The 57,671-nt window shown below is 69.9% G+C and carries 48 protein-coding genes and 1 riboswitch; of the genes, 25 read left to right on the top strand and 23 right to left on the bottom strand.

The window, feature by feature from the left end:
* Nucleotides 1-337 precede the first annotated feature (337 nt).
* Nucleotides 338-1,126: a PhzF family phenazine biosynthesis protein gene (locus ABT061_RS12085; protein ID WP_350915569.1), complete on the bottom strand. Its 789-nt coding sequence runs from the start codon at nt 1,124-1,126 to the stop codon at nt 338-340.
* Nucleotides 1,127-1,332: 206 nt separating this feature from the next.
* On the opposite strand from ABT061_RS12085, the gene ABT061_RS12090 reads away from it, so the two are divergent.
* Nucleotides 1,333-1,719 carry a cell division protein SepF gene (locus tag ABT061_RS12090; RefSeq protein ID WP_030925173.1) on the top strand — a complete coding sequence of 129 codons (387 nt, stop codon included), beginning with the start codon at nt 1,333-1,335 and terminating at the stop codon, nt 1,717-1,719.
* Nucleotides 1,720-1,864: 145 nt separating this feature from the next.
* Here ABT061_RS12090 and ABT061_RS12095 read toward each other — a convergent pair whose 3' ends face one another.
* The 9 genes from ABT061_RS12095 to ABT061_RS12135 form a co-directional block, all read right to left on the bottom strand.
* Complete coding sequence (locus tag ABT061_RS12095; RefSeq protein ID WP_350915571.1) at nt 1,865-3,241, bottom strand: hypothetical protein; 1,377 nt, start codon at nt 3,239-3,241, stop codon at nt 1,865-1,867.
* Nucleotides 3,242-3,384: 143 nt separating this feature from the next.
* Nucleotides 3,385-5,127: an arginine--tRNA ligase gene (argS, locus tag ABT061_RS12100; RefSeq protein ID WP_350915573.1), complete on the bottom strand. Its 1,743-nt coding sequence runs from the start codon at nt 5,125-5,127 to the stop codon at nt 3,385-3,387.
* The gene (locus ABT061_RS12105) at nt 5,124-7,502 is read right to left on the bottom strand and encodes an HAD-IC family P-type ATPase (RefSeq protein WP_350915575.1); all 2,379 of its coding nucleotides are present in this window, start codon (nt 7,500-7,502) and stop codon (nt 5,124-5,126) included. The genes argS and ABT061_RS12105 overlap by 4 nt, the downstream gene beginning before the upstream one ends.
* Nucleotides 7,503-7,662: 160 nt before the next feature.
* Nucleotides 7,663-8,670, bottom strand: a complete 1,008-nt coding sequence (plsX, locus tag ABT061_RS12110; RefSeq protein ID WP_350916147.1) for a phosphate acyltransferase PlsX — start codon at nt 8,668-8,670, stop codon at nt 7,663-7,665.
* A 99-nt stretch (nt 8,671-8,769) separates the two neighbouring features.
* Nucleotides 8,770-9,342: a DUF1707 SHOCT-like domain-containing protein gene (locus tag ABT061_RS12115; protein ID WP_350915577.1), complete on the bottom strand. Its 573-nt coding sequence runs from the start codon at nt 9,340-9,342 to the stop codon at nt 8,770-8,772.
* Nucleotides 9,343-9,429: 87 nt separating this feature from the next.
* A complete protein-coding gene (locus ABT061_RS12120; protein WP_030925184.1) occupies nt 9,430-9,609 on the bottom strand; it encodes a hypothetical protein in 180 nt (59 codons plus the stop codon).
* A 91-nt stretch (nt 9,610-9,700) separates the two neighbouring features.
* A complete protein-coding gene (locus ABT061_RS12125; protein WP_350915579.1) occupies nt 9,701-10,222 on the bottom strand; it encodes a YbhB/YbcL family Raf kinase inhibitor-like protein in 522 nt (173 codons plus the stop codon).
* A gap of 53 nt (nt 10,223-10,275) precedes the next feature.
* Nucleotides 10,276-11,130: an ABC transporter ATP-binding protein gene (locus ABT061_RS12130; RefSeq protein ID WP_350915581.1), complete on the bottom strand. Its 855-nt coding sequence runs from the start codon at nt 11,128-11,130 to the stop codon at nt 10,276-10,278.
* A complete protein-coding gene (locus ABT061_RS12135) occupies nt 11,123-12,052 on the bottom strand; it encodes an ABC transporter permease (RefSeq protein WP_350915583.1) in 930 nt (309 codons plus the stop codon). The genes ABT061_RS12130 and ABT061_RS12135 overlap by 8 nt, the downstream gene beginning before the upstream one ends.
* A 503-nt stretch (nt 12,053-12,555) precedes the next feature.
* Here ABT061_RS12135 and ABT061_RS12140 point away from each other — a divergent pair.
* The 5 genes from ABT061_RS12140 to ABT061_RS12160 all read left to right on the top strand — a co-directional run bounded on the left by ABT061_RS12140 (nt 12,556) and on the right by ABT061_RS12160 (nt 18,218).
* A complete protein-coding gene (locus tag ABT061_RS12140; RefSeq protein WP_350915585.1) occupies nt 12,556-14,187 on the top strand; it encodes a peptide ABC transporter substrate-binding protein in 1,632 nt (543 codons plus the stop codon).
* Nucleotides 14,188-14,302: 115 nt separating this feature from the next.
* Complete coding sequence (locus ABT061_RS12145) at nt 14,303-15,241, top strand: ABC transporter permease (RefSeq protein WP_350915587.1); 939 nt, start codon at nt 14,303-14,305, stop codon at nt 15,239-15,241.
* Nucleotides 15,234-16,175 carry an ABC transporter permease gene (locus tag ABT061_RS12150; RefSeq protein ID WP_350915589.1) on the top strand — a complete coding sequence of 314 codons (942 nt, stop codon included), beginning with the start codon at nt 15,234-15,236 and terminating at the stop codon, nt 16,173-16,175. The genes ABT061_RS12145 and ABT061_RS12150 overlap by 8 nt, the downstream gene beginning before the upstream one ends.
* A gap of 8 nt (nt 16,176-16,183) precedes the next feature.
* Nucleotides 16,184-17,221, top strand: a complete 1,038-nt coding sequence (locus tag ABT061_RS12155; protein ID WP_350915591.1) for an ABC transporter ATP-binding protein — start codon at nt 16,184-16,186, stop codon at nt 17,219-17,221.
* Nucleotides 17,205-18,218, top strand: a complete 1,014-nt coding sequence (locus ABT061_RS12160) for an ABC transporter ATP-binding protein (RefSeq protein WP_350915593.1) — start codon at nt 17,205-17,207, stop codon at nt 18,216-18,218. The genes ABT061_RS12155 and ABT061_RS12160 overlap by 17 nt, the downstream gene beginning before the upstream one ends.
* A gap of 85 nt (nt 18,219-18,303) precedes the next feature.
* Here ABT061_RS12160 and ABT061_RS12165 read toward each other — a convergent pair whose 3' ends face one another.
* The 4 genes from ABT061_RS12165 to ABT061_RS12180 all read right to left on the bottom strand — a co-directional run bounded on the left by ABT061_RS12165 (nt 18,304) and on the right by ABT061_RS12180 (nt 21,491).
* Nucleotides 18,304-18,834 (bottom strand): hypothetical protein, encoded by a 531-nt coding sequence (locus ABT061_RS12165; protein WP_350915595.1) that lies wholly within the window; start codon nt 18,832-18,834, stop codon nt 18,304-18,306.
* Between the two features lie 129 nt (nt 18,835-18,963).
* Nucleotides 18,964-20,151, bottom strand: coding sequence for a lipid-transfer protein (locus ABT061_RS12170; RefSeq protein WP_350915597.1), 1,188 nt, complete (start codon nt 20,149-20,151; stop codon nt 18,964-18,966).
* A complete protein-coding gene (locus tag ABT061_RS12175) occupies nt 20,148-20,597 on the bottom strand; it encodes a Zn-ribbon domain-containing OB-fold protein (RefSeq protein WP_350915599.1) in 450 nt (149 codons plus the stop codon). Before ABT061_RS12175 ends, ABT061_RS12170 begins: the two co-directional genes overlap by 4 nt.
* Before the next feature lie 93 nt (nt 20,598-20,690).
* Nucleotides 20,691-21,491, bottom strand: a complete 801-nt coding sequence (locus ABT061_RS12180; RefSeq protein WP_350915601.1) for an SAM hydrolase/SAM-dependent halogenase family protein — start codon at nt 21,489-21,491, stop codon at nt 20,691-20,693.
* Nucleotides 21,492-21,608: 117 nt separating this feature from the next.
* Between ABT061_RS12180 and ABT061_RS12185 the strand changes: the two genes are divergently transcribed.
* Both ABT061_RS12185 and otsB read left to right on the top strand, forming a co-directional pair.
* On the top strand, nt 21,609-21,923 hold the full coding sequence (locus tag ABT061_RS12185; RefSeq protein ID WP_350915603.1) for a DUF3263 domain-containing protein: 315 nt from the start codon (nt 21,609-21,611) through the stop codon (nt 21,921-21,923).
* 179 nt (nt 21,924-22,102) lie between these two features.
* The gene (gene otsB, locus ABT061_RS12190) at nt 22,103-22,888 is read left to right on the top strand and encodes a trehalose-phosphatase (protein WP_350915605.1); all 786 of its coding nucleotides are present in this window, start codon (nt 22,103-22,105) and stop codon (nt 22,886-22,888) included.
* 47 nt (nt 22,889-22,935) lie between these two features.
* On the opposite strand, the gene ABT061_RS12195 is transcribed toward otsB, so the two are convergent.
* Nucleotides 22,936-24,105 (bottom strand): MFS transporter, encoded by a 1,170-nt coding sequence (locus ABT061_RS12195; protein ID WP_350915607.1) that lies wholly within the window; start codon nt 24,103-24,105, stop codon nt 22,936-22,938.
* 72 nt (nt 24,106-24,177) lie between these two features.
* Nucleotides 24,178-25,602 (bottom strand): alpha,alpha-trehalose-phosphate synthase (UDP-forming), encoded by a 1,425-nt coding sequence (locus ABT061_RS12200; protein ID WP_350915609.1) that lies wholly within the window; start codon nt 25,600-25,602, stop codon nt 24,178-24,180.
* A 352-nt stretch (nt 25,603-25,954) separates the two neighbouring features.
* Here ABT061_RS12200 and ABT061_RS12205 point away from each other — a divergent pair, with 352 nt between their 5' ends.
* From ABT061_RS12205 to ABT061_RS12245, 9 genes are all read left to right on the top strand, one after another.
* A complete protein-coding gene (locus tag ABT061_RS12205) occupies nt 25,955-27,448 on the top strand; it encodes a S1 family peptidase (RefSeq protein ID WP_350915611.1) in 1,494 nt (497 codons plus the stop codon).
* A 161-nt stretch (nt 27,449-27,609) separates the two neighbouring features.
* A complete protein-coding gene (locus ABT061_RS12210; RefSeq protein WP_350915613.1) occupies nt 27,610-28,167 on the top strand; it encodes an RNA polymerase sigma factor in 558 nt (185 codons plus the stop codon).
* Nucleotides 28,168-28,366: 199 nt separating this feature from the next.
* Entirely contained in the window at nt 28,367-29,896 is a 1,530-nt protein-coding gene (locus tag ABT061_RS12215) for a S1 family peptidase (RefSeq protein ID WP_350915615.1), read from the top strand.
* Between the two features lie 167 nt (nt 29,897-30,063).
* Nucleotides 30,064-31,578, top strand: a complete 1,515-nt coding sequence (locus ABT061_RS12220; RefSeq protein ID WP_350915617.1) for a S1 family peptidase — start codon at nt 30,064-30,066, stop codon at nt 31,576-31,578.
* A gap of 198 nt (nt 31,579-31,776) precedes the next feature.
* A riboswitch (SAM riboswitch) is annotated at nt 31,777-31,919 on the top strand.
* A gap of 14 nt (nt 31,920-31,933) precedes the next feature.
* Nucleotides 31,934-33,226, top strand: a complete 1,293-nt coding sequence (gene thrC, locus ABT061_RS12225; RefSeq protein WP_350915619.1) for a threonine synthase — start codon at nt 31,934-31,936, stop codon at nt 33,224-33,226.
* Nucleotides 33,227-33,248: 22 nt separating this feature from the next.
* Nucleotides 33,249-33,524 (top strand): MoaD/ThiS family protein, encoded by a 276-nt coding sequence (locus ABT061_RS12230; protein WP_350915621.1) that lies wholly within the window; start codon nt 33,249-33,251, stop codon nt 33,522-33,524.
* Between the two features lie 357 nt (nt 33,525-33,881).
* Complete coding sequence (locus ABT061_RS12235; protein ID WP_012895270.1) at nt 33,882-34,082, top strand: cold-shock protein; 201 nt, start codon at nt 33,882-33,884, stop codon at nt 34,080-34,082.
* Nucleotides 34,083-34,468: 386 nt separating this feature from the next.
* A complete protein-coding gene (groL, locus tag ABT061_RS12240) occupies nt 34,469-36,094 on the top strand; it encodes a chaperonin GroEL (RefSeq protein ID WP_350915622.1) in 1,626 nt (541 codons plus the stop codon).
* 469 nt (nt 36,095-36,563) lie between these two features.
* The gene (locus tag ABT061_RS12245; protein WP_350915623.1) at nt 36,564-37,565 is read left to right on the top strand and encodes a YVTN family beta-propeller repeat protein; all 1,002 of its coding nucleotides are present in this window, start codon (nt 36,564-36,566) and stop codon (nt 37,563-37,565) included.
* A 13-nt stretch (nt 37,566-37,578) separates the two neighbouring features.
* Here ABT061_RS12245 and ABT061_RS12250 read toward each other — a convergent pair whose 3' ends face one another.
* On the bottom strand, nt 37,579-39,603 hold the full coding sequence (locus tag ABT061_RS12250) for a HelD family protein (RefSeq protein WP_350915625.1): 2,025 nt from the start codon (nt 39,601-39,603) through the stop codon (nt 37,579-37,581).
* A gap of 131 nt (nt 39,604-39,734) precedes the next feature.
* Here ABT061_RS12250 and ABT061_RS12255 point away from each other — a divergent pair, with 131 nt between their 5' ends.
* Entirely contained in the window at nt 39,735-40,049 is a 315-nt protein-coding gene (locus ABT061_RS12255; RefSeq protein ID WP_350915627.1) for a hypothetical protein, read from the top strand.
* A 188-nt stretch (nt 40,050-40,237) separates the two neighbouring features.
* On the opposite strand, the gene ABT061_RS12260 is transcribed toward ABT061_RS12255, so the two are convergent.
* From ABT061_RS12260 to ABT061_RS12270, 3 genes are all read right to left on the bottom strand, one after another.
* Nucleotides 40,238-41,884, bottom strand: a complete 1,647-nt coding sequence (locus tag ABT061_RS12260; protein ID WP_350915629.1) for a DNA repair helicase XPB — start codon at nt 41,882-41,884, stop codon at nt 40,238-40,240.
* A gap of 222 nt (nt 41,885-42,106) precedes the next feature.
* Complete coding sequence (locus tag ABT061_RS12265) at nt 42,107-42,667, bottom strand: DUF4190 domain-containing protein (RefSeq protein ID WP_350915631.1); 561 nt, start codon at nt 42,665-42,667, stop codon at nt 42,107-42,109.
* Nucleotides 42,668-43,089: 422 nt separating this feature from the next.
* Entirely contained in the window at nt 43,090-45,492 is a 2,403-nt protein-coding gene (locus ABT061_RS12270) for a helicase-associated domain-containing protein (RefSeq protein ID WP_350915633.1), read from the bottom strand.
* A gap of 145 nt (nt 45,493-45,637) precedes the next feature.
* Between ABT061_RS12270 and ABT061_RS12275 the strand changes: the two genes are divergently transcribed.
* Nucleotides 45,638-46,963 carry a hypothetical protein gene (locus ABT061_RS12275; protein ID WP_350915635.1) on the top strand — a complete coding sequence of 442 codons (1,326 nt, stop codon included), beginning with the start codon at nt 45,638-45,640 and terminating at the stop codon, nt 46,961-46,963.
* A gap of 26 nt (nt 46,964-46,989) precedes the next feature.
* Here ABT061_RS12275 and ABT061_RS12280 read toward each other — a convergent pair whose 3' ends face one another.
* Nucleotides 46,990-47,613 (bottom strand): TetR/AcrR family transcriptional regulator, encoded by a 624-nt coding sequence (locus tag ABT061_RS12280; protein ID WP_350915637.1) that lies wholly within the window; start codon nt 47,611-47,613, stop codon nt 46,990-46,992.
* 304 nt (nt 47,614-47,917) lie between these two features.
* Between ABT061_RS12280 and ABT061_RS12285 the strand changes: the two genes are divergently transcribed.
* Nucleotides 47,918-48,547, top strand: a complete 630-nt coding sequence (locus ABT061_RS12285; RefSeq protein ID WP_350915639.1) for an HAD family hydrolase — start codon at nt 47,918-47,920, stop codon at nt 48,545-48,547.
* A gap of 90 nt (nt 48,548-48,637) precedes the next feature.
* Nucleotides 48,638-49,036 (top strand): cold-shock protein, encoded by a 399-nt coding sequence (locus tag ABT061_RS12290; protein WP_343982973.1) that lies wholly within the window; start codon nt 48,638-48,640, stop codon nt 49,034-49,036.
* A 36-nt stretch (nt 49,037-49,072) separates the two neighbouring features.
* Here ABT061_RS12290 and ABT061_RS12295 read toward each other — a convergent pair whose 3' ends face one another.
* The gene (locus ABT061_RS12295) at nt 49,073-50,683 is read right to left on the bottom strand and encodes an MFS transporter (protein WP_350915641.1); all 1,611 of its coding nucleotides are present in this window, start codon (nt 50,681-50,683) and stop codon (nt 49,073-49,075) included.
* A 169-nt stretch (nt 50,684-50,852) separates the two neighbouring features.
* On the opposite strand from ABT061_RS12295, the gene ABT061_RS12300 reads away from it, so the two are divergent.
* Nucleotides 50,853-51,674 (top strand): DUF3027 domain-containing protein, encoded by an 822-nt coding sequence (locus tag ABT061_RS12300; protein WP_343980863.1) that lies wholly within the window; start codon nt 50,853-50,855, stop codon nt 51,672-51,674.
* A 147-nt stretch (nt 51,675-51,821) separates the two neighbouring features.
* Nucleotides 51,822-54,938: a sacsin N-terminal ATP-binding-like domain-containing protein gene (locus ABT061_RS12305; RefSeq protein ID WP_350915643.1), complete on the top strand. Its 3,117-nt coding sequence runs from the start codon at nt 51,822-51,824 to the stop codon at nt 54,936-54,938.
* A 151-nt stretch (nt 54,939-55,089) separates the two neighbouring features.
* On the opposite strand, the gene ABT061_RS12310 is transcribed toward ABT061_RS12305, so the two are convergent.
* A complete protein-coding gene (locus ABT061_RS12310) occupies nt 55,090-55,350 on the bottom strand; it encodes a DUF2530 domain-containing protein (RefSeq protein ID WP_350915645.1) in 261 nt (86 codons plus the stop codon).
* Nucleotides 55,351-55,481: 131 nt separating this feature from the next.
* Between ABT061_RS12310 and ABT061_RS12315 the strand changes: the two genes are divergently transcribed.
* Entirely contained in the window at nt 55,482-56,951 is a 1,470-nt protein-coding gene (locus ABT061_RS12315) for an NCS2 family permease (RefSeq protein WP_350915646.1), read from the top strand.
* A gap of 193 nt (nt 56,952-57,144) precedes the next feature.
* On the top strand, nt 57,145-57,606 hold the full coding sequence (locus tag ABT061_RS12320) for a MarR family winged helix-turn-helix transcriptional regulator (RefSeq protein ID WP_350915648.1): 462 nt from the start codon (nt 57,145-57,147) through the stop codon (nt 57,604-57,606).
* Nucleotides 57,607-57,671: the final 65 nt, after the last annotated feature.

Consider the following 57,671-nt stretch of genomic DNA (forward strand, 5'->3'; position numbering starts at 1 on the left):
ATGGTACTGCACCGGGGACGGTGTGGGAGAGTAGGTCGCCGCCGGACAATCTTTCATGAGGGCCCTCACCTTTGGTGGGGGCCTTCGTGCTTTCCGGGAAGGGTTCCGAAAGGCCGGGGCTCCCGCCGGCCGGTGGGAGTTCTTGCTCTGGAATCCGGGCCGTCGGCCGGTGATCCTCGGGCTTTCCAGGAGAGTCCTGGCCGGCCGGTGGGAGCCTTTCTGTTTTGACGACTTCACGGACCGGGAACGGACCGGGAGAGGCCACGGACCCCTGGTCCCTCTCCCCCGGATCTTGCCGTGGCGAGGAGCGGCAGGCGAAGGATCCAGGGGACAGGATCTAGGCGTGGAGCTCGCCGGAGAGCACGGTCACCGCGCGCCCCGCCAGCTCTACCCGGTCGCCCCGTACGGTCGTGCGGACCACGCCTCCGCGCTGCGACAACTGGGCGCCCACCAGGCTGTCGGAACCGAGCCTGGCCGACCAGTAAGGAGCGAGCGCGCAGTGGGCGGAGCCCGTCACCGGGTCCTCGGGAACTCCGACGCGGGGGGCGAAGAATCGGGAGACGTAGTCGGCGCCCTGTCTGGATGCCCGAGCCGTCACGATGACTCCCCGCGCGTCGACGGCCTCCAGGGCGCGAAAGTCAGGGGCCGTGTCGAGCACGGCGTCCTCGGACTCGACCTCCACGAGATAATCCCAAACATTTTTTCCTCCCCAAACAGGTTTAACTCCGAGCGCATCGATCAGTCCCACGGGAAGAGACGTCTCTTGGAGTACTTTTGCCGGGAAATCCATGCTGATTAAACCTGATTTATCCCTGGTCGCGGACAGGATTCCGCTCTTCGTTGAGAATTCGAGGGTTTCTGGGATCGTTCCCGTGGAATACAGCACATGCGCCGTGGCCAGGGTCGCATGCCCGCAGAGGGCCACCTCGGTCACCGGCGTGAACCAACGGAGCGAGTACGGCCCGCCGTCCTCCGCTTCGAGCAGGAAGGCTGTCTCGGAGTGCCGCATCTCCGCCGCCACGGACTGCATCCAGGTGTCAGGGACTGGATTGCCGAGTACGCAGACCCCGGCAGGGTTACCCTTGAAAAATTCGTCGGTAAACGAATCGACCGTGTAGACGAGCATGACGCGATGCTAGCGGCGCCGGAGATATCAGTTGAAGTCAAGTCAGGGGATCGGGCAAAGTCAGGGATCGGGCAGACCAGTGCGGTAGCCGTACAAAGTGGAAATAAGCGCTGGGCGTGTCGCATGGCGAACTTCGAGTCGTCGGTTACCGTCCAAGATGTAGGGACAGGCCGGGTACGGCGTGGTCCTGGCGAAAGGACGAGCCGATGGGGGCAGTGCGCAAGGTGGCAAGCTACCTTGGTCTGGGCGGGGCCGAGCAGTATGACGAGTCCTACGACTACGAGGATGAGGTCGAGGGCGAGGACTGGCAGTCTGCTTCGGAGCGCGCGGCCAAGCGCTGGCACGCGATGAACGAGCCCTCACGAATCGTGATGCTCACGCCGATGAAGTACAACGACGCACCGGTCATCGGACAACACTTCCGCGAGGGTCAGACGGTCATCATGGACGTCAGCGGGATGAGCACCGCCGAGGCCACGAGGATGGTCGACTTCGTCGCCGGGCTGGCGTACGGCTGTGAAGGGCGTATCGAGCGGATCGCGGAGAAGGTCTTCCTGCTGGCCCCTGCCGAGGTGGAGATCACCAACGGGTGATTCAGCGGCGGCCTGGACGTGCGGGGTCCGAGGGATCGGTCCCCGCCGCAGTCGTGCGGCCGAGCCGGGCAGCGCATTGGCGGTGCCCCGGTCAGGAGCTCAGCCGACCCCGGGGCCGGCGAGAACGCCCGGTGAACGGAGCCGGTCAGCCCGCCCGGGGACCCCGGCGGAGCAGCCGGGTGAGTTCGGCCAGATCGGAGGCCGCTGTCTTGACCCGGCTCTCCGACTCGCGAGCGTAGTCATGCAGGGCCCATACCGCGCCCTGGGCAAGCTCCCTGAGCTCGGAGAGCTGCGTGACGACGTATTCGGCGTCCGCCCGCTCCCGCCTGCGCCTGCGCCACAGCAGGTAGCCACCCTCCGCGGCCGGTAGCGGCGCGAGCAGCGCGAGCGGGAGGACGGGAAGGACCAGCCCGACCACCAGGATCACCGGGGCGAGGGCGAGCAGCACGTAGGCCGCCCAGGGCCGGCCGCGGACCGGCGTGCCCTCGGTGACGATGCGCTCCTCGGCGGCGCCCAGCGAATCGGGGTCCGGTCCCTCGGGACGGAGCGTCACGCGGTGGCCGAGGATCGGTATGGTGACCGACTCGGGGGCCTCGGCCCGGGTGGCCTCGGCGAGCTTCTCCGCCGCGGACCGCACGATGGGCGCGGCCACATGCAGTGCGATCGCGGCCAGGTAAGGATGGGAGCCCGGGTGCAGATCGCTGAGCAGGTGGCTGGTGAGCGGTCTCACCGGCCGTTCGGGGGTGCCGGAACCCATCAGCTGGCGGAGCACGGTCAGCGGCTCGTCCTCGCTCCACACGACCGTGGACTCGCCGGAGCGGTCCGTCTGCGCGGCCTCAAGGAGCGTGAGGTCCCCCAGGCCGGTCCCGGTCTCCTCGCCCGCTCCGGGTGCGCTCTCCCGGGCCGAGGTGATCTCGGCGCAGCGGTCGCGCAGGTGGGTCAGCCTGGCGGCGGCCTGTACGGGAACGGCGAGCTCGGGGAGCTCGGCGAGCTCCGCGAAACCGGCCAGAGCCGGTGACACGACGGTCGAGGGCTCGTCGGGGATCAGAGCGCGCAACCACAGGTCGGGCTCGGATGCCGGGGATGCGGCCACCGCGTCGAGCCTGCGGAGAACGAAGATCTTTCCCGCCGGGCCGTACGCCCCGCGGGCTGCGGCGAGCCAGAGAGCCCGCTGGCCGTGGGTCACCGGGCGGTCCAGGGACAGGTCCCCGAAGGCGCTGCCGAGCCAGGAGGCGTGGATACGGTCGCCCTGGCCGGCGACGGCGAGCGCGAGGCAGAGGAAGAGCGCGGTCCGTCGCTCGTCGCGCTGGGCGGCGCGGGCCAGAGGTTCAAGTGCCTCCTCGCCGCGCGTGAGCAGCACGAGGGCCTCGATGGCCGGAGCCAGCCAGTGGCCGGACATGTCCGCGAAACCGGTCGGCAACTCGGTGGGGACGGTGCCGGTGGCCAGGTCGGTGAGGAGCGCATCGGCACAGCGGTGCAGCTCTGTCCCGGCCTGCGGATTCGCGGTCAGGTCCGTGCTCAAGGCAGAGAACTCCCCGAAGTTGTGACCGATGACCGCGCCAGCGTATTGCGCTTCGGACATCCCCGCGGGGAGGCGCGCCGAACATGACTTTGCCAGATGATCGCCTTGATTTTCCCAATAAAGACGATCATCTGGTGGACAGGTTACATCCGCTCGGGCACGGGGACGCCGAGAAGGCCCAGGCCGGTCTCCATGACCTTCAGGGTGAGCGCGCACAGGGCGAGCCGCGAGGCACGGGTGGCGGCCTCGACGTCGTCCTTCAGCACCGGGCAGTTCTCGAAGAACGTGGTGAAGGCGCTCGCCGTGTCGAAGAGGTAGGAGGCCAGCTTGTGCGGTGCCGAGTTCTCCGCCATCTCCTCGACCACCGAGCCGAAGCGGAGAAGCTGAAGTGCCAGTGCGCGCTCGGCCGGGTGACCCAGCACGATGGCTCCGGTCGTCTCGGCCGGGGTCACCCCGCCCCTGCGGAAGATGGAGCGGATGCGGGCCTGGGCGTACTGCAGGTAAGGGCCGGTGTTGCCGGTCAGGGCGAGCATGCGGTCGAAGTCGAAGACGTACTCGCTGTCGTGGCTGACCGACAGGTCGGCGTACTTGACCGCGCCCATACCGACGGCGTGCGCGATCTTCTCGCGCTCCGTGTCGTCGTACTCGCGATCCTGGATCACTCCGGCGGCCCTGGTCTCGGCCTCGTCGAGCAACTCCAGAAGCTTGACCGACTTCCCGCTCCTGGTCTTGAACATCTTGCCGTCGGAGCCCAGCACACTGCCGATCTGGATGTGCTCCGCCCTGACGTGGTCGGGCAGCCAGCCCGCCAACCTGGCCGAGTCGAACACCATCGACATGTGCAGCGACTGGGTCACGCCGATCACGTAGAGGATGCGGTCGGCCTTGAGGTCCTGGACCCGGTAGCGGATCGTGGCCATGTCGGTGGTGCCGTAGCCGTACCCGCCGTCGCTCTTGCGGATCATCAGGGGGAGCGGCTGGCCCTCGCGGCCGGTGTAGCCGGGCGGGAAGACGCAGAGCGCGCCGTCGCTGAGCACGGCGATGCCGCGCTCCTGCAGCTCGTCGCAGACCTGGGCGAGCACGTGGTTGTACATGCTCTCGCCGGCGATGTCCTCGTTGGTCAGCGTCACGCCGAGCTGGACGTAGACCTTGTTGAAGTAGCGGACCGTGGCGTCCATGAAGATGTGCCACAGGCGCATCGTCTCGGGCTCTTCGGCCTGTAGGGTGACGACCCGGGTGCGGGCCCGCCTGTTGAACTCGGGGTCGGTGTCGAACTTGACCCGGGCCGCCTGGTAGTAGGCGTTGCCCTCGCCGGCCTCCAGCTGGGCGACGGCGGCCTCCTCGCCGATGTCCAGCAGGTGCTCGATGAGCATGCCGAACGGCGTGCCCCAGTCGCCGAGGTGGTTCTGCCGGATGACCCTGTTGCCCAGGTGCTCGTGGACCCGGGCGAGCGCGTCGCCCACGATCGTGGTGCGCAGGTGGCCGACGTGCATCTCCTTGGCCGCGTTGGGCGCGGAGTAGTCGATCACGACGGTCTGCGGCGAGGCGGACACGCCCACGCCGGCGCGCGGGTCGGTGTGGATCTCCGAGACCTGTGCCGTGATCCAGTCGTCGGAGAGGGTCAGGTTGAGGAAACCGGGGCCGCTGACCTCGACGGTGCCGGGGAACGGGTCGTCGGCCCGCCCGGTGAGGTGCTCGGCGATCTCCTGGGCGACCTCCCGCGGGGCCCGTCGCAGGCGCTTGCTCAGACTCATCGCCACGTTCGCCTGGTAGTCGGCGAACTGCGAGGGACGGATCAGCGGGTCTGCGTCGGAGTATTCGGCACCAAAGGCCGCGGCCAGCGCCTGCTGGACGCGCTCGATGAGGGCGAATTGCGGGTCGGTCATGTTCCAAGGGTAGCGGTTGACCGATCCTGAACCGATTGGATATCACCCTGGCCGGGCCCGGTACGGCGGGATCGCATGACCGCGAAGACGCCGGTCAGCACGGCTCCCGCGGCGATGCCGAGCCCGGCCGCGACGCCACCTGCGGCGGGGTCGCGGAGGGTGAGCGCGAAGAACTCGCGGGTGAACGGGATGGCGAGGGTGAGGGCGAACAAGCCGGCCATGGAGGCCACGAGCGTGACCCGCCACCAGACGTACGGGCGGGCGACGAGGGCCAGCACCCACCAGGCGGCGACGAACAGCGTGATCACCGCCGAGGTGCGGCTCTCCGCCAGGGTGGCGGCCCCGCTCTGGGCGATCCAGTACGACAGGTAGACGGCGGCGGCGCAGATGATCCCGGCGGGGACCGCCAGCCGGAGCACGCGTGGCACGAAGCCGCTCCTGGCGCGCTCGTTGCTCGGCGCGAGCGCGAGGAAGAACGCGGGGATGCCGATCGTCAGCGCGTTGATCAGCGTGGAGTGCCGGGGGGCGAACGGGAAGGCGAGCCCGATGACCCCGGTGAGCAGGGAGAGCACGATCGCGTAGAAGGTCTTGGTGAGGAAGAGGCCGGCGACCCGTTCGATGTTGGCCAGCACCCGCCGGCCCTCGCCCACCACGGAGGGCAGACCGGCGAAGCTGTCGTTCATCAGCACGATCTGGGCGACCGCCCGGGTGGCGCCGCTGCCGGAGCCCATCGCCACGCCGAGGTCGGCGTCCTTGAGCGCGAGCACGTCGTTGACGCCGTCGCCGGTCATCGCGACCGTGTGCCCGCGCGACTGGAGCGCGCCGACGAACAGCCGCTTCTGGTGCGGGCTGACCCGGCCGAAGACGGTGTTGGCCTCCATGATCTCGGCGAGCTTCTCGGGGTTGTCATCCGGCAGGGTACGGGCGTCCACCGCGCGCTCCCCGCCGGGGATGCCGAGAGAGGTGGCGATGGCCGACACCGACTCGGGGTTGTCGCCGGAGATGACCTTGACGGTGACGCCCTGTTCGGCGAAGTAGGCGAGGGTCTCGGCCGCCTCGGGACGGACCCGCTGCCTGAGCACGACGATGGCCGCGGCCTCGATGGCGCCGAGGTCGTCGGGGTCGTGCAGCGAGGCGACCTTCCCCAGGGCGAGCACCCGCAGACCGGTGGCGGCGAGGGCCCCTGCCTCGGTGTATGCCGGGGTGCCGGGCGGCAGGAGGACGTCGGGGGCGCCCAGGACCCAGCAGCCGTGCCCGTCGAACGCGGCGCCGCTCCACTTGCGGGCCGAGGAGAAGGGGACCTTGGCGGTGACGGTCCAGCCGGGGGAGTCGGGGTGGCGGGTCTGGATGGCCCGGGCCGTGGGGTTGGGGTCGGGGTCGAGATTGGCCAGCGCGCCCAGCGCCTCGGGCACGGGCAGGTCGTCGCGGAGCCTGCGGACCTCACCGAGCTCCATGCCGCCCGAGGTGAGCGTGCCGGTCTTGTCAAGGCAGAGCGTGTCGACCCGGGCCAGGATCTCGATCGCGGGGAGCTCCTGGACCAGGCAGCGGCGCCTGCCCAGCCGGATCACGCCGACGGCGAAGGCGATGCTGGTCATCAGGACCAGGCCCTCGGGGATCATGGTGACGATGCCCGCGACCGTGCTGGTGACCGCCTCGCCGATGCCGGTCCGCCTGCTGACCTGGCTCCAGGTGAGCAGGGCACCGATCGGGATGACCAGCCAGGTCACGTACTTGATGAACCGAGTGATGCCGTCGCGCAGCTCCGAGTGGGACAGGCTGAACGCGCTGGCCTCCTCGGCGAGCCTGGCCGCGTAGGCGTCGCCGCCCACCCTGGTCGCGACGTAGGAGCCCCGGCCGGCGACCACGAAGCTGCCGGACAGGACCTCGTCGCCCGGTAGCTTGTGCACCGGGTCGGCCTCGCCGGTGAGCAGGGACTCGTCCGCCTCCAGCCCGTCGGAGTCAACGGTCTCGCCGTCGACCAGCAGCTGGTCGCCGGGCGCGAGCAGGATGAGGTCGCCGAGCACCACCTGCCGGGGCGGGATCTCGGTCTCCGAGCCGTCCCTGCGGACCTTGACCGGAGCCTCGTTGACGATGGCGAGCCGGTCGAGGGTGCGCTTGGCGCGGAGCTCCTGGATGATGCCGATGCCCGCGTTGGCCACGATCACCAGGCCGAAGAGGCCGTCCTGCCACTCCCCGAAGATCATGATCAGCACCCAGAGCACGCCGATCACCCCGTTGAAGAGGGTGAGGATGTTGGCCCTGAAGATCGCCGAGACCGATCTGCTCGATCGGCGCCTGACGTCGTTGACCTGCCCGAGGGCCACGCGCTCGGCGACCTCCGCCGAGGTCAGCCCACGCTGTGTCACCTGCTCCACACGGCCCCCTGTCGATCGACTGGGACTCAAGGGTACGCGGGGTCGGAGAATTCGGTGGAATACGTCCCTTGCTGCGCCGCAAATATCACCGCAGGTTGGCGGCATGTTCGCGCAGCGTCACCGGAGGCGGCGCGGGTGGCGGCCAGGGGTTCGTGACGTGTCACCAGAGGCGGTGCGGGCGGGGGACGGCGGCGAGGCGCTCGCCGATGCGGTTCACCACGCCCTCGTGGGCCAGCTTGGCCGCGAGCACGCAGGCGGCGCTCACCCCCCTGGCGTGTGAGGCGCCGTGCGCGATGACCACGGTGCCGTTCAGGCCGAGCAACACGGCCCCGCCGTGGACCTCGGGGTCGAGCCGCCGGTAGAGCTCCCTGATGCGTCTCTTCTGCAGCAGGCCGCCCACCCTGGCGGTCCGGCTCTCCCTGACCGTCTCGCGGAGCTCGGCGAAGGCGTAGCGGACGCTGCCCTCCATGGTCTTGAGCGCCACGTTGCCGGTGAATCCGTCGGCGACGATGACGTCCACGGTACGGGTGAGCAGGTCATGGCCCTCGACGTTGCCCGAGAAGTCGAGGCCGGGGGCGGCCGACAGCAGTTCGTGGGCACGCTTGACGAGCTTGTTGCCCTTCTCCGGCTCGCTGCCGATGGTCAGCAGGCCGATCCTGGGGTTCTCGATGCCCAGGGCCGTCTCGGCGTAGGCGGCGCCGAGGTGCGCGAACTGCACCAGCATCTCGGGTTTGACCTCGGAGTTCGCCCCGGCGTCCAGCAGGACGGTCGGGGTGGGCCTGGTCGGCAGGGCGACGGCGATGGCGGGCCTGAGCACGCCGGGCTGGCCGCGGAGCCGGAGCTTTCCGGTGGCCACGATCCCGGCGGTGGACCCGGCGGAGACCACGGCGCAGGCGTCCCCCCGCCGGACGAGGTGGCAGGCGACGGCGATGCTGGAGCGCGGGCGGCGCAGGCTGGCGAGGGCACCCTCGTCCATGGCCAGCGCCTCCTCGGCCCGGACAATCGGGATCTCGGCGGTCGCGTCGTGGTCGGAGAGCGCCTCGGACAGCGGGCGGGGAGCGCCGACGAGCACGACGGAGATCCCGTGCTCTCGCACCGCCCGCACGGCTCCCGCCACGATCTCGTCGGGGGCGTGGTCACCGCCCATCGCGTCAAGGGCGATCGGCATGGTGCCGGGAGCATTGGTCTCAGGCAAGCGGTCACCTCGTGCGGGATGGTTTGTCCGCATCGTAGGCGGCCCCGGGAGCGGAATGTTCCGCCGGGGTGATCAGGGAGTGCCGGGGAGATTCCAGTCGGTTCTCTCCCGGGAGACGATGATCTTCCCGAAGGTGGCCCGGCCGACGACCCGGATGACGGGGGAGCCCTCGCCGCCCCGGCCGCCCGAGATGTGTCTCTTGGCGAACATGCCGCTGACCTCGTCGATGACGTGGGCGTTCTCCGGAACCCTGACGATCAGCTTGCCGCAGAGGGAGTTGACCTCCAGGGTGATCTCCCTGCCGGGGAGCACGGCCTCGGACAGGTCGACGATCAACGCGCCGAAGGTGGCGCTCAGTGTGGTGTGCCGCCCGGCGAGCCAGCGCCCGCCACGTACGACCTTGCTGAAGACGGCTCCGACCTGCTGCCGCTCGGTGGCGGATTCGCGGCCGGGGGCCACGACGTCGGGCAGGTCGCCGGTGAGGGGGGCGAGGTCGTCCGTGGTGACGGCACGGTAGGCGATGTCCAGGCGGTCGGCGTGCTCGACGCTGGTCAGGCGGCCGGTGGCGAGCGCCTCGCCCAGCACCGCGGCCACGCGGTCGCGATCGGCGTCGGAGGCGCGCAGAACGGGGTCATGAGACGTCATGACGCGAGTGTACGACTACTTAAGATATATCGCGAGACCTGTTCGTCGTCTGTGGCGGCGGGGAAACCGGTCGGCCTCCCCGCCGTCTCAGCGACCCGGGCGTCGCACGGAGGTGCGGCGGGCGATCTCAGCTTGGAGCCTGGCCATCTGCCAGTGCAGCTCGATGAGCTGCTCGGTGAGCTGGAGACGTGGAATCTCTGATGGGTCCTCGACGGACAGGTGGTCGATCGCGGTGGACAGCTCTCGCATCGCGCGCCCCCACTCCATGACGGCTTCCTTGGATCGAAACAACGTTCGAATCATACCGGAACACCGAACACGCTGTCAGTCCATTGCCTCCTGTGTCACGCCCGGTCGGCTAGCTCTCGTACTCGGGGACGACGTATCCGCGGGCCAGAGTGTGGGCGGTGATGTTGAAACCCAGCACGGCGGCCGAGGCGTCGGCGCCGAGGCCGAGCTTCTCCACGTCGAGGGCGTGCACCGCGAAGATGTAGCGGTGCGGATATCCGGGGGGCGGCGCGGCGCCGCCGTAGGCGGTGACGCCGTAGTCGTTGCGGCCGTGCACCCCCACACCGCCGTCACCGGCCCCCGCGCCGGCGGCGAGCTCGGTCACGTCCGCCGGGATGTCGAACAGCAGCCAGTGCCAGAACCCGCTGCCGGTGGGAGCGTCGGGGTCGAAGCACGTCACGGCGTAGCCGAGGGTGCCCTCGGGCGCGCCGGACCAGCGCAGATGGGGCGAGACGTTCTGGCCGTTGAATCCCCAGTCGTTGAACACCTGGGCCGGGGCCAGGCGCCCTCCGTCGCGGATGTCGTCGCTTTCGACGGTCAGCGCGGGAACCTGGGGCAGGAAGTCGTACGGAATCGGTGGCCGGGTGGACACGATTCACCTCCGATGGGAGCGTCTTTTCGGTCGCTCCTCATCTTGCCCGGCGATCAGACCTTGTTGTAGGCAGCGAGGACCGTCTGCGGGTCGCCGTCCATCTTGATTTTGCCCTTGTGCAACCAGATGACCCGGTTGCAGGTCTCCTCGATCACGTCGAGGTTGTGGGCGACCAGGAAGACGGTGCCGGCCTCGTCGCGCATCTTCTTGATCCGGTCCTGGCTCTTGCGCCGGAACTCGCGGTCGCCGGTGGCCAGCGCCTCGTCGATGAGCAGCACGTCGTGGGACCTGGCCGAGGCGATGGCGAAGCGGAGCCTGGCGCCCATGCCCGAGGAGTAGGTGGACATGGGGAACTGCACGAACTCCCCGATGCCGGAGAAGTCGACGATGTCGTCGTACTTCTCCTTGACCTGTGCGGGGTTCATGCCCATCGCGTAGCAGCCGAGCACGATGTTGCGCTCGCCGGTGAGCTCGCGCATCAGCGCGGCGTTGACGCCGAGCAGGGAGGGCTGGCCGTTGGTGTAGACGGCGCCGGAGTGCGGGGGCAGCAGCCCGGCGATGGCGCGCAGCATGGTGGACTTGCCGGAGCCGTTGCGGCCGATGATGCCGATGGCGTCGCCGTGACGGGCCACGAAGGAGACGCCGCGCACGGCGTGCACCTCCTTCATCTGCGGCCGTCCCTGGCGCTTGACGAGGCGCATCAGGGCGTTGACGGCGTTGCCCTTCTCCACGTCGCTGGCCGCGCCGTAGACCCGGTAGATGATGTGCAGGTCGTCCACGATGACCGTGGGGGTGCCCTCCTGGGCGTCCTTGGCGGGTTCGGGGTTGGGATGCACCCTGACGTCCGTGCTGGGCACGGCGGGCTCCTCGGCCTTCACTCGGGACAGCTCCTCGGTCAACTCAGCCACGGCCGTACTTCTCCTCGGCTCGCCAGAAGTACCAGAAGCCGCCGAGCAGAGCGAACACTGCCCAGAATACGCAGACCGCCCAGATGTAGGGCCGGGGCGGGTGGGTCTGCATGAGCAGGTCCCGCATGAGCTCGATGTAGGCGGCGGCGGGGTTGAAGTACATGATGTCGGCGACCAGTTGGGGGAGGCCGGCACCGTTGGGCCCCACCACCTTGTCCTCGATGGAGAAGAAGACGCCGGAGGCGTAGAGCCAGGTGCGCATGATGAAGGGCAGCAGCTGGTTCAGGTCGCGGGCGGTGGAGCCGACCCTGGCGAGCACCAGGCTGGCGCCGACGTTGAACATCGTCTGCAGTGCCAGGGCGACCGGGATCAGCAGCCACAGCAGGGTGAACGGCTCGCCGGTGACCAGCACCAGGGCGAACAGCACGCCCATCGAGATCAGGAGCTGCTGGAACTCCTGGATCGTGTAGGCCAGCGGGAGCGCGGCGCGCGGGAAGTGCAGGGCCCGGATCAGCGACAGGTTGCCGGAGATCGCCTTGGCGCCGCCGCTCACCGAGCGCTGCGTGTAGGTGAAGACGAACATCCCGGTGATGAGGAAGGCCGGGTAGTTGGTGATGCCCTTGCTCGCGCCCAGGATCAGGCCGAACATCAGGAAGTAGATCGCGGCGTTCAGCAGCGGGGTGAGGACCTGCCAGAGCTGGCCCAGGGCTGAGTTGCTGTACTTCGAGACGTTGCGCGAGGTCGCGTACGTCATGACGAAATGCCGTCGTTCCCACAGCTGGCGTAGGTAGACGAGCAGACTCGGGCGTGCGATGGCACGCCGAAGTCCGTAACGCGCGGCGAGCTTGGCCAGCGGCTCTGGGGTGCCGTTACTCGGGCCGCCCGCCTGGGCGTCCGCGATCGCGGATTCCGGCTGGCTCATGGCAAGGACTCTATTGGATGTGGGTGGATGAAGCGCCTGCGGCGGCGTCCTGCCGCACACATTGGACGGGATCTCCGGGAAAGAGGTTCCAGGGTAATTGTGCGCTCCGCCTGCGAGCGACCGGCTCTTTCGCGCCCCGGCCAGAGTGGGCCCAGCTCGGGGGCAGGGAAAGGCAATGGATGCGAGCACTGTCGGCATGAGGGTAGTTTGGCCTGACCGTTATTGATATATGTATCCCTGCATGTCCTCTTTAGGGGCGTCTGGGATCTTGGCTTCGTCGAGTTGGCGGACATACAACGCCGAACCGGCTCATGCGTGACCGAACTGCAACATCACAGATGCGAATCGGTGTGGAGCGGTGCGGAACAGCCGCGACCGGCCGGTGTGACGTCAGTGCCCGGACCGGGGTGGCGGGGAGGCAGGGACCAGAAGATCCTCCTTCGTGCTGCTCGGGCTGCGGATCTCCGTGTCGACGCGAGCCTGAAAAAGGAGGATCTACCGCAATGCGCGTTACCAAGGGTGCGCGGCTCACCGCCGGCGCCGCGCTACTCGCCCTCGCGCTGGCCGCGTGCGGCAACTCGGCGTCCTCGGGCGGCGGTACGGCCTCGGGCGACCTGCCGGTTCGGATGGAGCTCGGCGAGCCGCAGAAGCTCTTCTACCCCGGTGACACCACCGAGTCCGAGGGGGCGGAGGTCCTGGCCGCCGTCTTCGCGCCGCTGGTCAGCTACGACGAGAACAGGCAGGTCGTGGACGAGGTCGCCAAGTCGATCGAGTCGAAGGACAACAGGGTGTGGACGGTCAGCCTCAAGCCCGGCTACACCTGGCACGACGGCGAGAAGCTGACCGCGCAGAACTACGTCGACGCGTGGAACTACGCGGCCAACCAGGACAACGCGCAGAGCGCCAACGGCTTCTTCAGCCGGATCGACGGCTGGGCCGACCTGAACCCGGGTGAGGGCAGGACCGTCTCCACCAAGAAGATGAAGGGCCTGAAGGTCGTCGACGAGAGCACCTTCAGGGTCACTCTCAGCAAGCCGTTCTCCCAGTTCAAGACCATGCTGGGCTACACGGCGTTCTACCCGCTGCCCAAGGCGGCCTTCGGCGCCGACGGCAGGATCACCGAGGAGTACGCCAAGAAGCCGATCGGCCAGGGCTACTTCCGGTTCGACAAGCCGTTCAACAAGGGCACCGACCAGTCGATCGACCTCACCCGGTACGACAAGTTCCCCGGGACGAAGCCGAAGTTCACCAAGCTCCAGTTCAAGCTCTACACGAGCTCGGAGACCGCGTTCAACGACCTGGCCGCGGGCAACCTCGACATCCACGACTCGCTGCCCCCGTCCGCGATCGCCAGGGCCAAGTCGGAGTTCGGCGAGCGCTACCTGGACCAGGCGGACGCCGGCATCGCCTACATCGGCTTCCCCATGCAGTACAACAAGACGTACGCGAACGTGAAGGTCCGCGAGGCCATCTCCATGGCCATCGACCGCGAGACCATCGCCGACAAGGTCTTCTCCGGCACGCGGGCCCCGGCGGACGACTTCATCAACCCGCTGCTCGACGGGTACCGTGCCGCCGCCTGCGCGGCCTGCGTCTACGACCCGGCCAAGGCCAACGAGCAGTACACCGCCAACAACGGCCCCAAGACCCTGGAACTGGGTTACAACTCCGACGGCCCGCACAAGGAGTGGATCGAGGCCGTCGCCAACAGCCTCCGCGCCAACCTGGGGGTCGAGGTGAAGGTCAAGCCGTTCGAGAAGTTCGCCGGGATCCTCGACGAGCTCGGCGAGAAGACCTACGGCGGCATGTTCCGCATGGGCTGGGCGATCGACTACCCCTCGGCGGAGAACTACCTGACCCCGATCTTCTCCACCATCGCGATCAAGACCGGTGCCAACTACGCCGGCTGGTCGAACCGGGAGTTCGACGCGCTCCTCGCCAAGGGCGACTCCGCCCGGACGCAGGAGGAGGGCCTGAAGTTCTACCAGCAGGCCGACGACATCCTGATCAGGGAGATGCCCTACATCCCGGTGTACTTCTACCGGACCAACGGCGCGTTCTCCCAGAACGTCAAGGGCGTGAAGATCGATCTGCTCAACCAGATCAAGTGGACCGAGGTCGAGAAGACCGGCTGACGACCGGCTGAGGGCCGGGCGGGAGCCCGGCCCCACCGGCAGCCCGGGGGTGATCTCACCGCACCGCGCGAACCGCCGGTCCGCGAATCACCCCGGGCACGTACGGGAGGCTTGAATGGGCCGTTACGTTCTCCGGCGCCTGATCCAGGCGATACCAGTCCTGCTGGGCGCCACCCTGCTCATCTACGCCATCGTCTTCGCGCTGCCCGGTGACCCCATCGCGGCGCTGGCGGGCGAGAAGCGCATGGACCCCAACATCGTCGGCATCCTGCGCGAGCAGTACCACCTGAACGATCCGTTCCTGGTGCAGTACTGGCACTACATCGTCGGCCTGCTGGGCGGCGACTTCGGCACCACCTTCGCCGGCGTCGGGGTCGGCGACATCATGGCGGGCAAGTTCCAGGTGACCATCAACCTGGCGGTGACCGCCCTGGTGATGGAGGCGGTCATCGGCGTGGGCCTCGGCCTGTACGCCGCGCTGCGCCACGGCAGGGCAGGTGACTCGCTGATCCTCGCCGCCACGCTGGTGCTGATCTCGGTGCCCGTCCTGGTCACCGGCTTCGTGCTCCAGTTGCTGCTGGGCGTGCGGCTCAAGCAGGCCGGGATCGACCTCTTCCCCGTCGCGGGCGTGTCGGAGGGCTGGCGCAGCTACCTGCTGCCCGGCTTCGTGCTCGCCGGGACGTCGATCGCCTACCTCACCCGGCTCACCAGGAACAGCCTGGTGGAGATCATGCGTGCCGACTACATCCGCACCGCGGTGGCCAAGGGCCTGCCCAGGAGCCGGGTCGTCGGCAGGCACGCGCTGCGCAACGCGCTGATCCCGCTGATCACCTACCTCGGTGCCGATCTCGGCGCGTTGATGGGCGGTGCGGTGATCACCGAAACGATCTTCAACCTGCCGGGCATCGGCCAGCAGCTGTTCACCTCCGTCTACCTGCGCGAGCAGCCGGTGGTCGTCGGCATCGTGACGGTGCTGGTGCTGATCTACATCCTGGCCAACCTGGTCGTCGACCTGCTCTACGCCGTGCTCGACCCGAGGATCCGCTATGAGTGACGCCCTTGCCCCGGTCAAGAAGCGCCGGAACGGTGGACCGGGAAGGCATGTGAGAACGTCCAGGCCGGCCAAACCGCCCAGGGCCGCGAGCCTGTGGACCGACGCCTGGTACGACCTGCGCCGCCGGCCGCTCTTCGTCGGCTCGGCGGTCCTCATCGGTGTCCTGGTGGCCATGGCGGCGTTCCCCTCGCTGTTCACCTCGGTGAACCCGTTCGACGCCGCGACCTGCGATCTGGCCCAGGCCAGGCAGGGCATGAGCGCCGTGCACTGGTTCGGCACCGACAACCTCGGCTGCGACGTCTACTCCCGCGTCGTCCACGGCGCCCGTAACTCGATGGTCGTCGGCCTGAGCACCACGGTCGTCACCGCGCTGGTGGGCGGTCTGCTCGGCCTCCTCGCCGGGTTCAGGGGCGGTGCGCTGGACACGTTGCTCTCCCGGATCACGGAGATCTTCTTCGCGATCCCGTCGATCCTCGGCGCCCTGCTCATCCTGGCGATCTTCCGTACGGGCAACGTGTGGACGGTCATGCTCGCGCTGGCGGTGCTGGCCTGGCCGATGACGTACCGGATCATGCGGGCGGCGGTGATCACCGCCAAGGGCCAGGACTACGTGCTCGCGGCGCGGGCGCTCGGCGCCTCCGCGCCGAGGATCATGTTCCGGCACATCCTGCCGAACGCGGCCGCCTCGGTGATCGTGGTCGCCACGATCAACCTGGGCACCTTCATCGCCGCCGAGGCCGGCCTGTCGTTCCTCGGGGTGGGCCTGCGCTCGCCCGACATCTCGTGGGGGCTCATGATCTCCGACGCCAGGGAGCGTTTCCTGGAGGCTCCGTGGCCGCTGCTGTTCCCGGCACTGTTCCTGAGCCTGACGGTGCTGGCCTTCATCATGCTGGGCGACGCCGTCCGCGACGCCCTCGACCCGAAGCTGCGGTAGGGGGACCCGTGAAGAAGACCTCGACACCGGTGGTGCCGGCCGGCCAGGCTCCCGACGGCGAGCCGCTGCTCGCCGTCGACGACCTGCACGTGGAGTTCACGACCAGGCGGGGCGTGGTCAGGGCGGTCAACGGGGTCAGCTACTCGCTGAACCCCGGGGAGACGCTCGCCGTGCTCGGCGAGTCGGGCTCGGGCAAGTCGGTGACCGCACAGGCCATCATGGGCATCCTCGACACGCCGCCGGCCCGCGTCTCCCGAGGGGAGATCCGCTTCCGGGGCACGGACCTGCTCGGGCTGCCCGAGCAGGAACGCTCCCAGATCCGCGGCCGGCGGATCGCGATGATCTTCCAGGACGCGCTCTCCGCGCTGAACCCGGTGTTCACCGTCGGGTTCCAGATCGGCGAGATGTTCCGGGTGCACCGGGGTGCCTCCAGGCGTGACGCGGAGCGGAAGGCGATCGAGCTGATGGACCGGGTCCGCATCCCCGGTGCCAGGCAGCGGGTGCACGACTACCCGCACCAGTTCTCCGGGGGGATGCGCCAGCGCATCATGATCGCGATGGCGATCGCGCTCGACCCGGAGGTGCTGATCGCCGACGAGCCGACCACGGCCCTCGACGTGACGGTGCAGGCCCAGATCATGGAGCTACTGGCCGAACTGCGGCGTGAGAGCGACATGGGCCTGATCCTGATCACTCACGACCTCGGTGTGGTGGCGGACGTCGCCGACAGGATCGCGGTCATGTACGGCGGGCGGATCGTGGAGAAGGCCCCCGTGCACGACATCTACCGGGAGCCCGCCCACCCGTACGCCAAGGGCCTGCTCGACTCGGTTCCCAGGGGCGATCGGAAGGGGCGGCAGCTTTTCGCCATCAAGGGCATGCCGCCGAACCTGCTCGACATGCCCTCGGGCTGTTCCTTCCACCCCCGGTGTCCCTACCGCCAGAACGACTGCGTCACCGACGCGCCCCCGCTGTACGAGATCGGCCCCACGCGCGCCAGCGCGTGCCACTACTGGAGGGAGGTCCTCGATGGCAGCCACGAGTGAGCCGATCCTTGAGGTTCGTGACCTGGTCAAGCACTTCCCGCTGACCCAGGGCGTCGTGGTGCGCAAGCAGATCGGCGCGATCAGGGCGGTCGACGGGGTCTCCTTCGACCTGCGCCGGGGCGAGACGCTCGGCATCGTGGGGGAGTCGGGCTGCGGCAAGTCCACGCTGGCCAAGCTCCTGATGGCGCTGGAGCGGCCCACCTCGGGATCGGTGAGGATCAACGGCAGGGAGGTCGCCCAGGCCAGGGGCGGCGAGCTCAAGCGGGTCCGCCGCAACATCCAGATGGTCATGCAGGACCCCTACACCTCGCTGAACCCCCGGATGACCGTGGGCGACATCGTCGGCGAGCCGTTCGAGATCCACCGGGACGTGGCCCCCAAGGGCGACCGGCGCCGCAGGGTGCAGGAACTCCTGGAGGTCGTGGGGCTGGACCCCGACCACGTCAACCGCTACCCGCACCAGTTCTCCGGTGGCCAGCGCCAGCGCATCGGCATCGCCCGAGGGCTCGCGCTCCAGCCCGAGATCATCGTGTGCGACGAGCCGGTCTCCGCGCTGGACGTGTCGATCCAGGCGCAGGTCGTCAACCTGCTGGAACGGCTGCAGGACGAGTTCGGCCTCGCCTACGTCTTCATCGCCCACGACCTGTCGGTGGTCCGGCACATCTCCGACCGGGTCGGAGTGATGTACCTGGGGAAGATGGTCGAACTCGGCCAGGAGACCGAGATCTACGACCGGCCCGCCCATCCCTACACCCAGGCGCTGCTGTCGGCCGCGCCGGTGCCCAACCCGGAGGGGCGGGAGCGGCGCGAACGGATCATCCTCCAAGGCGACCCGCCGTCCCCGGCCAACCCGCCGTCGGGCTGCCGATTCCGTACGCGGTGCTGGAAGGCGGCGGAGATCTGCGCCGTCGAGGAGCCGCCGCTGCGGATCCGGCCGGGCAGCGCGCACGCGAGTGCCTGCCACTTCGCCGAGACCCACGACGTGACACACGCGTAGCAGGGTCAGGAGAAGCGGAAGGCGCGGCCCCCACAACGAGATGTGGGGGCCGCGCCCTGCTGTGCTACGGCAGGATGCCGTCCTACTAGAGGATGTCGACGCCGACGCCGCCGATGCCGACGAGGCCGCCGATGCCGACGCCGTGGCCGACGCCGCTACCGCTGCTGATCACGTTGCCACCGCCGACGATGTTGTTGCCCCGGCCGATGCCGCCGCCGAGGATGCCGCCGCCGATGCCGCCCCCGTAGACGCCGCCGCCGTAGACGCCGCCGCCGTAGATCCCGCCGCCGTAGACGCCGCCGCCGTAGATCCCGCCGCCGTAGACGCCGCCGCAGCCGGCCCCGTAGACGCCGCCGCCGTAGATGCCGCCCCCGTACACGGGAGCCGCGACCACGGTGGGAGCCGCGACCACGGCGGTCGGGCAGGCGACGGCGAGCGGCGCGCTGACGACGCCGACGCCGCAGCAGTCGGCCTTGGCGGCCTTGGCCTTGGCCACGGACTTGGTCGCGGCCTTGGTGGTGGAGGTGGTGGAGGACGTGGACGCGGAAGCGGCCACGGCCGGTGCGAGGACGGCGATGCCGACGCACGCGGAAGTGATGAGAAGACGACGAATCATGTGTGGTTCCCCCTGGAAGGAAATCGCGGCAGTGTCTGGGGCCTCTGGAACGGACCGTCTGCGCGCGGCTACTCAAAGTAACGGGAGTGAGACTATCCAGCGACATGCTTTGGGGAGGGTCAAGAATGGTCAGCTTGTGGCAATGATCGAAGAGCCGTGGCCGAACAGACCCTGGTTGATCGCCAGCCCGATCCGGGCGCCTTCCACCTGCCGGGCTCCCGCCACGCCCCTCAACTGCCAGGTCAGCTCGCATACCTGGGCGATGGCCTGGGCGGGGACCGCCTCGCCGAAGGAGGCCAGCCCGCCGGAGGGATTCACCGGGATCCGGCCGCCGAGCGCGGTGTCTCCGGCGCGCAGCAGCTTCGCGGCCTCGCCCCGCGCGCAGAGGCCGAGGTCCTCGACCCAGTCGAGCTCCAGCGCGGTGGACAGGTCGTACACCTCGGCGAACGACAGGTCGTCGGGGCCCAAGGCCGCCTCCTCGTAGGCGGCGTGGGCGATGGCGGCGCGGAACGGGCGCTCGGGGGGCGGCACCGCCGCGGTGGAGTCGGTGGCGAAGTCCGGCAGTTCGAGCACGGTGCTGGGGAAGGACGGTGTCACCGTGGAGACGGCCGCGAGCCGTACCGGGCGGCTCACGCCGTGGCGGCGGGCGAACTCCGCGGAGGCCAGGACCAGCGCGGCGCCGCCGTCGGAGGTGGCGCAGATGTCCATCAACCGCAGCGGGTCGGCCACCAGGGGGGAGGCGAGCACCTGCGCGGCGGTGACGGTCCTGCGGTAACGGGCGTTCTCGTTCGTCGAGCCGGCGAGGGCGTTCTTCACCTTGACGGCGGCGAAGTCCTCGGCGGTGTCGCCGTACAGGGCCATCCGCCTGCGCGCGTAGAGCGCGAAGTACGCCGGGTTGGTGGCGCCGAGCAGCCGGAACCTGAGCCAGTCGGGGTCGTCGGGGCGGTCGCCGCCCACCGGCGCGAAGAACCCCTTCGGCGTGGAGTCGGCACCGACGACCAGCGCCACGTCGCAGAGGCCGGCCAGGATGCGGGTCCTGGCGATGTCCAGCGCCTGCGCGCCCGAGGCGCACGCCGCGTAGCACGAGGCGATGCGCGCCCCGTTCCAGCCCATGGCCTGGGCGAAGGTGGCGCCAGCGACGAAGCCCGGGTAGCCGTTCCTGATGGTGTCGGCACCCACCACGAACCGCACGTCCGTCCACTCCAGACCCGCGTCGCGCAGCGCGGCCCTGGCCGCCGCCACCCCGTACTCGACGAAGGGCCGCCCCCACTTGCCCCAGGGGTGCATTCCCGCGCCGAGGATGACGACGTCGCTCATGGACTCTCCCCGTTCTGCCGCTCCGCTGCGGTGCCGGGGGCGCCGGGGGCGCCCCACATCCAGACCAGTGGGCCGTCGGCGAGCGGGCCCGTGGTCAGTTCGAGCTCCATGCCCACCCGCAGGTCGTCCACCGTGAGGTCCTTGACCTGGCCGAGCACGACGATCCCCGTCCCCGCCAGCTCCACCGCCGCGAGGGTGACGGGAACGTAGGGGTCGGCGGTCACGAACGGGGCGGGCGGTGGGTAGCAGGAGTTGGTGTAGGACCACACGGTGCCCCGGCGCGGCATGCGCGTCTCCGCCAGGTCCTCGCCGTCGCAGTACGGGTTGCGGCAGAAGCCCGTCCGGGGCGGGAAGTAGACGGTCCGGCAGTCCGCGCAGCGGGTGCCGAGCAGGTGCGCGGTGCCGCCGTCCACGGTGAACCAGCCGTTGATCACGGATGCGGTCATAGGGCCAATATGACACAAGCGCTTGCTAGGTAACATCCCCCCTTCGGGGAGCGGGCCCGGCGGAAATCCGTGGGCCGGCCGCTGACCCGCATGTCATGGCGCGGGTGAGAGACGCACGCGGGCTCCCGGCGGCAGGCCCAGTCGTTGGGAGGCGTCGCCGGAGTTGATCGCCAGCGCGACCAGTCCGACCGAGTCGATGAAGGCCACGGTCTCTCCGGGAGGGACCGCGGTGAAGGACTCCCTGAACGGCACCGCGAGCCGCCATCCGCCCATCCAGACCACCAGGGTGTCTCCCGGTGAGACGCCCAGCGTCATCAGGTCGGCGGCGCCGATCGACAGCTGGACGTTGCCGTGCCGGTTGACCGACAGCACCTCCCCCTCGGCGTGGTCGTCCTGGACCGTCGAGGTGGGCGCGGGCAGCGAGATCAATCGGTTTATCGGGATCTCCGGCCCCAGTTCGGCCGGATGCCGCCCGATCGCCAGATACGCCGCGACGGGCGCGAAGAGGTCGCGCCCGTGGAAGGTCGGCGAGAGAGGAGGCAGGAAGAACTCCTCGTTGGACAGCTCGTAGGCGGCCCGCGCGCCTCCGCTGGCGTGGATCGCCCACGACAGCAGCCCGTTGTCCGGGCCCAGGAACACGTGGTCGCCGGCCTCGACCGCCACGGCCCTGCGCGAGCCGCTGGGATCCACCGCGGCGACGTGCACGCCGGGAGGCAGGTAGGTGATCGTCTGGGCCAGGATCGCCGCACCGCGCCGTACGTCTCCCAGAGGCACCAGATGGCACACGTCAATGATTCGCGACTCCGGAGAGATTCCGACGATCACGCCGTGACAGGCGGCGACGTAGCCGTCTTCCAGTCCGTAGTCGGTGAGAAGGCTGATGACAGAGGTCACACTTGGTGACTGTACGGCTCCGCATCCGTCATGAACAGCGCGAAATTCCGGACTATTCTGACTTCGGGCCGCGTGTGCGCGGTGTCATCGCCATGTGCCCCGACCGAGGAGGAAGCCATGGACACCGAGCCGACCCCCGGTGACAGTGCCGACGGCGGGGCTGCCCGAGAGCCCGCGTCGCGTGCTCTCACCGACAGGGAGCGGGAGTTGCTCGCCTTCGAGCGCCGGTGGTGGCGCCACGCGGGCGCCAAGGAACAGGCAGTCCGCGAGGCCTTCGACATCTCCGCGACGCGCTACTACCAACTGCTCAGTGAGCTCATCGAGCTACCCGCGGCACTTGCCCACGACCCGATGCTGGTCAAGCGCCTGCGCCGGCTCCGTGAGACGCGCCGGAGCGACCGGGCCGCCCGGAAGACGGGCTTTCGCCCCTGACGCCGGGTCCGACCGGTCGGGCAGCCGACCGCGGAGGGTGGGACTGATGAGGCGCGCCCGGATTGGCCGAGAAGCCGGAAAAGATAGCTTGCGTGGCTGATCTCCGGGTACGACCGGTCAGGCGGGCGATCGCCGGAGGGCGGGGCCGATGAGACGGTGGAGACGGAGAGGAGCCGGACATGACGGCGAACCCGCCCGACGGGCTGAAGGCGATCGTGGCCGACCCCGGGGGAGCGGTGATCGGGCTCGACTTCGACGGCACGCTGTCCCCGATCGTCTCCGACCCCGCGGAGGCCAGAATCCACCCTGGTGGGCCCGAGGTGCTGGCCAGGCTCGGCGGCCTGGTCGGCGCCTTGGTGGTCGTGACCGGCCGCCCGGCCGCCACGGCCGTCGAGTACGGCTCCCTGGCCGGCGTGCCCGGCCTGGTGGTGCTCGGACACTACGGCCTCGAACGCTGGGAGGCGGGTGCGCTGGCCGCGCCGCCCGTCCACCCGGGCCTCGACCTGGTCAGGGCGGGGCTCCCCGCACTGGTCGAGGGGTGGGACGGGGTCAGGGTCGAGGACAAGGAGCGGGCGATGGCCGTGCACACCCGGCAGGCCGCCGACCCGTGGGCGACGCTTGAGGCGCTGCGCGAGCCGGTCGCCGCGCTGGCCGCCAAGGCCGGGCTGGTGGTGGAGCCGGGCAAGTTCGTGCTGGAGCTGCGCCCGCCGGGGATGGACAAGGGGGTGGCGCTGAGCGCCTTCCTGCGCGAGCGGGCCGCCAGGTCCGTGCTGTTCGCCGGGGACGATCTGGGAGATCTCGCGGCGTTCGCGGCGGTACGAGCCTCCGGGCTGCCGGGGGTGACGGTGTTCAGCGGGTCGCCCGAGATCGAGGTGGAGGCCGACATCGTGGTGGACGGGCCCCCGGGGGTCCTGGAGCTTCTCGGCTCGATCGCCGACGCCATCGAGGGAGAGGCGCCCCGCTGAGCGGGTGGGGCCGCAGCCGGATGGGCGTTACCCGCCGCCCCGCCCGCTCAGGCGCGCCTGCCGGAGCCGATCAGTAGCCCTCCGACGGCCAGTCCGATCAGGACCGGGACCATGAGGAACGCCTGCTGGGTGCCGAACCCGTCGGCCAGCGCGCCGAGCAGGAACGGCCCGCTTCCCACCGCCAGGCCGGCGAAGATCGAGGCCAGGGCCGACGCCTGGTCCCGCCGCCCGCCGGAGGCGGCCAGCACCCGCGACAGCGCCATCGGGAAGTGCAGCGCGACCCCAAGCCCGGATACGGCCAGGCCCACGTAGGAGAACACCGGGTCCCCGCTCAGCCAGAAGATCGCCCATCCGGTGGCGGTGACCAGGAGCGCCCCGATGAACAGCACGGTCGGCGGCACCCGCAGGGCCAACCGCCCCCCGGCCAGCCGCCCCACCGCCAACCCGGCGGTGAACGCCGCGACCGCGGTCGCCGCCACCGCCGCGGGCAGTCCGGTCTGGTCGGAGAACAGCTTGGCCGCCCACAGGTTGAAGCAGAACTCCATCGCGACGCAGCAGAACAGCACGGCCCCGGCCAGGTAGAAGCGCCAGCCGAAGCGGGACCCGGCCTCCGGGGCGGTTCCGGCCGCCGCATCCTCCCGCTCCGGAATCCAGACGCGCCCCATGAGCAGCGCGAGCAGCACGGTCAGCACGGCGGGCACCAGTAGCGCCGCCCGCCAGCCGAAGACGCTCTGCGCGGCGGCGCTGACCACGAAGGGGACCCCGATGCCGACGATCACGCAGACCGCGTTGGCCTCGCTGATCGCCGCCGGGCCCGCGGGACCGTGGTGGTCGTCGAGCGCGGCCATGCCCGAGTACAGGGTGATGGAGGCCATCCCGCTGGCGACGCCGTAGCCGAGGAGGGTGATCGGCAGCGCGGTGGGGCCCGCCGCGACCAGGAGCGTGCCGACGCTCATCCCGGCCAGCCCGGTCCAGGTGACGGCCCGGCGGCCGATTCTCCCCGTCAACCAGGGGAGGGCGAGGCCGGTGATGATGCCGCCCAGGGCCATCGAGGTCCCGTGCAGCCCGGCGACCGCCTGGGAGATGCCCTGGTCGATGCGGAGCAGCGGGAGCGCGGCGCTGAGGCCGTACAGATAGGTGGCGAAGACACCGAGCTGCAGGTAGATCAGCCAGGTCGCGCGGTCGCGGATCAGCCTGACGGGAGCGATCGCGGTCAATTCAGGCTCCCCGTAGGTAAAAAATTAGATAGCCGCGAAAACTATCTCATGAGGGCCTGAAACTTCCCGTCCTTATCCGAGAGCGTCGAGTTGCTCGGCGAACCACCGGTGCGGCGGAAGCGCGGTCGCCGCCGTGGCCAGCAGGGCGCCCCTCCTGGCACGCTCGGCCTCGGGCATCGTCAGCCCCTCGTGTAGCGCGGCGGCCGTGGCCGAGACGTCGTAGGGATTGACGGTCACCGCGTGCTCGCCCAGCTCGGCGGCGGCGCCCGCCTCTCGCGACAGCACCAGCGCGCTGCCCGGCGACAGGATCGGCCCCTCCTTGGCCACCAGGTTCATGCCGTCGCGGATCGGGTTGACCAGCAGCACGTCGGCCAGCCGGTAGGCGGCCAGCGAGCGCGGGTAGTCGTCGTCGACGTTGAGGATCAGCGGGTCCCAGTCCTCGGTGGCGTACTCGTCCTCGATCTCCTTGGCACAGCGCTGCACCGCCGCGGTGTACTCGCGGTATTCGGGCAGGTCGTGCCGGGACGGGTAGGCGAAGGCGAGGTGGGTGACCCGGCCGTGCCACTCCGGGTGGGCCGAGAGGAACTCCCGGTAGGCGACCAGACCCCTGACGATGTTCTTCGACAGCTCTGTCCTGTCGATCCGCACGATCAGCCTGCGGTCGCCCACCTGGGTGCGGAGCGCGGCCATGTGCGACTCCACATCCGGCTCGGAGGCCCGTGCCCAGAGTGCCTTACCGTCCACGCCCAGGCTGTGCGTGCCGACCCGGGTGGTCCTGCCCCCGTACGTGACCGTACGGCTCGCGCGCTCGACCCGGGCGCCGAGCACGGTCTCGCAGCAGTCCATGAACGCCCCGCCCCAGCGGGCGGTCAGGAAACCCGCGTGGTCGGCGCCCAGGATGCCCTCCAGGACCTCGGCCGCGACGTCGTCGGGGAGCAGGCTGAAGTATTCGGGCGGGGCCCACGGGGTGTGCGAGAAGTGGGCCACCCGCAGGTCGGGCCGCTCCCCCCTGAGCATGGCCGGAACCAGGCTCAGGTGGTAGTCCTGCACCATCACCCGCGCCCCGTGCGGGGCATCCTCGGCCAGCGCCACCGCGAACGCCTCGTTGTACGCCTGGTACGACTCCCACTCCCTGCGGAACCTGGCGTCGAAATGCGGTCTGTTGGGGGTGTCGTACAGCAGATGGTGGACGAACCAGAGCGTGGAGTTGGCGACCGCGTTGTACGCGCGGTGGAAGGTCGCCGGGGGGATGTCGAGCATGCGCAGCGCCCCGGTCTCATAGCCCGCCTGATCGAGACGGCCGCCGGGCGCCAGCCGCACCGCTCCGCGGTCGCCGTCGGACAGCGCCGCGCAGACCCAGAGGACGTCGAGGTCCTTCGCGACCTCCGACAGGCCCGACACCAGGCCGCCCCCTCCCCTGCGCATGGACAGGGAGCCGTCCTCGGAGAGGGTGAAGGAGACGGGACCGCGGTTGGAGGCCACCAGGATCGCGTTCATCAGATCCCTTCGCTGGCTAGGGACACGCTTGTCCAGAAGATTAACCGGCGCCCGGCCGGGACGCCCTGCTCTTCGGGCCAAGGAAGAATGGCGTTTATTTAAGTGTGTCAGCTCTTGTCGGTAGCTCAGTTAGTGCGTCCCGGTTTCATGACTTTCCGGGGACGGATCGGAAGCTCGGCGCCCCTGCCGGCACAGGTCGGTAGGACCGGAATCCGGCCCGGGGCGTTCCGGGGGGGCGTCCGCGTGGCGTGTGGCTTTTGGGGGTCTTGGAGGCAACGGCTGGATTAGGGTGGCGTTGCCCGTGGGGCGCTCTCCCCCTCTTGCTGTGGAAGCCGAGGTCGAGGAGGGATTCATGTCCCGCAGACATGTCGTCGCCACGGGCTGCGTGCTGGCGGTCACCGCGCTCACCCTGACGGGCGTGCCGGCCGACGCCAGGCCCCGGGCAAGGAGTGTGGTCACCGCGTCCGTGCGGAAACCGCCGTCGGGCATGCTGGAGGCGCTCCAACGCGACCTGGGCCTGACCAGGCGGCAGGCCCAGGCACGCCTGCTCAACGAGGCCCGCATGATTCCGATCGCGGCGCAGCTCCGCAGGAGGCTCGCCGACCGTTTCGGCGGCTCATGGCTGATGGGAGCCGTTTCGCAGACCCTTGTGGTGGCCACCACCGACGAGGCCGACATCCCCCACATCATCGCGGCGGGTGCCCGGGCCGAGATCGTCCCCCGGTCGATGGCGGAACTCCTCCTGGTCAGGGAGAAGGTCGACGACGTGCTGCCCGCCAAGCCGCGCGTGGCGGGCGTGCGCTACGTCGACGCGAAGAGGAACAGGGTGGTCGTTCTGTCCGCGCAGCCCACGGTGGCCGAGGACCTCATCAAGGGTGCGAATGTGGACACGGACGCGGTGAGCGTGGTGTTGTCCACCGAGCAGCCCCAGCCCCTCCACGATGTGCAGGGCGGCGACGCCTACTACATCGGTGTCGCGAGCCGCTGCTCGATCGGTTTCTCGGTGACCCGCGAAGCCCAGGCGGGTTTCGTCAGTGCCGGCCACTGCGGTAAGACGGGCGATGCCACCACCGGCTTCAACCGGGTGCCCCAGGGGACCTTCCAGGCGTCGGTCTTCCCGGGCAGGGACTACGCCTGGGTCGCGGTGAACCACAACTGGATGCCCAAGCCGGCGGTCAGCAACGGCATCGGCGGCACCGTGTCCGTCGTCGGCTCCAAGGTGGCCATCGAGGGTTCCTCGGTCTGCCGATCCGGCTCCACCACCGACTGGCACTGCGGAGTCATCCTGCAGCTCAGTGCCAGCGTCACCTACCCCCAGGGTGCGGTCTCCGGGCTGACCCGCACGAACGTCTGCGCCGAGCCGGGTGACTCGGGTGGTTCGTTCATCTCGGTGGACCAGGCCCAGGGGGTCGCCTCCGGCGGCTCCGGGGACTGCACCTCGGGTGGCGTCACCTATTTCCAGCCGGTCAACGAGATCCTCAACGCCTACGGCCTGACCCTGGTGACCGACACGATCACCTCGCCGAGCACGGGCACCTGCACCGGCTACCCGAAGATCTACGTCGGTAATCTGGAGAGCGGTCAGGTCGTCTACCGGCCGGGTACCAGCTACTACCGGGCGACCGTCGCAGGTCAGCACCATGGCTGCCTGGACGGGGACGACGGCGTCGACCTCGACCTCTACCTCGAGAAGTGGAAGGGGACCGGTTGGGGCACCGTCGCCGTCTCGGACAGTTCGGGTCCCGACGAGCAGATCAGCTACACCGGCACGGCCGGTGCCTACCGCTACCGGGTGGCCTCCGTGAGCGGCTCCAGCCCCTACATCCTGGGGTTCACGACACCGTGACAACCGGTCCTGTGCCCTCAGCGGACCCGCTGGGGGCACAGCTAGAAGTGAAAATCACCATATTTCGGGTTCGTGTGCTTTTGTAACGAAGCCGAAGGTCGGCAACGGGGATCTCCGACCGTAGGATGTCCAGCGACCGTGACCGCTGATGGGGGCTCGTGATGGCGCTGGACGAGACGACCGAGGAGCTGGCCCGGGCGGCCGCCCAAGGTGACCACCGCGCGCTCGGCGAGCTGCTGAAGCGTATCGAGCCCGCGGTGCTCCGGCACTGCGGGCGCATCCTTCCCTTCCGGCAGGACGCGGAGGAGGCCTGCCAGGACACCCTGCTGGCGGTGGCACGCAACATCGGCCGCTTCGAGGGGCGCGCCAAGTTCAGCACCTGGCTGCACATCGTGACCGCCAACTGCGCCAGGACCACCTACCGTTCGCTGAAGCGTCGCGCCGCGGAGCAGAGCTCGGACGAGTTGCCGCTGCAGAAGCCGGACGTCGCCAGGGTGAGCGTGATCGCCGGGTCCAGGCTGGACCTGCTCGACGTGATGGAGGCCCTGGAGGCGGAGAAGCCCGACCTCGCCCAGGCACTGGTGCTGCGCGACATCTGCCAGCTCGACTACAACGAGGTGGCCGAGCAACTCGGCATCCCGCTGGGCACCGCCAAGTCCCGCATTCACCAGGCGCGCAAGTACGTCCAGGGCGCTCTGGGCGACGCCTACGGCTTCTGATCTCGACGGGGCCGGGGGCCCTGGGGGTCGCCCCTCGCGAGAACGAGGGCGCGCCGGCGAGGCGAGATCTCGATCGAAATCGTCTGCCGCGTGGCGTGTGGCTTTTGGGGGTCTTGGAGGCAACGGCTGGATTAGGGTGGCGTTGCCCGTGGGGCGCTCTCCCCCTCTTGCTGTGGAAGCCGAGGTCGAGGAGGGATTCATGTCCCGCAGACATGTCGTCGCCACGGGCTGCGTGCTGGCGGTCACCGCGCTCACCCTGACGGGCGTGCCGGCCGTCGCCGCCGGACCGAAGGTGACGGGTGTTCCGGTCACCGCGCCCGTCTGGAAACCGCCGTCGGGCATGCTGGAGGCGCTCCAACGCGACCTGGAACTGACCAGGGAACAGGCCCAGGCACGCCTGCTCAACGAGGCTCGCCTGACGGGAGTGGCGGCGGAGCTCCGTGCGAGACTCGGTGACCGTTTCGGCGGCTCGTGGCTGATGGGAACCATCGCGCAGACCCTTGTGGTGGCCACCACCAACGAGGCCGACATCCCCCACATCATCGCGGCGGGTGCCCGGGCCGAGGTCGTCAAGCGGTCGCTGGCGGAGCTCGACAGGCACATAGACGGCCTCGACCAGTCGGTACCCGGCGCCAAGAACGAGGGAAGCGTCCGCTATGTCGATGCCAGGAACAACAGGGTCGTCGTCCTGTCGTCGGAGCCGTTGGTCGCGGAGGACCTCATCGAGGCCGCCGGCCTCGACACGGAGGCGGTGAAGGTGGTGCCGTCCACCGAGCGGCCCCGGCTCCTCAGTGACGTGCAGGGTGGTGACGCCTACTACGTCGGTGTCGCGAGTCGTTGCTCCGTCGGTTTCTCGGTGATGCGCGGGACCCAGGCGGGTTTCGTCAGTGCCGGTCACTGCGGTAAGACGGGCGATGCCACCACCGGTTTCAACCGGGTGCCCCAGGGGGTCTTCCGGGCGTCCTCCTTTCCCGAGAACGACTATGCCTGGGTCGCGGTGAACGCCGGCTGGAGCCCCAAGCCGGTGGTGAGCAACGGCGTCGGCGGTACCGTGCCCGTCGCGGGCTCCAGGCCAGCCCTGGAGGGTGCCTCGATCTGCCGGTCCGGCTCCACCACCGACTGGCACTGCGGTCTCATCCGGCAGCTCAGTGCCAGCGTCACCTACCCCCAGGGCACCATCCACGGTCTGGGCCGTACCAGTGTCTGCGCCGAGCCGGGTGACTCGGGTGGTTCGTTCATCTCGGTGGACCAGGCCCAGGGGGTCACCTCCGGCGGCTCCGGGGACTGCACCTCGGGTGGCGTCACCTACTTCCAGCCGCTCAACGAGATCCTCACCGCCTACGACCTGACCCTGCTGACCGACAGCACCGCCAGCTCGTCGGGTGACATCTCCCCGGGCACCGCTCCATCGGGCAAGCAGGACTGCAGCGGCTACCCGAAGACCTACACCGGCACGCTGAACAACGGTCAGTCCGTCTCCCAGCCGAGCCGGTACTACCGGGCCGCCGTCGCCGGTACGCACTCCGCCTGCCTGGACGGCGGTGACGGCGTCGACTTCGACCTCTACCTCCAAAGGTGGCAACGGTCGAGCTGGACCACCGTCGCCAGCTCCGAGGGCGCGGGCCCCGACGAGCAGATCAGCTACACCGGCCCGCCCGGCTTCTACCGCTACCAGGTGGTCTCCGTGAGCGGCTCCAGCCCCTACACACTGAAAGCCAAGGCACCCTGACCCGCCTTCCGCGGTCTCGCCCAGGCCGCGGCCCGGATGGCCGTAAATCGTCTGCCGCGTGGCGTGTGGCTTTTGGGGGCCTTGGAGGCAACGGCTGGATTAGGGTGGCGTTGCCCGTGGGGCGCTCTCCCCCTCTTGCTGTGAAAGCCGAGGTCGAGGAGGGATTCATGTCCCGCAGACATGTCGTCGCCACGGGCTGCGTGCTGGCGGTCACCGCGCTCACCCTGGCGGGCGTGCCGGCCGTCGCCGCCGGACCCCGGGCGCAGGACGTTCCGGTCACCGCGCCCGCCTGGAAACCGCCGTCGGGCATGCTGGAGGCGCTCCAACGCGACCTGGGCCTGACCAAGGAACAGGTGCGGGCACGTCTGGCCAACGAGATCCGTATGTCGGGGATCGAGGCAGACCTCCGCGAGGCGCTCGGCGAGCGTTTCGGCGGCTCGTGGCTGATGGGAACCATCTCGCAGACTCTCGTGGTGGCCACCACCAAGCCCGCCGACCTCCCCACCATCGTCGCGGCGGGCGCCAGAGCCGAACTCGTCAAACGGTCGCTGACCGAACTCGCCGGGCTCATCAGTGACCTTAACGTGGACCTGCCGGGACGTGGCGGAGGGGGCGATGTGCGCTTCGTCGACGCCAGGAACAACAGGATCGTCATCCTGTCGAAGAGCCCCCTGGCAACCGAGGATCTCGTGGAGGCAGTGGGGGCCGACTCGAGCGTGGTGAAGGTGGTGCCGTCCACCGAGCGGCCCCGGCTCCTCACTGACGTGCAGGGTGGTGACGCCTACTACATCGGCAGTTCGAATCGTTGCTCCGTCGGTTTCTCGGTGATGCGCGGGACCCAGGCGGGTTTCGTCAGTGCCGGTCACTGCGGTAAGACGGGCGATGCCACCACCGGTTTCAACCGGGTGCCCCAGGGGGTCTTCCGGGCGTCGTCCTTTCCCGAGAACGACTATGCCTGGGTCGCGGTGAACGCCGGCTGGACGCCCAGGCCGGTGGTGAGCAACGGCAGTGGCGGCATCGTGCCCGTCGCCGGTTCCAGGCCGGCCCTGGAGGGTGCCTCGGTCTGCCGGTCCGGCTCCACCACCGACTGGCACTGCGGTCTCATCCGGCAGCTCAGTGCCAGCGTCACCTACCCCCAGGGCACCATCCACGGGCTGACCCGTACCAGTGTCTGCGCCGAGCCGGGTGACTCGGGTGGTTCGTTCATCTCGGTGGACCAGGCCCAGGGAGTCACCTCCGGCGGCTCCGGCAACTGCACCTCGGGTGGCGTCACCTACTTCCAGCCGCTCAACGAGATCCTCACCGCCTACGACCTGACCCTGCTGACCGGCAGCGCAGCCACCCCGCCGGGCGCCGCCTCGCCCGCTCCGGCGGTCTGCACCGGCTACCCGAAGACCTACACCGGCACGCTGAACAACGGTCAGTCCGTCTCCCAGCCGAGCCGGTACTACCGGGCCGCCGTCGCCGGTACGCACTCCGCCTGCCTGGACGGCGGTGACGGCGTCGACTTCGACCTCTACCTCCAAAGGTGGCAACGGTCGAGCTGGACCACCGTCGCCGGCTCCGAGGGCGCGGGCCCCGACGAGCAGATCAGCTACACCGGCCCGCCCGGCTTCTACCGCTACCAGGTGGTCTCCGTGAGCGGCTCCAGCCCCTACACACTGAAGACCAAAGCCCCCTGACCCGCCTTCCGCGGGAGGTTCCACGGGACGTCCACCGTGGTGCGGTTCCTGCGGGCAGTGGCGGAGCGCCCCTGGGGCTGGGGAGCTCTGTCCGGCAGGTAACACGTCATGTCTCGTAGAGTGAGACAGGTGGCCGGGGCGGCGGTACGGCGATGTAGAGTGCTTAGGACCTGCGTGTCAGGTTTCCAACTGAATATTTGCTCATCCAGAGGGGTGGAGGGATCGGCCCTGCGAAGCCCCGGCAACCATCCCGGTTCAAGACTCGTGATCGACACGAGGTCGGCCGGGACAGGTGCCAATTCCGGTCTGTGACCAGGGTGGTCCGCAGACGAAGATGAGGGAAAGGCCTCGCTTCATGGCGCTCGCAACCACTGAGAACACCACCACCTCGCTTGGTCGTGTCGAAGACACGCAAAACCAGCAGTTCGGCCCCGCTGTGGCCCTGTCCTGTCGCGAGTGCGGTGCCCGCTACGACCTCGGCCCGAGCTTCGCCTGTGCCGAGTGTTTCGGGCCCCTTGAGATCGCCTACGACTTCGGGCGGGTGACCCGGGAGCAGATCGCCGAGGGGCCGGCCAACATCTGGCGTTACCGCTCGCTGCTGCCCGTCCCCGCCGACGTGGCCACCAAGCCCAACATGGAGCCCGGCTGGACCAGGCTCGTCAACGCCGGCAACCTCGCCCGTGAACTGGGCATGCGCTCGCTGCACGTGAAGGACGACTCCGGCAACCCCACGCACTCCTTCAAGGACCGCGTGGTGGCCATCGCCGTCGAGGCGGCCCGTAACTTCGGCTTCCACACCCTCTCCTGCTCCTCCACCGGCAACCTGGCCGGTGCCGCTGCCGCCGCCGCCGCGCGGGCCGGGCTGGACGCCTGCGTGTTCATCCCCGCCGACCTGGAGCAGGCCAAGGTCGTCATGGCCTCCGTGTACGGGGGCAGGCTCATCGGCATCGAGGGCACCTACGACGATGTGAACCGTTTCTGCTCGGAGCTCATCGGCGACGAGCTGGGCGAGAAGTGGGGCTTCGTCAACGTCAACCTGCGGCCGTACTACGCCGAGGGCTCCAAGACGCTGGCGTACGAGATCGCCGAGCAGCTCGGCTGGCGCGTTCCCGACCAGATCGTCGTGCCGGTCGCGTCGGGCTCCCAGCTCACGAAGATCGACAAGGGTTTCAAGGAACTGATCGAGCTCGGTCTCGTCGAGGACAGGCCGTACAAGATCTTTGCGGCCCAGGCCGAGGGGTGCTCCCCGGTCTCCGCCGCCTACAAGGCGGGCCACGACGTGATCCGCCCGGTGAAGCCGGACACGATCGCCAAGTCGCTGGCGATCGGCAACCCCGCCGACGGCCCGTACGTGCTGGACATCGCCCGCCGTACCGGCGGCGCGGTCGAGGACGTCACCGACCCCGAGATCGTCGACGCGATCCGGTTGCTGGCCAGGACCGAGGGCATCTTCGCCGAGACCGCCGGAGGTGTCACCGTCGGCGTGCTTCGCAAGCTGGTCGCGACAGGGAGGCTCGACCCGGAGGCGGAGACCGTGGTCCTCAACACCGGCGACGGTCTCAAGACCCTCGACGCGGTGGCCGCCGAGGCGCGCCCCACCGCCGTGATCCGCCCCTCTCTTGACGCATTCCGTGCGGCAATCGCCTAGAAATCGTGAAAGGTACTGAATTATGAGCGTTTCTGTGCGGATTCCGACGATTCTCCGGACTTACACCGATGGTGCTGCCGAGGTGACCGGAGAGGGTGAGACCCTGCGCGACGTCCTCCAGAAGCTTGACGCGGACTTCCCGGGGATCGGCGCCCGAATTCTTGATGAAACGGGCAAGATTCGCCGTTTTGTCAACGTCTATGTCGGAGATGAGGATGTCCGCTTCGCCGACAACCTCGACACGGCCACGCCCTCCGGCGTCCAGATCTCCATCATCCCGGCGGTCGCCGGGGGCTGAGTCCCGCCCCGCCCGCACTGCGCCGGTCGCACCCGCCTCACCTTCCGGGGCGCTCGCGACGCCTCTCCAGGACACCCGCCCGGCTCCGGCCGTGTGCGGGTGTCCTGCTTTGTGGCGTAAACCGGTATTCGCGGTGGGGAAAGATAATGTAATCTTTAACTAACTAATAGTGATAGTCAAACTGTGTTCTCGTACTAAATGCTCTTGTAAAGAGCTAGTTTGGTGCTTGACTCTGTTGCCCTACCGGTTCCCACAGGTATGGTCGAGGACGATCGATGTGGCGAAGTCCGCCCCGGAGATTGAGGACTTCGCGCGAGGAATGGGCGTCGTCCTTAAGTCCAGTAAGAGGAGTCGCAAGTGGCGCAGGGCACCGTCAAATGGTTCAACGCGGACAAGGGCTACGGCTTCATCGCGGTAGACGGTGGTAAGGATGTGTTCGTCCATTACTCCGCGATCATGATGGATGGCTACCGTGCACTCGAACAGGGCCAGCGAGTCGAGTTCGAGATCACCCAAGGTCAGAAGGGTCCCCAGGCGGAGTCCGTCCGGGCGGTCTGACATGGCCGTCCCGTGAACCCGCAGGGAGGGGTCGGTGGACCCCGCGGCAACGCGGTCCGCTGGATCCACATCGCCTAGGCCCGGCTCGCCTCCCCAACCGGCGAGCCGGGTCTTCGCTTTGCGCGGAACGAACGCCTGCATGACGCGGAGCATGCGCTGACGTGGCCCGGAGCGGATGTCCGCGCCGGGCACGGCGCAGGTCAAGGGATCGTGGCTTGCACTCGACAAGGTAGAGTGCTAAACACATTGTTGGCACTCGCGCATAGAGAGTGCCAACCCTGGATCGAGGCGATGGGGCCCGCCGAACGGAGTCGTGGGCCCACATGCCGTCGCGGGCGTCGGCTCGGTCCGGTGCAAGCCACCCTGTCTCTGGGAGGTCTAGCCGTATGGCAGCCAAGATGATCGCGTTTAACGAGGACGCCAGGCGCGGTCTCGAGCGTGGCATGAACCAGCTCGCGGACGCCGTTAAGGTGACCCTCGGCCCCAAGGGCCGCAATGTCGTTCTGGAGAAGAAGTGGGGCGCCCCCACCATCACCAACGATGGTGTCTCCATTGCGAAGGAGATCGAGCTCGAGGACCCGTGGGAGAAGATCGGGGCCGAGCTCGTCAAGGAGGTCGCCAAGAAGACCGACGACGTCGCGGGTGACGGCACCACCACCGCCACCGTGCTCGCTCAGGCTCTCGTACGCGAGGGTCTCCGCAACGTCGCCGCCGGCGCCAACCCGATGTCCCTGAAGAAGGGCATCGAGGCCGCCGTCGAGCGTGTCTCGGAGGAGCTGTCCAAGCTGGCCAAGGACGTGGAGACGAAGGCGCAGATCGCCTCCACCGCCTCCATCTCCGCGGGTGACCCGCAGATCGGCGAGATGATCGCCGAGGCGATGGACAAGGTCGGCAAGGAAGGCGTCATCACCGTCGAGGAGAGCAACACCTTCGGCCTGGAGCTTGAGCTCACCGAGGGCATGCGCTTCGACAAGGGCCTCACCTCGATGTACTTCGTGACCGACCCGGAGCGTATGGAGGCCGTCCTCGACGACCCGTACATCCTGGTCGTCAACTCCAAGGTGTCCGCCAACAAGGACCTGCTCCCGGTTCTCGACAAGGTCGTGCAGGCCGGCAAGCCGCTGCTGATCATCGCCGAGGACGTCGAGGGCGAGGCCCTGGCCACCCTGGTCGTCAACAAGATCCGCGGTCTGTTCCGCTCGGTCGCCGTCAAGGCGCCCGGCTTCGGTGACCGCCGCAAGGCCATGCTGGGCGACATCGGCATCCTGACCGGTGCCCAGGTCATCAGCGAGGACCTCGGCCTCAAGCTGGAGTCCACCACGCTGGACCAGCTCGGCCGTGCCCGCCAGGTCATCGTCACCAAGGACGAGACCACCATCGTCGACGGTGCCGGTGACGCCGAGCAGATCGCCGGCCGGGTCAACCAGATCCGCGCCGAGATCGACAACACCGACTCCGACTACGACCGCGAGAAGCTCCAGGAGCGTCTCGCCAAGCTGGCCGGCGGCGTGGCCGTCATCAAGGCCGGCGCGGCGACCGAGGTCGAGCTCAAGGAGCGCAAGCACCGCATCGAGGACGCCGTTCGCAACGCGAAGGCGGCCGTCGAGGAGGGCATCGTCCCCGGCGGTGGCGTGGCCCTGCTGCAGGCCGGCGCCAAGGCGTTCGACAAGCTGGAGCTCTCCGGCGACGAGGCCACCGGTGCCGCGATCGTCAAGAAGGCCCTTGAGGAGCCGCTGAAGCAGATCGCCGTCAACGCCGGCCTTGAGGGCGGCGTCGTGGTGGAGAAGGTGCGCAACCTTCCCGCGGGTGAGGGTCTCAACGCCGCCACCGGCGAGTACGTCAACCTGTTCGAGACGGGCATCATCGACCCGGCCAAGGTGACGCGTTCCGCTCTGCAGAACGCGGCGTCCATCGCGGCGCTGTTCCTGACCACCGAGGCTGTCATCGCCGAGAAGCCCGAGAAGGCCGGAGCCGCTCCCGCCATGCCCGGCGGCGGCGACATGGACTTCTAAGTCCAACCGCTTTCAGGTAAAAGAGGCGACCCCGAGATGTCGGGGGCGCCTCTTTTACGTGTTCCCCGAGGCATTGTCCGTCACCTGTCGTCATGCGTCCTCGAAGGGGCCGTCCCGATGGGCGCCGCCGGAGAGGCCACGAGCCGCGGAGTTCGATCCGGCGCCGGCCGGTACGGAGAAGAGGGATCTCGAAAAGCCGGGGACCGGCCGAGGGGCGCGGTCACATCCCAGCTGGCTGGCTGACTTCGGTGCTATCAAGCAATAAATGGACAAGGCGGACGGAACAAGAGTTCAAGCCGGTGTGTCGTTTCCGGGACGCGCTGCCGTGCAGCCATAGAACAAAGTCCTTGCTGTAGTGACGGGGTTCTTGGCGGTGCAGCGGTAGGTGAGGGGAACGATGGATCATAACCACTGGAAACCACCTGGTCGGTTACCGGGGGGTGGGTGGCGGTCACGTGTCCTCCCGGCCATGGCGGTGCTGGTCATCGTGGCCGGACTGGCGGCGCCGACGGCCACGGCTGTGGCGACCACGCCGCCGGAGAATGTCGTTTACGTGGCCAACTCACAGTCGAACACCGTGTCGGTGATCGACACGACGACCAACAAGGTCACCGCCACCATCACCGTCGGTGAGAACCCCATCGGGGTGGCGGTCGCTCCCGACAACGTACATGTCTACGTGACCAACGCGCAGTCGGACAACGTGTCGGTGATCGACACAAGGAGCAACAAGGTCACCGCCACCATCCCCATCGACGGCCACCCCGTCGGGGTCGACGTCTCCTACGGTGGCACCCGCGTCTACGTGACCGATGTGCAGGCGAACGTCGTGTCGGTGATCGACACGAGGAGCAACAGGGTCATCGCCATCATCCCGGTCGGCCACAGCCCCTTCAGACTCGCCGCCGCTCCCTATCGCCGTGTCTATGTGGCCAATCAGGACTCCGACACCGTGTCGGTGATCGACATGGTGACCAACAGGGTCATCGCCACCATCCCGGTCGGCCACAGTCCGTTCGGGATCAGGTTCTCTCCCACTCGTCCCCTTGTCTATGTGGCCAACCAGGACTCCGACACCGTGTCGGTGATCAACGTGAGGACCAACAAGGTCATCGCCGAGATTCCCGCGGGCAACCATCCTTTCAGGATCGCGGTCTCCGATGACGGCGCCTACGTCTACGTGACCAACCTGATTCCGAACGTCGTGACGGTGATCGACGCCAAGACCAACAAGGTCACCGCCACCATCCCGGTCGAGGGCTCTCCCTTCGGAATCACGATCTCCCCTGACGGTGCCCAGATCTATGTGGCCAACCTGGACACGGACAGCGTGACTGTGATCAACCCCAAGACCAACGGGGTCATCAGGGTCATCCCGGTCGGTATAAATCCTTTCGGGATCAGAGCGGCGCATCACATTCGGCGGAGTACCGCCCCGACCAGAGCGCGCGGGCCGGGGAGCGGGCCATAGCCCGATCAGGCGGTCACCCGGCGAGCTGGGCGGGAAGCTCCCGGGCGTGCAGGACGGTCAGTGAGGTGACGGCCCGGGTCAGGACCACATACAGGCGGGCCAGGCCGCGAGGTTCGGCGTCGACGATGTCCGCGGGTTCGGCCACGATCACGTGGTCGTACTCCAGGCCCTTGGCCAGGGTCGCCGGGATGACCAGGAGGCGGTGGTCCTCGACGGTGTCGGGGCTCAGCACCCGGTGATCCAGGTCGGACAGGGCCTCGGACGCGGCGCCCACCAGGGCGTCGGGGACGATGACGCCGATCGAGCCCTCGCGGGCGAGCGCCTTCCGCGCGGCATGGGCCAGCGCCGCGGCCAGGTCGGGTGCCGGCCGCACCGACAGGGAGCCCGCGCCGGGGCGCAGTGACCGGGGGGCGGCCAGGTCCGGGGCGACGGAGGGCAGCAGCCTGGCCGCGTAGTCGAGGACCTCGCGGGGCACGCGGAAGCCGAGGGTCAGCTCGGTGACGGCGCCGTCCTCGAAGCCCAGATGGCCCAGGACCTCGGTCCAGGACCGGGCGGACCAGGGCGTGGTGCCCTGGGCGAGGTCGCCCAGAACGGTGGCGGAGCCGGTGCGGCAGCGCCGGCCGAGGGCGCGCAACTGCATCGCCGACAGGTCCTGGGCCTCGTCCACGACCAGGTGGCCCAGCGGGACGGTCCGCTCGATCATGTCGCCCAGCTCGTCCATCAGCGCGCCGTCGGCCGCCGACCACTTCGCCGAGCGGAAGGACTTGGGAGGCTTGGGCCAGAGCAGCAGCGACTGCTCGGCGGCGGTGAGATCGTCCTTGGCGGCGGCGGCGAGGAAGGCGGGGTCGCTGAACAGCCGATGGAGCACCTGCTGCGGGGTCAGCTTGGGCCAGACCGCGTCCACGAGCTGCCTGACCGGCTTGGACCTGGCGACCGCGTCCTGCACCCGGTCGTCGGGAGACTCACCGCGCTGCTCCATCCGGACGAGCACCAGGTGGGCGAGCCGCTGGGCGAGCGTCGCGCGCCCCGGACCGTAGCGGGTGGTGCCGCGGAGCGAGGCGACGATCTCGCGGACCTCGTGGTCCGCCACCCGATAGCGGTTGATCCCCTTGGTGAACAGCACGCCCTCGGTGGGCTTGACCACGTGCGCCCACAGGGCGCGTCGCAGCACACCGACGATCCTCGCGTCGCCCTTGAGCGCGCCGACCACGGGGTCCTCGGGCGCGGAGTGGTCGCCGAGGATCCCGGCGATCGTGGTCTGGTCGACCTTGACCTCGCCCAGCGCGGGCAGGACCGAGGAGATGTAGGAGAGGAACGCCCGGTTCGGGCCGACGATCATCACGCCCGACCTGGCGAGCCGCTCACGGTGGGTGAAGAGCAGGTAGGCGGCCCGGTGCAGGCCGACGGCGGTCTTCCCGGTGCCGGGGGCACCCTGGACGCACACCGTCCGGCCGAGTTCGGAGCGGACGATCTCGTCCTGGTCGGGCTGGATCGTCGCGACGATGTCGCGCATCGGTCCCGAGCGGGGGCGCTCGATCTCCTCGGTGAGGATCCTGCTCTGGGCGAGGGCGGCGCCGCCCTGGTCGAGGCGCTCGTCCTCGTAGGCGGTCAGGTCGCCGCCCTGGTAGCCGAACCGGCGGCGCAACACGACGCGCATCGGGTCGGACGGGCTGGCCTGGTAGAAGGCCCGCGAGACCGGGGCGCGCCAGTCGATCACCAGGGGGCGGCTGCGCTCGTCGTGGACGTGCCTGCGCCCGACGTAGACCGTGCCGGGAAGGTCGTCGTCCGCCTGGCGGTCGAGGCGGCCGAAGAACAGGGGCGTGCCCGAGTGGTCGGCGAGCGCCGCCACCCGCTGGTCCAGCAGCGCCTGCAGGATCTGCTGGGAGACCCAGTCTCCGGCGGCGTCGGAGGAGAGGGACTGGGCGTGCTCGCGCATCGCGCGCAGCGCCGTTCTGGAGGTGGCCAGGTGCTCGCGCTCGGCGGCGAGGGTCCGGGCGGGATCGTCGGCTATGTCAGGGGCCAATTGATGTGCGGGCACGCTGAAGCGCCTCCCATTCGATAAACGGAGGTGGTGGTCATCGGGTAGCGAATGGGCCAGCTTAGCGGTGGCACCGGTGTGTCTCAAAAGGATTAACGTCGGACTGGGGCGCGGCGGGCGTGGGTATCCCGATGGGCGTGCGGATCTCCCCTGTCATACCGACGGTCGCCAATCTTCTCCTGGCCGCGCTCTGGGGGTTTTCGGTGTTCGCGGGCTGGGGGCCGGAGGCATTCTGCTCCGACCCGGGCTGCGTGGCTCGGCTGGACGGGGTGGCCGGGGCATCGGCCCTGTTCGCGGTGATCGCGGCCGGTTGCACAGCGGGTGCCTGGCTGATGCCCCGGATTCGCGGTGACGAAAATCGTTTTATCGCCCTGATGATCGCCGCGGTGATCATGTGGATGATCGCGGAAAGCGTTTTCTTTGTCGGCGGACTGATCGTTCGGTAATCATCCTGGCACCCTCCGTCATTCTCCTGTGAAATGGCGAAAAAGCCAGGCGAACATGGTGACTCCCGCAGATCATGGGGGTATGTCGCCAGTGGCCGCGAGGCCTAGCGAGGGGGTGGTTTGTTTGTCGAAAGCCCGCGGGATTTCGTGGACCTGACACAAATTGACGACGTGTTCGCCATGTGGGGCTATTCTCCGGCGAGCACGTCGTCCGCGTCGATGATCTGATATGCGTACCCCTGCTCGGCCAGGAACCGCTGCCGGTGGGCGGCGAAATCCTGATCGACCGTGTCGCGGCTGACCACCGAGTAGAACCGGGCCCCGCCTCCGTTCGCCTTCGGCCGGAGCACCCGGCCGAGCCGCTGCGCCTCCTCCTGCCGCGACCCGAAGGTGCCCGAGACCTGGATGGCCACCGCCGCCTCCGGCAGGTCGATCGAGAAATTGGCGACCTTGGAGACGACCAGGACCTGGATCTCCCTGTCGCGGAACGCCTGGAAGAGCCGCTCCCGCTCCTTGACCTTCGTCTCCCCCTTGATCACCGGCGCGTTCAGGTGCTCGCCCAGCTCGTCGAGCTGGTCGATGTACTGCCCGATGACCAGCACCTGCTCGCCCGGGTGCTGCCGGACCAGCGCCTCGGTCACCCGGGTCTTGGACGGTGTGGTCGCGCAGAACCGGTAGCGCTCCTCGGACTCGGCCATCGCGTAGGCCAGCCGCTCGGCGTCGGTCAGCGTCACCCGCACCTCGACGCAGTCGGCCGGGGCGATCCAGCCCTGGTTCTCCATCTCCCGCCACGGCGCGTCGTACCGCTTGGGGCCGATCAGGGAGAACACGTCGCCCTCGCGGCCGTCCTCGCGTACGAGTGTCGCGGTCAGGCCCACCCGCCGCCTGGCCTGCAGGTCGGCGGTCATCCGGAAGATCGGCGCGGGCAGCAGGTGCACCTCGTCGTAGACGACCAGGCCCCAGTCGCGGGCGTCGAACAGCTCCAGGTGCCGGTAGACGCCCTGCCTGCGGGTCGTCATCACCTGGTACGTGGCGATGGTGACGGGCCGGATCTCCTTCTTCGTACCGGTGTACTCGCCGATCTCGTCCGCGGTCAGCGAGGTCCGCTTGAGCAGCTCCTGCTTCCACTGGTGCGCCGAGACCGTGTTGGTCACCAGGATCAGCGTCGTCGCCTTGGCCTGCGCCATCGCCGCCGCGCCCACGATCGTCTTGCCCGCGCCGCAGGGGAGCACGACGACGCCGGAGCCGCCGTGCCAGAACGCCTCGGCGGCCTCCCGCTGGTAGGCGCGCAGCTCCCAGCCGTCCTCGGTGAGCGCGATCGGGTGGTGCTCGCCGTCGACGTACCCGGCCATGTCCTCGGCGGGCCAGCCCAGCTTGAGCAGATGCTGCTTGATGTTGCCGCGCTCGCTCGGGTGCACGGCCACGCCGTCGTCGCCCAGCCGCTCGCCCAGCAGCGGCTGGATCTTCTTGGAGCGCAGCACCTCCTCCAGCACCGCCCTGTCGGTGCTGGTCAGGACGAGCCCGTGGGCGGGGTGCTTCTCCAGGCGGAGCCTGCCGTACCGCGACATCGTCTCGGCGACGTCGACCAGCAGCGCGTGCGGCACGGGGTAGCGGCTGTGGGCGATCAGCGCGTCGATCACCTGCTCGGCGTCGTGCCCGGCGGCCCGCGCGTTCCACAGCGCCAGGGGGGTGACACGGTAGGTGTGCACGTGCTCGGGCGCGCGCTCCAGCTCCGCGAACGGGGCGATCGCCTTGCGGCACTCCCCGGCCTTCTCGTGATCGACCTCAAGGAGCAGGGTCTTGTCCGATTGGACGATCAGTGGTCCGTCAGTCACAGACTTCTCCCTATGGTCGCTGCGGGTTACGGCGGATCAGCTCATGGTCGCACTCGCGGGTGCGCCCCGCTCCATGTCTCCTGTGTGCAACGGGCGGGAACGCCCGGGCAGTCCCGCCTCCCGTCCGGCGTGATGGATCTCACCACCCGGCGATTCCTCGCCTGCCCGGTCTACGGCACCCGTGCGCGACCACAGGCCGCGGATGGCGGTCCCCGGGGATGTTCAGTCGAAGGCGCCGTTGATGCCGGCGATGATGAAGGCGGCCGCACCCAGGATGATCAGCCCGATGTTGATGCCGATGCTGATCCAGGTCCACTTGAGCAGGTTCCTGGCGCCCGGGGGGTCGGTGTCCACCCTGCCCAGGGCGACACTCGACAGGATGACGCCGACCAGGCCGCCGAGGGTCACGTAGCAGCTCAGCGTGAGCACGATGCTGATGACCATGGCGACGATCGCGTGGGTCCTGACACCCTCGGTGTTGCGGTACGGGGGTGCGCCGTAGCCCTTTCCGTAGCCGGGTTGTCCGTAGCCGGGCTCGCCGTAACCCTGCCCGTAGGGCTGCTCGCCGTAGCCGGGCTGCCCGTAGCCCTGACCGTAGCCGGGTTCGCCGTAACCGGGCTGTCCGTAGCCGGGGGTCTGGCCGTAGCCGGACGGCTGGAAGTGCTCGGAGTGGTTACCCTGCTGGGGTTGACCGTAGCCGGGGGTCTGGCCGGGCCCCGTGTTATAGGGGCTCTTCCAGTCGTCCGGGTTGGTGCTGGGGCCTTCGGAGTGACCGCTGCTCACTGTGGATCTCTCACTTCTGTGGAGCTCGGAACATCAACAGATATCACGATATGGGTCGTAAGCCGTGCGCCTTTGGCGAATGGAATCGGTCGCATTCCGGCAGCTAGGCCCTACCCTCCTGGAATTTTTGCCCATCGCGGTCGCTCAGCCGACGCCCCGCCGCGTCGTCGGCCACCGCGGCTCCCTCCCTCCGCCTCGCGAGGCAGCACCCGACCGATCCTCGCGGTGTCAAGATCCGCGGGACAGAGCCCAAGGCCGGGATGAGACTGAGAAGGGGCCCTCGCGTCCCGGCGGGTGACGCGGTCCCGCAGGACCGGTGACCGAGCTCGCGGCGGCCTCATCCCGAGATCGAGACTACCCCGTGGCCTTTCCCTGGCATGCCGGGGCCGTCCCCGATCCCGGCCGGACCCGCCGAGGATATCTCAGGCGATGTCGGCGATGCCGGTGATGCGGTGCAGGGCGAAGCGGTGCACCGCCGCCCGCGTCTCGTCGTAGGCGGTGAGATAGCCGCCCTCCATCCGGGCCGGTTCGAGGATCCGGCTGGTGGCGTTGCCCTGGGAGTCGAGGTAGCCGATCCAGACCTGCGACCCCTGCCGGATGGCCTCGCGCAGGGCGACGATCGTGGCGGTGGCGGGGGAGCGCGGCACCTGGCCGCCGGGGGCGGCCACCGGGGCCCTGCGGGCCTGGTGGGCGGCGTCACCCGCGCGCACGGCACGGACGGCGGCCGCCACCACGTCGGCCTCGGGGCCGCCGAACGTGACCGGGGCGCGGGCCGCCAGGGTGCTCTCGGTCCTGCGGACGTCGAGCTGGGTGATGATCACGTCGCCGTCGAGGGACTCCGCGGCCGGGGCGTAACCCATCGCGCGCAGCGAGTCGACCAGCGTCGGCCGGGAGGACTGGGCAGCGATCACCGTGGGGGCGAGCCGCCGCAGCCGTAACGGGATCGCCCGTTTGTCGGCCATCACCTCGTCCAGCAGCGAGGAGTCGTCGCACCGCACGTACGCGCTCGCCGTGCCGACGCGCATCCGGCCGTGGCGCCGGGCCACGTCGGTGACCAGGTAGCTGAGCGGTTGCGGCACCGGCGTGGTCGAGTGGCGCTCCAGCATGGCCAGCATCTCCTCGGCGCCCTGCCCGGAGTCCAGTGCCCGCCGGATCGACCGTTCGTCGAAGCGGTAGACCGTCGCACCGCCGGTCGACTCCACCTCGGCCGCCAGTGCCAGCCACCGTCTCAGGTCGCCGGTGAGCGGCCCGGGGGCGACGGCGGTCAGGTCGGCCTGGAGGAGCACGTGGTCGAGCGGCTCGGGCAGCAACGGGAGCAGCAGGCGGGCGGCGGAGGCGGCACGGCCACCGCCGGGGTCACCGGAGACGCCGGGGCCGTCGAGGGCCTCGGGAAGCAGGGCGCGGCCGTGGCCGGAGAGCAGTCCGAGGCCGGTGACACCGATCTGCTCGGCCTCGCGCAGCGTGAACTCCACCAACTGGTCGCGCTGGCCGCCGCGACGGCGGGGCTGCTCCCAGGCCAGACGCGTCCGCACCGCGTCGAGAGTGGGGGCCACCCCCGGCGTCGCGGCGAGCATGGCCAGGGTGGTGGCGCGCACCTCGGCGGCGGCGGCGCGGCGCAGGTCGGGATGGAGGGCGTTGAGCAGCCGGTCACGCTCGTCGCGCTCGCCGATGACCCCCGGCACCCGGTCCATGGTGAGCCAGGCACCTGCCAGCACGGCCCAGCGGTCCTCGGTGGCCTTCACCCGCCAGCCGTCGTAGCCGGGGGTGGGCATCCACTCCCCGTCGACCGCGCCGCTCGCCGCGACCAGCCCCGCCGCGTAGCACACCTCGATGATCATCCCCGCCACCCACTCGGGCAGGTCGAGCAGGGTCGCGACCCGTCTGAGATCGCGCACGGCCAGGCCGCCGCTGCGGAGCACGCCGGGCGGGTCGACGCTCCAGCGTTCGCACAGCTCCTCCACCGCGCGGGTGAAGGTGAACGCCTGTCCGGCCGCCGTACGGTCGGCGAGCCCCTGGTCGCGCTCGGTGCCCCCGGACGCGGGAGGGAGGGGGGACAGGTCCCGGTGGATCCGGCCGTCGCGCAGGAACAGCGCGACCTCGCGGGGCAGCACCACGGTCTCCTCGCCGGTGGCGGCCAGCAGCGCGCGGGAGAGGAGCTGTTCGATCGGCGACTGTGCGGTGGCGGCCCGAACCTCGCGGCGGGCGTTGGGCACCCGGCCGCTGGCCGGACCCCAGGCCAGCTCGTTGAGCGCCGACCGGGCCTGCGGCGAGACCTCCTCGACCAGCCGTCCGACGATCTCCGGATCGCCGAGCAGCGTGGCGAGGGCCTCCCTGGTGTCGCCGCCCTCGCCTCCGGCGTCCTGGATCAGCTCGGCCAGCCGCTCGGCGGAATGGTGCCGGAACGCCTCCTCGGCGGGCGGGCCGAGCCCGGCGGGAGCGTCCAGCGCCCCCCGCACCCCGGGGGCCGGAGTCAGGGCCCGGTCGGGCCCGTAGACCAGCGCCATGGTGCGCAGCCGCTCGACCGCCTCCTTGAGGGCGCTCTGGAACGCCGGGCCTGCCGCCCCCGGCAGGGCGCGGGCCAGCTGGGCGCGTAGTGACCTGTAGGGGACAGGGGCGGGGAGCACGACCAGCGTCTCCATGACCGCGAGTGTGAACCGGTCGAGCCGGTCGAGTGCCCTGCCCACCGCCGACGGGCTGCCGGCTCGCCCGGCCAGCCCCTCCAGATGCGCGGGCACGGGGGTGATGAGCTCGGGGCGTACGGAGACGAGTGCCCGCAACCGGTCGTCGCTCTGACTGCGCAGCCACTCGGTGAACTCCGTGCTCATTCCGTCAATGGTAAGAGGCTTGACCGACATCATGCGGCCTGAGCGAATTCCGTGATCACACAAAGGGGGTGAATCGATCACGTGACGGGGGGTGAATGGGGGAAGAAGCTCACGAGCGAGACGATGTCGAGAGAGGATGGCCAGTGTGACCGAGCGTGCCGACCAGCTCGTCCTGGACTACGTCAGCAAGGCGGCCGACGCCGCCCAGGGCGTGCTGCAGCCGAGGCAGCGGATCGACTTCGTCGCGGTGCTGCGCAGGCGGATCGACGCCGAGCGGGCGGGAACGGACGATCCGGCCGCGGTGGAGAGGGTGCTGGCCCGGTTCGGTGACCCCGCCGCGCTGGTCCGCCGCGAGCTGCGCCGCCTGGGCGCCCAGCCGCGCTCCCGGACCGCGGGCGTCGTCGCTCCGGCCATGCCCCTTGCCGCGCCCACACCGGACGATTCCGCCCCCGGTTCCGATCCGGCGGATTCCGGTGCGGCCGGCCGCGAGGCGCGGGACCCCGGCGAGACCGCACCGGGCGATCTCGGTGTCCCCGCTCCCCGCCGGCCCGCGCGGGGGCATCCGTACGCCTCGACGGGAGTCCCCTCGGATGCCGCCGAGCCCGCACCGGGCGATCCCGGCCTCTCGGCCGCTCGCGGGTCAGGGCGCAAGGACCAGGGGGCGTCACCGGTCACCCCCGACGACGACCCGGGTGGCGGATCGGGCGGTGGAGAGGACTCCGTGGACGAGTGGGAGGACATCGTGGAGGGCGATCCGCCGACCGAGGAGATACCACTCATACGGGATCTTTCGCCGCAGGAAGCGCAGGGAGCCCCGCCTGAGGCGCGGGAGGCCGCACCGGCGGCACCCGCGGCATCGGGAACGGCTCGGCCGGAGGCGGTGGAAGGGGCGTCGCCGGAAGCGCCGGGTGGGAGGCCGGAGGACACGGGGTCACGGGGCCAGCTGCCGCCCGGTGTGGTCAGGGGCATGCGGGCGGCAGAGGAGCTACTGGCCAGGCGCCGGGTACGCGGTCAGCGGGGGTGGCCGCGCCGGTGGAGCCCGGCCCGGTCGCGGGAGGACGTCGCCCCCGCCGCGCGTGACACCCGGGCGATCCTGCTGAGCCACCGGCGTGAGACGGTCGGCATGGGCCTGCTGGCCCTGGCCGGGCTGCTGATCCCCATCCCCCTCGCGCCGATCGCGATCTTCCGGATCCCGGTGCTGGTCTGGGCCGTCGCGGTGCTCGTTGTGATCGCCTGCCAGAGCTGGCACACCTCTGACAAGGTGCTCGGGTTGGCCGCTCCGATCGTGAGCTACACCCTCGGTGGCGGCCTGGTCGCCCTCGTCCGGGCCAGGAACGACCTCGGCACCGTGGTGGATGAGTTCTTCGGCATCAGCGGGCTCATGTTCCTGCTGGGCGCGGCATGGGGGGTCTTCTGGCTGGCCTGCCGCCTGCTCGATCCCGAGGTCATCGCGGGGCGGGGAGGCAGGTGACGCTCCGCGGGCCGTGCCGGGGGCTCTCAGCCGATGGCCTGGACCGCCGACCGGGGCAGCAGGCCGAGCGCGAGGCACACCCAGGCCGCGACGAAACGGTCGCGCTCCGCACGGCCGGGGGGTTCGCCCACGGTCTCCTCGAACAGCCGATAATGGACCACCGCCCCGCCGAGCACGGCACCGATGGCGGGCCAGTCGGCATCGGCCCCGGCGTACTCGGGCTGGGCGCGAAACCAGGTGGTGATCGCGTCGAACATGGGCTGTAGGAGGCCGTCGCGTACGGTCGCGACCAGCTCGGGGAACTGGCTCAGGTCGCGGAAGAACACGCGCGTGAGGTCTCTCTCCTCGCGGACCTTGGCCAGCCCGGACCTGCACAGCTGGGCCAGCCGCTCCTCGATCTCGATCGAGGTGTCGACGACGCTGAGTTCGGCCAGGCTCTCGGCGATCTGCGCCCGTGTTCTGGCCGCGTGCTCGTTCACCGCCGCGGCCAGCACCTCGTACTTGGACTTGAAGTGCCGGTAGAGACCACCGGCGCCCGGTGACAGCCCGGAGGCGGCCTCGATCTCGGCCACCGAGGTTGCCGAGTAGCCCCGCTCGGCGAACAGCCGCAGGGCCTCGTCGATGATCCGCTCGCGCGTTGATCTGGTCATTTCTCTGCCGATACCTCCACCATGACCCTATCCAGTGCCGACCATGCCGGGTCGCACCGCGCCGGTCCAAGCCCGTTGCGAGGGCACGCCGGCCGACCCGCCGAGAGGGCGTGCCGGCCGTCGGGCGCTCAGGGGGAACCGTCCGGGGAGGGACCGTTTGCCGGCGGATAAGTAAATCCTTCCGGTGCAGGGTTCCACAGTGGGCGGCGTCATGTACAACACTTGGGATTGGCCATATTTAGGGGGATTTGGCATTCTTTGAGGGCTTCTCGAAGAAACCTCTTCGAGTAGCTGACAAGGAGCGGTGAGTGACCCGATGAACTCGGTGGGATTCGACCTCGATCTGACGCTTGCCGACACCCGCGCGGGCATCGCCGCCGTTTACGACGAGGTGGCGTTGCGCACCGGCTTCTTCATCGACAGCGGCGCCGTGCTGGCCAGGCTGGGGCCGCCGCTGGAGTGGGAACTGGCCAACTGGATGCCCGCCGCCGAGGTCCCCGCGGCGGCCGACGTCTACCGGCGGCTTTACCCGTCGATCGCGGTCCCGGTCACCACCCTCATGCCCGGTGCGCGCGAGGCGGTCGACGCGGTACGGCGGGCCGGGGGCAGGGTCACCGTGGTGACGGGGAAGAACGCCCGCGACGCGGCGCACACCGTCGAGTTCCTCGGCCTGGAAGTGGACGAGCTCGTCGGATCGGTCTTCGGGGCGGCCAAGGGGCCCGCGCTCGCGACTTTCGGCGCCGCCGCCTATGTTGGAGATCATGTCGCGGACATCGAGGCGGCGCGAGCGGGAGGAGCCGTCAGCGTGGCGGTGGCAACGGGCGTCTATCCGGCGGTGGAACTGCGTGATCACGGAGCAGATGTGATCCTGGGCGATCTGACCGAGTTCGCCGAATGGTTCGACGGCTGGCGAACTCCCACGGCTCTTGTGTAATTCGGGCCCCAATACACGGTCGCTCTCGGCGCCCGCTGGGCATAACCTACATCCATTCCTTTTCACGACAGTCTGAACGAGGTCACCCCTGTGCCGAGTGGCAAGGTCAAGTGGTACGACGCCGACAAGGGTTTCGGTTTCCTCACCCGCGACGACGGCGGTGAGGTCTTCGTGCATTCTTCCGCGCTGCCCTCCGGCGTGGACTCCCTCAAGCCGGGCCAGAAGGTCGAGTTCGGTGTGGCCGAGGGGCGCCGCGGCCAGCAGGCGCTCTCGGTTCGAGTGATCGACCAGCCCCCCACGCTCGCCAAGACCGCCAAGCCCAAGGGCAAGCGCAAGAAGCCCGACGAGATGGTCGTCATCGTGGAAGACCTGATCAAGCTCCTGGACACGGTCTCCATGTCGTACCAGAAGGGCAAACACCCCGAGGCCACGCACGCGAAGAAGATCGCTGCCGTGCTCCGGGCGGTGGCCGACGACCTGGACGACTGACAGCCCGCCGACCGCCCGCCCCCCGCGTGCCCCGGCTCAGCCGTGGGGGGTGGTCAGCGGTCTGGTCCGCTTCTCCGTGGGGGCGTTCTCAGGCCGCACGACCACTGTGGCCGTCCCCGCGGCCCGCGGCCTGACCCACTCGGCGGACACCCCGTCCCGTGCGAACCGCTCTGTACCTTCGGCGGGACGAGGCGTGCCCGGACCCCGGGCGGCCTCGACCCTGGCGTCCACCTCCCGGACCCGCCTGCGGCGACGGACCAGCAGCCAGCCGAGCGAGCCCGCCAGCACCACGGTCATCAGGGCCAGCCCGGCCGATCCGCCGGCGAACAGCGAGAGCAGCAGCCCGATCAGGCCGCCCAGCACCCAGGAGATCTGCAGAAAGGCCTCCACCACGCCGAACGTGGACGAGCGCACCTCCTCGCCGATCTCCCGTTGCACGATCGCGTCCAGCGCGAGCTTGCCCAGGCCCTGGGCGAAGGCGGCCACCAGCGCGACCGCCACCGCGCTCCACAGCTGGAAGACGACCGCGGCCAGCACCGTGATCGTGGTCGTCACCGCGAGCGTGGCCAGCACGATGACCTGCGGGGAGTGGTTGCGCACCCAGGAGGCCACGGCCGTGCCCGCCAGCCCGCCGGCACCGGCGGCCACGGCCAGCACACCGATGGCGACCGTCGGCGGAAGGCCGGGCAGGTTCCTGTCCTGCACGAGGAAGAGCAGGTAGAAGAGGAGGAACCCGGAGTAGAGGCGGATGGCCACGTTGGCCCACATCGCCTCGGCCACCACCGGGCCCACGTTCAGCATCGTGCGCCAGCGGTGCGGCCGCTCCTCGCCGCTCTCGTCCAGCTCCTCCAGGTCGGGGGAGTCGACGTGGCGCGGGAGCCGTACGGCCAGCACACCCTGGAGCAGGAAGAGCACCGTCGCCCCGCGCAGCACCCACTCGGCGCCGAGCCAGGCGCTGACGCCCGCGCCGACCGGCACCGCGACGCCGGCCGTGACCAGCGCGAACAGGGCGACCCTCGCGTTGGCCGTGACCAGCGCGATGTCGGCGGGCAGCACGCTCGGCATGATCGCCGCGCGGGAGACGTTGTACGCCTTCGACAGCACCAGCACGGCCAGCGCCGCCGGGAAGATCGTGAACACGTCGCCGGGGACGATCGCCGCCGCCATCGCGAAGCAGAGCAGCCCGCGGCCGAAGAGGGTGCCGGCCATCACGAAGCGCCGCCCCGAGCGAAACCGGTCGAGGACCGGGCCGACGAAGGGCGCGACCACCACGAACGGAATCATCGTGATCAGCAGGTAGAGAGCGACCTGGCCGCGGGCCTCGTTCACCGGGAGCTTGAAGAGCGTCCCGGCCAGGGCCGCGGTGACCAGGGCGTCACCCGCGCTGTGCGCGGCGGTCAGCTCGATCAGCTGGCCCAGCCCGGTGCGGCCCGCGCCCTGGGCGTGGGTCAGTCGTCGCGCGGCCCTGCCCACTCGCTGGGTACCGTTGACCGCGCCCAGGGCCGCCCGCGTCGTCGCCCGGCCCGTGCCCCGGCCGGCGCGCGCGCCCGCTCGGCCCGCGGCGGCGGCCGACCTGCCGACCTGTCGAGAGGCGTCACTCACCGTCTTGCGAACCCGCTCCCACCCAGCTGCCACGTATCCAGTCATACCCGAAGGGTGGGGGAGTTGTCCGGTGCGCCTGGTCACTCCCCGGGCTAACGGGAGTCCGCGGTGCCGTTCGCTCCGGTCATGGGTGAGAATGAACTGTGAGCGCAGTGAGCGAGCGAGCCAGTAGGGACAGCAGCCGTCGTGCTGCGGGGCTGACGGGAGACGACTCGTGAGCCGGACTCGATCCCGCGCCGTGGTCCTTGACCAGGCGTGTGTCGCGGCCGTCGACCTGGCCCGTGCCGCGGTCGAGGAGAACGTCAGGCCGGGCGATGTGGGCGAGCACCTCGGGGTCGAGGGCGAGGGCGACCGTGTCGTCACCCACTACTTCGCATGTCTCGACCGCGCCTACCGCGGCTGGCGCTGGGCCGTCACCGTCGCCCGCGCCTCGCGGGCACGCAACGTGACGGTCAGCGAGGTCGTGCTCCTGCCGGGGGCGGGCGCGCTGATGCCGCCGCAGTGGGTGCCCTGGAGCGATCGTCTCCGCCCGGGGGACCTCGGCGTGGGCGACCTGCTGCCCACCTCGGAGGACGACGACCGGCTCGCGCCCGGCTTCACCGAGACCGGTGACGACTCCGACCAGCAGATGATCTTCGAGTACGGCCTCGGCCGGGCCCGGGTGCTCTCCCCGATCGGCCGCGACCGAGCCGTGCGGCGCTGGCACTCCGGCGAGTCGGGGCCGCACACCCCGCTCGCGCACGCCGCCCCCGCCCAGTGCTCCACCTGCGGTTTCTACTGGCCGCTCGCGGGTGCGCTGCGTACCGGCTTCGGCGTCTGCGCGAACGAGTACGCCCCCGACGACGGGCGGGTGGTCGCCGCCGACCACGGCTGCGGCGCGCACTCCGAGGCCGCGGTGCTGCCGCACCAGGTCGAGCCGACCGCGCCGATCCTCGACGATCTCTCGCTCTCGTACGACACCGCCGAGGACGTCCCGGAACCCGACCTGACCGGGTCGGTGGACGATACGGCCTCCGAGCCGCTCGGTCACTCCTGACCCGGCGCCGCCGGGTCTGTTCCGCCCCGCAGCCGCCCCCGCCGCCCATCCCAGCGGTCCGCCCGGCCGCCGCCGTTCGGGCGCGACTCCCGTGGTGTCCCGGCCGGGGTGCCTGGCCGCGTGGGCCCCGACCTTTGGAAGATCGCCTTGACTGACATCTTCGGCACCGAACGACTGCGCTCCACCGTCCTGGCCGCCTGGAAGGCGTCACCCGCGCGTTTCCGCGAGGACGCCAACGCGGAGGAGGACTTCGCGCTCGGCGGCTACCGTGACCGGCTGATCGTCGAGCTCGCCCAGAACGCCGCGGACGCCGCGCTCCGCGCCGGGGTGCCGGGAAGGCTACGTCTCTCGCTGCGCGAGGGTGTGCTGTCGGCGGCCAACATCGGCGCTCCCATCGACGCCCACGGGATCGAGGCGCTGTCCACGCTGCGCGTCTCCGCCAAGCGCGGCGACGCCCACGCGGCCGGCCGGTTCGGCGTCGGGTTCGCGGCCGTGGTGTCGGTCTGCGACGAACCGGTGATCGGCTCGCTCGGCTCAGGGGTCGTCCGCTGGTCCCGCGACCAGACCGCCGCCCTGGTGGCCGCCGAGCCCGAGCTGGCCAAGGAGCTCGCCGAGCGCGGTGGGCACGTCCCGCTGCTGCGCCTGCCCTTCCCCGCCGGCCCGGTCGAGATCCCCGCCGGGTTCGACACGCTCGTGCGGCTGCCGCTCCGGGACAGGGCGGCCGAGGACGCGGTCAGAACGATGTTGCGGGAGACCAGCCCGGCTCTGCTGCTGGGCCTGCCCGCTCTGGAGGTGATCGAGGTCGACCTGGACGGGGAGACGAGGATCGTCACCGCGGAGGGCTGGAAGGTCGTCTCGGCCTCCGGGCGGTTCACCCCCGAGCAGATGGCCGAGCTCTTCGCCGACCGCCCGACCGAGGAGCGCTCCCGGCCGCACTGGCTGGTCCGCTGGGCCGTACCCGTGAGCGAGGCGACCGGGGAGCCCCGGCCGCTGCCCGCGCCGGTGCCGCCCGTGGTGCACGCGCCCACGCCGAGTGACGAGCCGCTTGACCTGCCCGCGCTGTTGATCGCCTCGTTCCCGATGGCCACCGACCGGCGGCACGTAGCACCGGGCCCGCTGGCCGACTTCCTGGTCGAGCGCGCCGCGGACACCTACCTGGAACTGCTCACCGGCCTGCCGCGGACGCCCCGGCTCCTCGACCTCGTCCCCGGCCTGATGGGCAAGGGCGAGCTTGACGCGAGCATCCGCCGGGCGATCCTGCGCAGGCTCCCGGACGCCCCGCTGCTCCCCGCGCTCTCCCTGCCGGCCGACCAGGGTTCCGAGGCCGGAGCCTCGCCCCTGCTTCCCGACGACCTCGCGGAGAGCGCCGGCGCGGCCTGGGCTCCGCCCGCGGTCGGCGCGGACCTGGTCATCTCGGGGCGGCAGGCGTCCGTGGTCACGGCCACGGCCGAGCTGCTGGAGAGGGTCGCTCCGATGATCGGCGGGCTGCTGCCCGCGGGGTGGCCGTCACGGCATCCGGCGATCAACGCGCTCGGCGTCAGGCGGGTGCAGCTCTCCGACATCGTGGACATGCTCTCCGGCGACGCCGTCAAGGACAGGGATCCGGCCTGGTGGCGGTCGCTGTACGAGGTGCTGCCCGCCGACGACCCGGAGGCACTCGGCGCGCTGCCGGTGCCGCTCGCCGACGGCCGCCTGGTCAGGGGGCCGCGCGGCACGCTGCTGCTGACCGACGGCTCCGCGCTGGATCCGGCGGTCCTCGCCCCGCTCGGGCTGCGCGTGGTGCACCCGGACGCGGCCCACCCCCTCCTGCTCAGGCTCGGCGCGGGTGAGGCGACGCCCCGCACGGTCCTGGAGGATCCGCTGACCCGCTCCGCCGTCTCGGAGTCGCTGGAAAGCCCCGACCCGGAACCGGTGGCCCAGGCGGTGCTCGCGCTGGTCGACGCCGCGGGGCTGACCGCGGGCGACGCGCCCTGGCTGGCCGAGCTGGCGTTGCGCGGCGCCGACGGTGAGCTGTACCCGGCGGGCGAACTGCTCCTCGCCGACGGGGCGCTGGCCGGGCTGCTCGACGCGGAGACGCACTTCGGCACCGCCGCGCCCGAGCTGGTCGAGCGGTACGGCCGGAGGGTACTCGCCGCGGTCGGGGTGCTCGACGGCTTCGCCGTGGTCAACGATCACGACGTGATGATCGACCCGGACGAGTGCGACCACGACCTCGACCGCGAGGACGAGTGGCTGGAGACGGTCCTCGACCTGCTGCCCGAGATGAACGTGCCGCCGGTCGCCCGGGAGTTCTCCGCGGTCCGGGACCTGGAGTACGTCGCCGACTGGCCCGCCGCCCTCGCCCTGCTGTCCCGCCCGCCGCTCCGCTCGGTACTGCACCCGCTGCGGATCCTGGTGTCGGGGGAGATCGTGGAGGTCCCGTCCTACACCGCGTGGTGGCTCTCCACGCACCCGGTGCTCGGTGGCAGGCGCCCCACGCAGCTGCGGCTCCCGGCGGGTGACCCGCTGCTGTTCGGCCTGTACGGGGACGCCCCGGCGGATGTCGACGAGGCCGCGCTGGCGATGATCGGCGTCCGGAGCACGCTGGCCGACCTGCTCGCCTCCCACGGAGGTCCGGACGAGCTGCTCGATCTGCTGGGCGACCCCTCCGTGGAGGTCGACCGGGCGCAGCTCCGCTCCCTGTGGGTGGCCCTCGCCGCCGTCGACCCCGCCCGCGTCGCGCCCCCGCGCGCCGTCCGCGCGGTCCTGGGTGACGAGATCGTCGTCGTCGACGCCGCTGACGGCCGGCCGGTGTCCGCCGACGCCGGTTCGGGGAACGAGGGCGCGGGCGAGCCGGTCGTGGTCGAGGCGCCCGACCTGCTGCCGCTCGTCGCGGGACGGCCGTTGATCCTGGCCCCGTTCGACCTGGCGGAGGCGCTCTCCGAGCTGCTCGACCTGCCGCTGGCCGGTGAGGAGGCGGCCGGGGAGGTGACGTCCTCGGGCGAGGTCCGCGACGTCCCGCCCGCTGTACGGTCGCTGCTGCCGACCGCGCCCGCGAGCTACGTGGCGCACGAGCGGCTGCTGGTGGACGGTGTCCCCGCGGCCTGGCGGTTCTTCGAGGGCACGGTGCACGCCTCGGATGTGGAGGGGCTGGCGCGCGGGCTCGCCTGGGCGTCCGGCCAGTGGGGCGACCGGCTCGCGGTGGCGGCGCTGCTGCGCGATCCCGCGGCGGTGCCGCTGCTGCTCGCCGAGGCCGACCTGGACAGCTGGACCGCCTCGACCTAGGGGCTCGACGTAGGGCCCGGCCTGGACGATCATCTCGGGCGCGCGCCGGGTGACACGTCCGCCGAGCTTCGTCAGGTCACGCTCGCACCGGTTCCGGGCACGCTGCCGGAATCGGCGCGGGCGTGGCCGGCACGGGGACCGGCCGAGCGGCTCAGAAGGTCGCCGTGGTGGGCTCGATCGGACCCTCGGACGGGGGCGGGAGGCGGCTGTCGCGGCGGCGTACGAACCAGAGGCCGAAAAGGCCGCCGCAGATGCCCGACACGCACATCCAGATCCACCAGCGGTGCTCGGGGTCCGGCTGCACGACCAGGAGGACGACCAGGGCGACGGCCCACAGACCCGTACCCGTGAGGATCGTGAGCGTGTCGTTGGTCTTCAACGGCTGCAGATCCGGGCGTCGTGGCTGGTTCACGTGCTCCAGACTAGGCGACGGTGTCTCACTGTTCGCAAAACGGATTACGTGAAGGCGCGAATCCATCTCGAAACCATCACCATCGGCAACCGGGTCTTCCCGAAAGAGGCACTCGCTGTCACTCTGCGTGAGTGAAAGATAGTAAAACCTCCCAAATAAGTGGACTTGACCGTTTCTTCCACATCTCCGACCGGGGCTCCTCCGTGGGTCGGGAGGTGCGTGGTGGGTTCGCCACGTTCTTCACGATGGCCTACATCGTCGTGCTCAACCCGCTGATCATCGCTACCGTCCCGGACGTCGAGGGCCAGTTCATCGGCGACGGAAGTGTGCCCAACGTCCCGCTCGTCGCGGCCGGTACCGCCTTTGTGGCGGGAGTGCTCAGCATCCTGATGGGGGTCATCGGCAAGGTCCCCTTCGCGATGGCCGCGGGCCTCGGCCTGAACGCCTTCGTCACCTTCGGCATCGCCTCGCAGATGTCCTGGGAGTCGGCGATGGGCCTGGTGTTCCTGGAGGGCGTGATCATCGGGATCCTGGTGCTGACCGGGTTCCGCACCGCCGTGTTCAACGCCATCCCACCCCAGCTCAAGACCGCGATCAGCGTCGGCATCGGCCTGTTCATCGCCCTGATCGGTTTCGTGGACTCGGGCTTCGTCCGCCGGGTGGCCGCGGGGCCGCCCCTGGAACTCGGCATCGCGGGTTCGCTGGCCAGCTGGCCGATCTTCGTCTTCGTGGTCGGCCTGCTGCTGATGGTGGTGCTGGTGGCGCGTAAGACGAAGGGCGCCATCCTGATCGGCATCGTCGCCACGACGGTTCTCGCGATCATCGTCCAGGCCGTCACCAAGGTCGGCGCCGCGACGGTGCCGGGCCAGGACCCCAACCCGGCGGGCTGGCAGCTCGTCGTTCCGGAAATGCCCAAGGAGATCTTCGGGTTCCACAACCCGCTGGTGCTGTTCGCGGAGTTCGACCCGATCGGTGCCTTCGGCTCGGTCTCGGTCATCGTGGCCCTGCTGCTCATCTTCACCCTGCTGATCACCGACTTCTTCGACACCATGGGCACGATCGTGGGCGTCGGCAGCCAGGCCGGGTTGGTCAAGGAGGACGGCACCCTGCCCAGGACCAGGGAGATCCTCCTCGTCGACTCGATCGGTGCGGCGGCCGGAGGCGCGGCCTCCGTCTCCTCCAACACGACCTACATCGAGTCGGCCGCGGGTGTCGGCGAGGGCGCGCGCACCGGCCTCGCCAGCGTCGTCACCGGCGCCCTGTTCCTGCTGGCGATCTTCTTCTCACCGCTCGTCGCCGTCGTCCCCTACGAGGCCGCCGCCCCCGCCCTGGTCGTGGTCGGCTTCCTGATGATGACCTCGATCCGGGAGATCGACTTCACCGACTACGAGATCGCCATCCCGGCGTTCCTCACGATCGTCCTGATGCCGTTCACGTACTCGATCGCCACCGGTATCGGCGCGGGCTTCGTCACCTTCGTGCTGATCAAGCTGATCAAGGGCAAGGCCCGCGAACTGCACGCGCTGATGTGGATCGTCGCGGCGCTGTTCGCCGTCTACTTCGCCCTCGGCCCGATCAAGGCCCTGCTCAACCTGGGCTGAGAGTCGGCGCGGAAGCCGTCACGGTGCTCGACCCATGTCGGTCGCCGTGGCGGCTTTCGCGTGTCAAGGGCGACTGCTTCACGCCAAGATTGGCGAGCCCTGGCCGTCCGGCGCGCCGTACGGCCCGCGTCGAGAAGTAAACCCCTGGAGGGAATCACGTGCAGTCGTATATAGTTAGCAAAGGTAATGACTTATGATAACGAATCATCCCAGGAAGGACCACGTCGCGATCCTGCGAAGCGACGCCGGTCTGGCTTCGGCCCTGCGCGTGTCTCTGGCACGACTGAACAGGCGCCTGCGCAGGCAGGCCGCGGTGCACTCGCTGACGCCCACCCAGCTCGCGACCCTCGCCGCCGTGGAACGGCATTCCGGGATAACCCCCGGAGAATTGGCCGATCTAGAGAAGGTGCAACCGCCCTCGATGACCCGCGTGATCGCCGTGCTGGTCGAGCGGGGGCTGGTGTCGCGTACACCGCACCCGACCGACCGGCGCCAGGTGACCGTGAGCGTGACCGACCAGGGTTCGGCGCTGCTGAAGGAGGAGCGCCGTCTCAAGGAGGCGTGGCTGACGCGGCAGCTGAAGGAGCTGACACCCGAGGAGAGGGCGACGCTCAGGCAGGCGGCCCCGATACTGGAGAAGCTCAGCCGGATCTAGCCGACCCCGAGGAACCCGGGGCCCCGGCGGTCCCGAGTGACGCCGGGGCGTCCGCCGTGCCAGGC

Origin of the sequence: Streptosporangium sp. NPDC002544 (assembly GCF_040295965.1) — a bacterium.
Lineage (GTDB): Bacteria > Actinomycetota > Actinomycetes > Streptosporangiales > Streptosporangiaceae > Streptosporangium.

Excerpts from the sequence above, each read along its gene's own strand:
- thrC (WP_350915619.1), top strand. The coding sequence starts at position 31,934 with ATGGCGCTCGCAACCACTGAGAACACCACCACCTCGCTTGGTCGTGTC.
- ABT061_RS12200 (WP_350915609.1), bottom strand. The coding sequence starts at position 25,602 with ATGAACGCGATCCTGGTGGCCTCCAACCGCGGTCCCGTCTCCTTCACC.
- ABT061_RS12085 (WP_350915569.1), bottom strand. The coding sequence starts at position 1,126 with ATGCTCGTCTACACGGTCGATTCGTTTACCGACGAATTTTTCAAGGGT.
- ABT061_RS12185 (WP_350915603.1), top strand. The coding sequence starts at position 21,609 with ATGGACACCGAGCCGACCCCCGGTGACAGTGCCGACGGCGGGGCTGCC.
- ABT061_RS12115 (WP_350915577.1), bottom strand. The coding sequence starts at position 9,342 with ATGACGTCTCATGACCCCGTTCTGCGCGCCTCCGACGCCGATCGCGAC.
- ABT061_RS12205 (WP_350915611.1), top strand. The coding sequence starts at position 25,955 with ATGTCCCGCAGACATGTCGTCGCCACGGGCTGCGTGCTGGCGGTCACC.
- plsX (WP_350916147.1), bottom strand. The coding sequence starts at position 8,670 with ATGCCGATCGCCCTTGACGCGATGGGCGGTGACCACGCCCCCGACGAG.
- ABT061_RS12245 (WP_350915623.1), top strand. The coding sequence starts at position 36,564 with ATGGCGGTGCTGGTCATCGTGGCCGGACTGGCGGCGCCGACGGCCACG.
- ABT061_RS12145 (WP_350915587.1), top strand. The coding sequence starts at position 14,303 with ATGGGCCGTTACGTTCTCCGGCGCCTGATCCAGGCGATACCAGTCCTG.
- ABT061_RS12165 (WP_350915595.1), bottom strand. The coding sequence starts at position 18,834 with ATGATTCGTCGTCTTCTCATCACTTCCGCGTGCGTCGGCATCGCCGTC.
- otsB (WP_350915605.1), top strand. The coding sequence starts at position 22,103 with ATGACGGCGAACCCGCCCGACGGGCTGAAGGCGATCGTGGCCGACCCC.
- ABT061_RS12210 (WP_350915613.1), top strand. The coding sequence starts at position 27,610 with ATGGCGCTGGACGAGACGACCGAGGAGCTGGCCCGGGCGGCCGCCCAA.
- ABT061_RS12175 (WP_350915599.1), bottom strand. The coding sequence starts at position 20,597 with ATGACCGCATCCGTGATCAACGGCTGGTTCACCGTGGACGGCGGCACC.
- ABT061_RS12320 (WP_350915648.1), top strand. The coding sequence starts at position 57,145 with ATGATAACGAATCATCCCAGGAAGGACCACGTCGCGATCCTGCGAAGC.
- ABT061_RS12270 (WP_350915633.1), bottom strand. The coding sequence starts at position 45,492 with ATGAGCACGGAGTTCACCGAGTGGCTGCGCAGTCAGAGCGACGACCGG.
- ABT061_RS12135 (WP_350915583.1), bottom strand. The coding sequence starts at position 12,052 with ATGAGCCAGCCGGAATCCGCGATCGCGGACGCCCAGGCGGGCGGCCCG.
- ABT061_RS12140 (WP_350915585.1), top strand. The coding sequence starts at position 12,556 with ATGCGCGTTACCAAGGGTGCGCGGCTCACCGCCGGCGCCGCGCTACTC.
- argS (WP_350915573.1), bottom strand. The coding sequence starts at position 5,127 with ATGACCGACCCGCAATTCGCCCTCATCGAGCGCGTCCAGCAGGCGCTG.
- ABT061_RS12150 (WP_350915589.1), top strand. The coding sequence starts at position 15,234 with ATGAGTGACGCCCTTGCCCCGGTCAAGAAGCGCCGGAACGGTGGACCG.
- ABT061_RS12280 (WP_350915637.1), bottom strand. The coding sequence starts at position 47,613 with ATGACCAGATCAACGCGCGAGCGGATCATCGACGAGGCCCTGCGGCTG.
- ABT061_RS12170 (WP_350915597.1), bottom strand. The coding sequence starts at position 20,151 with ATGAGCGACGTCGTCATCCTCGGCGCGGGAATGCACCCCTGGGGCAAG.
- ABT061_RS12215 (WP_350915615.1), top strand. The coding sequence starts at position 28,367 with ATGTCCCGCAGACATGTCGTCGCCACGGGCTGCGTGCTGGCGGTCACC.
- groL (WP_350915622.1), top strand. The coding sequence starts at position 34,469 with ATGGCAGCCAAGATGATCGCGTTTAACGAGGACGCCAGGCGCGGTCTC.
- ABT061_RS12220 (WP_350915617.1), top strand. The coding sequence starts at position 30,064 with ATGTCCCGCAGACATGTCGTCGCCACGGGCTGCGTGCTGGCGGTCACC.
- ABT061_RS12295 (WP_350915641.1), bottom strand. The coding sequence starts at position 50,683 with ATGACTGGATACGTGGCAGCTGGGTGGGAGCGGGTTCGCAAGACGGTG.
- ABT061_RS12255 (WP_350915627.1), top strand. The coding sequence starts at position 39,735 with ATGGGCGTGCGGATCTCCCCTGTCATACCGACGGTCGCCAATCTTCTC.
- ABT061_RS12090 (WP_030925173.1), top strand. The coding sequence starts at position 1,333 with ATGGGGGCAGTGCGCAAGGTGGCAAGCTACCTTGGTCTGGGCGGGGCC.
- ABT061_RS12230 (WP_350915621.1), top strand. The coding sequence starts at position 33,249 with ATGAGCGTTTCTGTGCGGATTCCGACGATTCTCCGGACTTACACCGAT.
- ABT061_RS12120 (WP_030925184.1), bottom strand. The coding sequence starts at position 9,609 with ATGGAGTGGGGGCGCGCGATGCGAGAGCTGTCCACCGCGATCGACCAC.
- ABT061_RS12160 (WP_350915593.1), top strand. The coding sequence starts at position 17,205 with ATGGCAGCCACGAGTGAGCCGATCCTTGAGGTTCGTGACCTGGTCAAG.